The organism is Nonomuraea sp. WAC 01424 (assembly GCF_003947315.1).
Classification (GTDB): Bacteria; Actinomycetota; Actinomycetes; order Streptosporangiales; family Streptosporangiaceae; genus Nonomuraea; species Nonomuraea spiralis.
Genome location: NZ_QHHZ01000011.1, coordinates 338,604 through 394,461, shown reverse-complemented (window position 1 = coordinate 394,461; position 55,858 = coordinate 338,604). Strand labels below are relative to the sequence as shown.

53 protein-coding genes and 1 pseudogene (2 of these 54 only partly in view) are annotated in these 55,858 nt (G+C 71.7%); 26 read left to right on the top strand and 28 right to left on the bottom strand.

Features of this window, described 5'->3' with window-relative positions; all coding sequences use genetic code 11:
• Positions 1-292 carry the 3' portion of a MarR family winged helix-turn-helix transcriptional regulator gene (locus tag DMB42_RS30300; RefSeq protein WP_125639002.1) on the top strand. 125 nt of this gene lie to the left of the window's left edge, so the window shows 292 of its 417 coding nt (coding positions 126-417); its start codon lies off the left edge, out of view; its stop codon occupies positions 290-292.
• 94 nt (positions 293-386) lie between these two features.
• Here DMB42_RS30300 and lon read toward each other — a convergent pair whose 3' ends face one another.
• Positions 387-2,747, bottom strand: coding sequence for an endopeptidase La (lon, locus tag DMB42_RS30295; RefSeq protein ID WP_125638999.1), 2,361 nt, complete (start codon positions 2,745-2,747; stop codon positions 387-389).
• Between the two features lie 281 nt (positions 2,748-3,028).
• On the opposite strand from lon, the gene DMB42_RS30290 reads away from it, so the two are divergent.
• From DMB42_RS30290 to DMB42_RS30280, 3 genes are all read left to right on the top strand, one after another.
• Positions 3,029-4,423 (top strand): sensor histidine kinase, encoded by a 1,395-nt coding sequence (locus DMB42_RS30290; protein WP_125638996.1) that lies wholly within the window; start codon positions 3,029-3,031, stop codon positions 4,421-4,423.
• Positions 4,420-5,076, top strand: a complete 657-nt coding sequence (locus DMB42_RS30285) for a response regulator transcription factor (protein ID WP_125638993.1) — start codon at positions 4,420-4,422, stop codon at positions 5,074-5,076. The genes DMB42_RS30290 and DMB42_RS30285 overlap by 4 nt, the downstream gene beginning before the upstream one ends.
• Positions 5,077-5,314: 238 nt before the next feature.
• Positions 5,315-6,676: a phenylacetate--CoA ligase family protein gene (locus tag DMB42_RS30280; protein ID WP_125638990.1), complete on the top strand. Its 1,362-nt coding sequence runs from the start codon at positions 5,315-5,317 to the stop codon at positions 6,674-6,676.
• Between the two features lie 9 nt (positions 6,677-6,685).
• Here DMB42_RS30280 and DMB42_RS30275 read toward each other — a convergent pair whose 3' ends face one another.
• From DMB42_RS30275 to DMB42_RS30250, 6 genes are read right to left on the bottom strand one after another with little or no spacing between them, the layout of a single operon-like run.
• Entirely contained in the window at positions 6,686-8,257 is a 1,572-nt protein-coding gene (locus DMB42_RS30275; RefSeq protein WP_125638987.1) for a fused response regulator/phosphatase, read from the bottom strand.
• Positions 8,250-9,935, bottom strand: a complete 1,686-nt coding sequence (locus DMB42_RS30270) for an ATP-binding protein (protein ID WP_125638984.1) — start codon at positions 9,933-9,935, stop codon at positions 8,250-8,252. Before DMB42_RS30270 ends, DMB42_RS30275 begins: the two co-directional genes overlap by 8 nt.
• Entirely contained in the window at positions 9,922-10,914 is a 993-nt protein-coding gene (locus DMB42_RS30265) for an ATP-binding SpoIIE family protein phosphatase (RefSeq protein ID WP_260478032.1), read from the bottom strand. The genes DMB42_RS30270 and DMB42_RS30265 overlap by 14 nt, the downstream gene beginning before the upstream one ends.
• A complete protein-coding gene (locus tag DMB42_RS30260; protein WP_125638978.1) occupies positions 10,911-11,306 on the bottom strand; it encodes an anti-sigma regulatory factor in 396 nt (131 codons plus the stop codon). The genes DMB42_RS30265 and DMB42_RS30260 overlap by 4 nt, the downstream gene beginning before the upstream one ends.
• The gene (locus tag DMB42_RS30255; protein WP_221762408.1) at positions 11,303-11,668 is read right to left on the bottom strand and encodes an STAS domain-containing protein; all 366 of its coding nucleotides are present in this window, start codon (positions 11,666-11,668) and stop codon (positions 11,303-11,305) included. Before DMB42_RS30255 ends, DMB42_RS30260 begins: the two co-directional genes overlap by 4 nt.
• Positions 11,668-12,510: an STAS domain-containing protein gene (locus tag DMB42_RS30250; protein ID WP_396984035.1), complete on the bottom strand. Its 843-nt coding sequence runs from the start codon at positions 12,508-12,510 to the stop codon at positions 11,668-11,670. Before DMB42_RS30250 ends, DMB42_RS30255 begins: the two co-directional genes overlap by 1 nt.
• A gap of 257 nt (positions 12,511-12,767) precedes the next feature.
• On the opposite strand from DMB42_RS30250, the gene DMB42_RS30245 reads away from it, so the two are divergent.
• On the top strand, positions 12,768-13,418 hold the full coding sequence (locus DMB42_RS30245; protein ID WP_125638971.1) for a heme oxygenase (biliverdin-producing): 651 nt from the start codon (positions 12,768-12,770) through the stop codon (positions 13,416-13,418).
• Here DMB42_RS30245 and DMB42_RS30240 read toward each other — a convergent pair.
• Genes DMB42_RS30240 through DMB42_RS30225 form a run of 4 tightly spaced genes read right to left on the bottom strand, consistent with a single transcriptional unit; the run spans position 13,415 to position 17,421 of the window.
• Positions 13,415-15,415 carry an APC family permease gene (locus tag DMB42_RS30240; RefSeq protein ID WP_125638969.1) on the bottom strand — a complete coding sequence of 667 codons (2,001 nt, stop codon included), beginning with the start codon at positions 15,413-15,415 and terminating at the stop codon, positions 13,415-13,417. The two genes, DMB42_RS30245 and DMB42_RS30240, sit on opposite strands and share 4 nt — an antisense overlap.
• 22 nt (positions 15,416-15,437) lie before the next feature.
• Entirely contained in the window at positions 15,438-15,815 is a 378-nt protein-coding gene (gene crcB / locus DMB42_RS30235) for a fluoride efflux transporter CrcB (protein ID WP_125638966.1), read from the bottom strand.
• Positions 15,812-16,204: a fluoride efflux transporter CrcB gene (gene crcB / locus DMB42_RS30230; RefSeq protein WP_125638963.1), complete on the bottom strand. Its 393-nt coding sequence runs from the start codon at positions 16,202-16,204 to the stop codon at positions 15,812-15,814. The genes crcB (DMB42_RS30235) and crcB (DMB42_RS30230) overlap by 4 nt, the downstream gene beginning before the upstream one ends.
• On the bottom strand, positions 16,204-17,421 hold the full coding sequence (locus DMB42_RS30225; protein ID WP_125638961.1) for an ammonium transporter: 1,218 nt from the start codon (positions 17,419-17,421) through the stop codon (positions 16,204-16,206). The genes crcB (DMB42_RS30230) and DMB42_RS30225 overlap by 1 nt, the downstream gene beginning before the upstream one ends.
• A 226-nt stretch (positions 17,422-17,647) precedes the next feature.
• Between DMB42_RS30225 and DMB42_RS30220 the strand changes: the two genes are divergently transcribed.
• The 9 genes and pseudogenes from DMB42_RS30220 (at position 17,648) to DMB42_RS30180 (ending at position 25,568) form a co-directional block, all read left to right on the top strand.
• Complete coding sequence (locus tag DMB42_RS30220; protein ID WP_125638959.1) at positions 17,648-18,580, top strand: urea transporter; 933 nt, start codon at positions 17,648-17,650, stop codon at positions 18,578-18,580.
• Positions 18,581-18,590: 10 nt separating this feature from the next.
• Positions 18,591-18,896 carry an urease subunit gamma gene (locus DMB42_RS30215; RefSeq protein WP_125638956.1) on the top strand — a complete coding sequence of 102 codons (306 nt, stop codon included), beginning with the start codon at positions 18,591-18,593 and terminating at the stop codon, positions 18,894-18,896.
• 31 nt (positions 18,897-18,927) lie between these two features.
• A pseudogene (locus DMB42_RS56410) lies at positions 18,928-19,233 on the top strand (urease subunit beta); the annotation flags it as partial.
• A gap of 178 nt (positions 19,234-19,411) precedes the next feature.
• Positions 19,412-21,136: an urease subunit alpha gene (ureC, locus tag DMB42_RS30205; RefSeq protein ID WP_125638949.1), complete on the top strand. Its 1,725-nt coding sequence runs from the start codon at positions 19,412-19,414 to the stop codon at positions 21,134-21,136.
• On the top strand, positions 21,133-21,804 hold the full coding sequence (locus DMB42_RS30200; protein ID WP_125638946.1) for an urease accessory protein UreF: 672 nt from the start codon (positions 21,133-21,135) through the stop codon (positions 21,802-21,804). The genes ureC and DMB42_RS30200 overlap by 4 nt, the downstream gene beginning before the upstream one ends.
• A gap of 23 nt (positions 21,805-21,827) precedes the next feature.
• The gene (ureG, locus tag DMB42_RS30195) at positions 21,828-22,508 is read left to right on the top strand and encodes an urease accessory protein UreG (protein ID WP_185844932.1); all 681 of its coding nucleotides are present in this window, start codon (positions 21,828-21,830) and stop codon (positions 22,506-22,508) included.
• The gene (locus DMB42_RS30190; protein WP_125638943.1) at positions 22,490-23,431 is read left to right on the top strand and encodes an urease accessory protein UreD; all 942 of its coding nucleotides are present in this window, start codon (positions 22,490-22,492) and stop codon (positions 23,429-23,431) included. The genes ureG and DMB42_RS30190 overlap by 19 nt, the downstream gene beginning before the upstream one ends.
• A gap of 73 nt (positions 23,432-23,504) precedes the next feature.
• Positions 23,505-24,104 carry a TetR/AcrR family transcriptional regulator gene (locus DMB42_RS30185; RefSeq protein WP_125638940.1) on the top strand — a complete coding sequence of 200 codons (600 nt, stop codon included), beginning with the start codon at positions 23,505-23,507 and terminating at the stop codon, positions 24,102-24,104.
• A 57-nt stretch (positions 24,105-24,161) separates the two neighbouring features.
• Entirely contained in the window at positions 24,162-25,568 is a 1,407-nt protein-coding gene (locus tag DMB42_RS30180) for an MFS transporter (protein ID WP_125638937.1), read from the top strand.
• On the opposite strand, the gene DMB42_RS30175 is transcribed toward DMB42_RS30180, so the two are convergent.
• The gene (locus tag DMB42_RS30175) at positions 25,558-26,787 is read right to left on the bottom strand and encodes a cytochrome P450 (RefSeq protein ID WP_125638934.1); all 1,230 of its coding nucleotides are present in this window, start codon (positions 26,785-26,787) and stop codon (positions 25,558-25,560) included. The two genes, DMB42_RS30180 and DMB42_RS30175, sit on opposite strands and share 11 nt — an antisense overlap.
• A gap of 136 nt (positions 26,788-26,923) precedes the next feature.
• Here DMB42_RS30175 and DMB42_RS30170 point away from each other — a divergent pair, with 136 nt between their 5' ends.
• Complete coding sequence (locus tag DMB42_RS30170; protein WP_125638931.1) at positions 26,924-28,303, top strand: FG-GAP and VCBS repeat-containing protein; 1,380 nt, start codon at positions 26,924-26,926, stop codon at positions 28,301-28,303.
• A gap of 36 nt (positions 28,304-28,339) precedes the next feature.
• Here DMB42_RS30170 and DMB42_RS30165 read toward each other — a convergent pair whose 3' ends face one another.
• The 6 genes from DMB42_RS30165 to DMB42_RS30140 are packed head-to-tail and all read right to left on the bottom strand — an operon-like array spanning position 28,340 to position 34,053.
• The gene (locus tag DMB42_RS30165; protein WP_125638928.1) at positions 28,340-29,764 is read right to left on the bottom strand and encodes a cell wall metabolism sensor histidine kinase WalK; all 1,425 of its coding nucleotides are present in this window, start codon (positions 29,762-29,764) and stop codon (positions 28,340-28,342) included.
• Positions 29,765-29,793: 29 nt separating this feature from the next.
• On the bottom strand, positions 29,794-30,486 hold the full coding sequence (locus DMB42_RS30160) for a response regulator transcription factor (protein ID WP_125638925.1): 693 nt from the start codon (positions 30,484-30,486) through the stop codon (positions 29,794-29,796).
• Positions 30,483-30,962, bottom strand: a complete 480-nt coding sequence (locus tag DMB42_RS30155; RefSeq protein ID WP_125638922.1) for a DUF5666 domain-containing protein — start codon at positions 30,960-30,962, stop codon at positions 30,483-30,485. Before DMB42_RS30155 ends, DMB42_RS30160 begins: the two co-directional genes overlap by 4 nt.
• 10 nt (positions 30,963-30,972) lie before the next feature.
• The gene (locus DMB42_RS30150) at positions 30,973-32,232 is read right to left on the bottom strand and encodes an ABC transporter permease (protein ID WP_125638919.1); all 1,260 of its coding nucleotides are present in this window, start codon (positions 32,230-32,232) and stop codon (positions 30,973-30,975) included.
• The gene (locus DMB42_RS30145; RefSeq protein WP_125638916.1) at positions 32,219-32,959 is read right to left on the bottom strand and encodes an ABC transporter ATP-binding protein; all 741 of its coding nucleotides are present in this window, start codon (positions 32,957-32,959) and stop codon (positions 32,219-32,221) included. Before DMB42_RS30145 ends, DMB42_RS30150 begins: the two co-directional genes overlap by 14 nt.
• The gene (locus DMB42_RS30140; RefSeq protein WP_125638913.1) at positions 32,956-34,053 is read right to left on the bottom strand and encodes an efflux RND transporter periplasmic adaptor subunit; all 1,098 of its coding nucleotides are present in this window, start codon (positions 34,051-34,053) and stop codon (positions 32,956-32,958) included. The genes DMB42_RS30145 and DMB42_RS30140 overlap by 4 nt, the downstream gene beginning before the upstream one ends.
• A gap of 176 nt (positions 34,054-34,229) precedes the next feature.
• Between DMB42_RS30140 and DMB42_RS56060 the strand changes: the two genes are divergently transcribed.
• Positions 34,230-36,059, top strand: coding sequence for an efflux RND transporter periplasmic adaptor subunit (locus DMB42_RS56060; protein ID WP_125638910.1), 1,830 nt, complete (start codon positions 34,230-34,232; stop codon positions 36,057-36,059).
• Between the two features lie 66 nt (positions 36,060-36,125).
• Here the strand turns inward: DMB42_RS56060 and DMB42_RS30130 are convergent, their stop codons facing one another.
• The 3 genes from DMB42_RS30130 to DMB42_RS30120 all read right to left on the bottom strand — a co-directional run bounded on the left by DMB42_RS30130 (position 36,126) and on the right by DMB42_RS30120 (position 39,215).
• Complete coding sequence (locus DMB42_RS30130; protein ID WP_125638907.1) at positions 36,126-37,721, bottom strand: alkaline phosphatase; 1,596 nt, start codon at positions 37,719-37,721, stop codon at positions 36,126-36,128.
• A gap of 85 nt (positions 37,722-37,806) precedes the next feature.
• A complete protein-coding gene (locus DMB42_RS30125) occupies positions 37,807-38,397 on the bottom strand; it encodes an HAD family phosphatase (RefSeq protein WP_125638904.1) in 591 nt (196 codons plus the stop codon).
• Positions 38,394-39,215, bottom strand: a complete 822-nt coding sequence (locus DMB42_RS30120; protein WP_125638901.1) for a hypothetical protein — start codon at positions 39,213-39,215, stop codon at positions 38,394-38,396. Before DMB42_RS30120 ends, DMB42_RS30125 begins: the two co-directional genes overlap by 4 nt.
• A gap of 160 nt (positions 39,216-39,375) precedes the next feature.
• Here DMB42_RS30120 and DMB42_RS30115 point away from each other — a divergent pair, with 160 nt between their 5' ends.
• Positions 39,376-39,642 (top strand): helix-turn-helix transcriptional regulator, encoded by a 267-nt coding sequence (locus DMB42_RS30115; RefSeq protein WP_125638898.1) that lies wholly within the window; start codon positions 39,376-39,378, stop codon positions 39,640-39,642.
• A gap of 34 nt (positions 39,643-39,676) precedes the next feature.
• Here the strand turns inward: DMB42_RS30115 and DMB42_RS30110 are convergent, their stop codons facing one another.
• Positions 39,677-40,456 carry a hypothetical protein gene (locus DMB42_RS30110; RefSeq protein WP_125638895.1) on the bottom strand — a complete coding sequence of 260 codons (780 nt, stop codon included), beginning with the start codon at positions 40,454-40,456 and terminating at the stop codon, positions 39,677-39,679.
• A gap of 144 nt (positions 40,457-40,600) precedes the next feature.
• On the opposite strand from DMB42_RS30110, the gene arfB reads away from it, so the two are divergent.
• The gene (gene arfB, locus DMB42_RS30105; protein WP_125638892.1) at positions 40,601-41,011 is read left to right on the top strand and encodes an alternative ribosome rescue aminoacyl-tRNA hydrolase ArfB; all 411 of its coding nucleotides are present in this window, start codon (positions 40,601-40,603) and stop codon (positions 41,009-41,011) included.
• 27 nt (positions 41,012-41,038) lie between these two features.
• Here the strand turns inward: arfB and DMB42_RS30100 are convergent, their stop codons facing one another.
• The 5 genes from DMB42_RS30100 to DMB42_RS30085 all read right to left on the bottom strand — a co-directional run bounded on the left by DMB42_RS30100 (position 41,039) and on the right by DMB42_RS30085 (position 45,804).
• Positions 41,039-41,572, bottom strand: a complete 534-nt coding sequence (locus DMB42_RS30100; RefSeq protein ID WP_185844930.1) for an NADPH-dependent FMN reductase — start codon at positions 41,570-41,572, stop codon at positions 41,039-41,041.
• A 97-nt stretch (positions 41,573-41,669) separates the two neighbouring features.
• Complete coding sequence (locus tag DMB42_RS30095) at positions 41,670-43,637, bottom strand: AarF/ABC1/UbiB kinase family protein (protein WP_125638886.1); 1,968 nt, start codon at positions 43,635-43,637, stop codon at positions 41,670-41,672.
• A 44-nt stretch (positions 43,638-43,681) separates the two neighbouring features.
• Positions 43,682-44,611 carry an acyl-ACP desaturase gene (locus DMB42_RS30090; RefSeq protein WP_125638883.1) on the bottom strand — a complete coding sequence of 310 codons (930 nt, stop codon included), beginning with the start codon at positions 44,609-44,611 and terminating at the stop codon, positions 43,682-43,684.
• Between the two features lie 79 nt (positions 44,612-44,690).
• On the bottom strand, positions 44,691-44,867 hold the full coding sequence (locus DMB42_RS53480) for a hypothetical protein (RefSeq protein WP_185844929.1): 177 nt from the start codon (positions 44,865-44,867) through the stop codon (positions 44,691-44,693).
• Between the two features lie 157 nt (positions 44,868-45,024).
• Positions 45,025-45,804, bottom strand: coding sequence for an HAD-IIA family hydrolase (locus DMB42_RS30085; protein WP_125638880.1), 780 nt, complete (start codon positions 45,802-45,804; stop codon positions 45,025-45,027).
• Positions 45,805-45,865: 61 nt separating this feature from the next.
• Here DMB42_RS30085 and DMB42_RS30080 point away from each other — a divergent pair, with 61 nt between their 5' ends.
• From DMB42_RS30080 to DMB42_RS30045, 8 genes are all read left to right on the top strand, one after another.
• Positions 45,866-47,059: a M20 family metallopeptidase gene (locus DMB42_RS30080; protein WP_125638877.1), complete on the top strand. Its 1,194-nt coding sequence runs from the start codon at positions 45,866-45,868 to the stop codon at positions 47,057-47,059.
• Positions 47,059-48,024 (top strand): zinc-dependent alcohol dehydrogenase family protein, encoded by a 966-nt coding sequence (locus DMB42_RS30075; RefSeq protein WP_125638874.1) that lies wholly within the window; start codon positions 47,059-47,061, stop codon positions 48,022-48,024. Before DMB42_RS30080 ends, DMB42_RS30075 begins: the two co-directional genes overlap by 1 nt.
• 170 nt (positions 48,025-48,194) lie before the next feature.
• Positions 48,195-50,027, top strand: a complete 1,833-nt coding sequence (locus DMB42_RS30070) for an ABC transporter substrate-binding protein (RefSeq protein WP_185844928.1) — start codon at positions 48,195-48,197, stop codon at positions 50,025-50,027.
• A 3-nt stretch (positions 50,028-50,030) separates the two neighbouring features.
• Positions 50,031-51,038: an ABC transporter permease gene (locus tag DMB42_RS30065; RefSeq protein ID WP_125638871.1), complete on the top strand. Its 1,008-nt coding sequence runs from the start codon at positions 50,031-50,033 to the stop codon at positions 51,036-51,038.
• On the top strand, positions 51,035-51,940 hold the full coding sequence (locus tag DMB42_RS30060; protein WP_260478031.1) for an ABC transporter permease: 906 nt from the start codon (positions 51,035-51,037) through the stop codon (positions 51,938-51,940). The genes DMB42_RS30065 and DMB42_RS30060 overlap by 4 nt, the downstream gene beginning before the upstream one ends.
• A 3-nt stretch (positions 51,941-51,943) precedes the next feature.
• On the top strand, positions 51,944-52,930 hold the full coding sequence (locus tag DMB42_RS30055; RefSeq protein ID WP_260478030.1) for an ABC transporter ATP-binding protein: 987 nt from the start codon (positions 51,944-51,946) through the stop codon (positions 52,928-52,930).
• Positions 52,927-53,937, top strand: coding sequence for an ABC transporter ATP-binding protein (locus DMB42_RS30050; RefSeq protein WP_125638869.1), 1,011 nt, complete (start codon positions 52,927-52,929; stop codon positions 53,935-53,937). The genes DMB42_RS30055 and DMB42_RS30050 overlap by 4 nt, the downstream gene beginning before the upstream one ends.
• Positions 53,937-54,794: a GNAT family N-acetyltransferase gene (locus DMB42_RS30045; protein ID WP_125638866.1), complete on the top strand. Its 858-nt coding sequence runs from the start codon at positions 53,937-53,939 to the stop codon at positions 54,792-54,794. The genes DMB42_RS30050 and DMB42_RS30045 overlap by 1 nt, the downstream gene beginning before the upstream one ends.
• 2 nt (positions 54,795-54,796) lie before the next feature.
• Here the strand turns inward: DMB42_RS30045 and DMB42_RS30040 are convergent, their stop codons facing one another.
• Positions 54,797-55,858, bottom strand: the 3' portion of a protein-coding gene (locus DMB42_RS30040) for an exo-beta-N-acetylmuramidase NamZ domain-containing protein (protein ID WP_125638863.1). It continues 51 nt past the right edge of the window; the window shows 1,062 of its 1,113 coding nt (coding positions 52-1,113); its start codon lies off the right edge, out of view; the stop codon is at positions 54,797-54,799.

The window sequence follows — 55,858 nt, the reverse complement described above, 5'->3', positions numbered from 1 at the left end:
CCACCCGGGCAGCACCGTCGGCGAGATCCAGGCCAGGACGGGGTTCGTCCAGAGTCACGTGTCGGCCTCGGTGGCCAGGATGCGCGAGCGTGGCCTCGTCCAGGCGGCGCCCGATCCCGGCGACGGGCGGCGTACCCGGGTGACGGCGACGGACCTGGCCCTGAACGCGGTCCACCGCCGCGCGGGCAGGCCGGTGGACGACGCGGTGCGCGCCGCGGTCGGCGACCCGGAACGCGCCGCCCGCGTCGTGGCGCTGCTGGAGGAGCTGGAGGCGCTCCTGATCACCGCCTGACCTCCTCGAACGGCCACGCGGACATGCGACCGCCCCGCCGCACCCGGAGGGGCCGGGTGCGGCGGGGCGGCGTGAGGGGCCGTGCCCTCTCGGGTCAGGCGGCGACCGTGGAGGCGACCTCGGCCGGGGCGAGCGCGATGTCGAGGACCTCGCGCACGTCGCTGACCGCGTGGATGGTCAGCTCGTTGCGGACCTCCTCGGGCACGTCGTCCAGGTCGGGCTCGTTGCGCGCCGGGATGAGCACCGTGGTGATGCCCGCCCGGTGGGCGGCCAGCAGCTTCTGCTTGACGCCGCCGATCGGCAGGACCCGCCCGGTCAGCGAGATCTCACCGGTCATGGCCACGTCGGCGCGGACCTGGCGGCCCGACAGGAGCGAGGCCAGCGCGGTCGTCAGCGTCACGCCCGCCGAGGGACCGTCCTTGGGAACGGCGCCCGCGGGGAAGTGCACGTGGACCGAGCGGTCCTTCAGCGCGGTGACCGGCAGCTCCAGCTCCGCGCCGTGCGAGCGCAGGTAGGACAGCGCGATCCGGGCCGACTCCTTCATCACGTCGCCGAGCTGGCCGGTCAGGGTCAGGCCGGTCTCGCCGGTCTCCGGGTCGGCCAGGGACGCCTCCACGTAGAGGACGTCGCCGCCGGCCCCGGTCACCGCCAGGCCCGTGGCCACGCCCGGCACCGAGGTGCGTTGGGTGGACTCGGGCAGCGACGACTCCGGCACGAACCGCGGCCGGCCGATGTAGCCGACCAGGTCGTCCGCGCCGACCGTGACGGGCAGCTCGTCCTTGGCCGCCACCTTGCGCAGGATCCTCGCGACCGCCCGCTCCAGCGAGCGCACGCCGGCCTCGCGGGTGTACTCGCCGGCCAGCCTCCGCAGCGCCGCGTCCTCGACCTTGACCTCCTCGGAGGTCAGCCCCGCGAGTTCGAGCTGCCTGGGCAGCAGGTGGTCGCGGGCGATCGAGACCTTCTCGTCCTCGGTGTAGCCGTCGAGGGTGACGACCTCCATCCGGTCGAGCAGCGGGCCGGGGATGGCCTCCAGCACGTTGGCCGTGGCCAGGAACAGCACGTCGGACAGGTCGAGCTCGACCTCCAGGTAGTGGTCGCGGAAGGTGTGGTTCTGGGCCGGGTCGAGGACCTCCAGCAGCGCCGCCGTGGGGTCGCCGCGGTAGTCGGCGCCGACCTTGTCGACCTCGTCGAGCAGGACGACCGGGTTCATCGAGCCGGCCTCGCGGATGGCCCGGACGACGCGGCCCGGCAGGGCGCCGACGTAGGTGCGCCGGTGTCCGCGGATCTCGGCCTCGTCGCGTACGCCGCCGAGCGCGACGCGGACGAACTTGCGGCCCATCGCGCGCGCCACGGACTCGCCCAGGGACGTCTTGCCGACCCCGGGAGGACCGGCGAGGGCCAGGACGGCGCCGCTGCGCCGGCCGCCCACCACTCCGACGCCCTTGTCCTGGCGGCGCTTGCGCACGGCCAGGTGCTCGATGATGCGGTCCTTGACGTCGTCGAGGCCCGTGTGGTCGGCGTCGAGCACGGCCCGCGCGCCGGTGATGTCGTAGTTGTCCTCGGTACGCTCGTTCCACGGGATGTCGAGCACGATGTCCAGCCAGGTGCGGATCCAGCCGCCCTCGGGCGACTGGTCGGAGGTGCGCTCCAGCTTGTCGACCTCCTTGAGCGCGGCCTCGCGCACCTTCTCCGGCAGGTCGGCGGCCTCGACGCGGGCCCGGTAGTCCTCTTCCTCGCTCTCGGCGGTGTCGCCGTTGAGCTCCTTGAGCTCCTTGCGCACCGCGGCGAGCTGCTGGCGCAGCAGGAACTCGCGCTGCTGCTTCTCCATGCCCTCCTGGACGTCCTTGCGGATCGTCTCGGCGACGTCGAGCTCGGCGAGGTGCTCGCGGGACCACTCGATCAGCCTGGCGAGGCGGTCGGCCGGGTCGGCGGCCTCCAGCAGCTCGATCTTCTGCGCGGTGGTCAGCCAGGGGGTGTAGCCGGAGCTGTCGGCCAGCACCGAGGGGTCGTCGATCTGGTTGACCTGGTCGACGACCTGCCAGGCGCCGCGCTTCTGCAGGATGGTGGTGGCCAGGGCCTTGTACTCCTTGGCCAGCTCCTGGGCGCGTTCGCCGGCCGCCACGGTGTCGATCGTGTCGGCCTCGACCCACAGTGCCGCGGCGGCGGCGGTGGTGCCGGTGCCCACGCGGACGCGGTCGACACCCCGCACCACGGCGGCGGGCTCACCCCCCGGCAGCCTCCCGACCTGCTCGATCACGGCCTGGACGCCGACGGCGCCGTAACGGCCGTCGATCCGGGGAACGAGGAGGACCCGCGGCTTGTTACCACCGGACGCGCGGGCCGCGTCGATCGCAGCACGCACCTCGGAGTCGGACAGGTCCAGCGGAACCACCATGCCCGGCAGGACGACCTCGTCGTCGAGCGGCAGGACCGGGAGGATCAAGCTCTCACTCATGCGAACTCCAAAGGGTTGAGTTATACCGACTCAATTCATCAGAGCGGGCCATTGTTCCCAACCTTGCCGATGTTCGCTCACGGCGATCGTAATGATGTAAGCGATACCTGAGAGTGAGGTCCGGATCAGACCTGGGGTTGACGCCGGACGGGTCGGCCTTCCGTATTCTTGACCAGGTGAATCACCGTGACCGGCGCTCCTCGCCCCCCGCCCCGGCGAGCGGCGCGCGTGCCGGCGCGTCCCCGTCCCCCGAACCGGTTGGTTCTCCCGAACCGGATGGCGTGAGCGGCGGGGCCGGGGCGGTGGCGTTGCGCCACGCGGTCACGCTGGGGCGGGCTCTCCTGGCGGTGCTGCGGCCCTTCACGCTCGCGCTGCTCACCGGCAGCGCCGATCCCCCGCCACGGCCCCGTTCCCGGTGGCTGATGATGCCGGTGCCGCGGTGGCTCGCGTGGCTGGTCCCGGTCAAGACGTTCAGCCTGGTGCAGGTGGCCGAGCTCGTGCTGGCCGTGGAGCTGTTCGGCGTGACGCTGTCCACGGCCCAGGAGTGGAACGATCAGGCCGCGCTGACGCCGGGCGATCCGCTGCCGGTCTGGGGCGGGTTCGTCCTCCTGACGGGCCTGGCCGCCGGCCTGCCCATGGCGTTGCGCAACCGGTGGCCGCTGGCGGCGTGGCGGGTCGCGATCGTCCTCGCCCCGGTCGCCGTCTGGACCAACCTGACGATCGGCCGCGACGAGGGCTACGCGCCGTATCCGATAACGGTGGGGGTGGCCTTCCTTCTGGCGCTCTACTCCGTGGGCGTCCGCTGTGACCGGCGGATCGTGCTGGGGGCCGGGGTCGTCACGGCCCTGTTCCTGTGGGCCGCCGACGGCAACTCGATGCCGGTGGTGGGGGGCCTCGCGGCGGTCGTCCTGCTGTTCGGCCACAACGTGCGCGCCCGCCGCAACGCCACGGCGAGGCTCATCCAGGAGGAGCGGCGCACCCGGCAGGCCGAGGGCGCCCAGGCGGTGCTGGAGGAGCGCGCCCGCATCGCCCGCGAGCTGCACGACGTGGTCGCCCACCACATGTCGGTGATCGCCATCCAGGCGGAGGCGGTGCCGCTCAAGGCCGCGGGCGACCCGACGCAGCTGGAGGCCGGGCTGGCGGAGATCCGCGCGCTGTCGCTTGAGGCCATCACCGAGCTGCGGCAGGTCCTCGGCGTCCTGCGCGACAAGGACGGCCGCACCGACACCGCGCCGCAGCCCGGCCTCGACCGGCTGGAGGAGCTGGTGGCCAACGCCCGCAACGCGGGGCTCGCCGTCGTGGTCAGGCAGCGGCGGCCGGTCGGCGGGCTGCCGCCCGCGGTGGGGTTGTCGGCGTACCGGATCGTGCAGGAGTCGCTCAGCAACGCGATGCGGCACGCGCCGGGGTCGAGCGTCACCGTCGAGATCACGCGGGACGACGCCACGCTGCGCCTGCGCGTCGCCAACGGCCCCGGCCTGTCCCCCGCGGCCACGCCCGGGGCCGGACAGGGGCTGGTGGGCATGCGCGAGCGCGCGGCGCTGCTCGGCGGCGCGCTCGACGCCGGGCCCGCGAGGGGCGGCGGCTACCAGGTGAGCGCCGCGTTGCCGATCGAGGAACAGCCGATCGGGGAGCAGCCGACCGGGAAGGCGGCCGAGAAGAGGGAGGGCGGCGCGTGATCCGCGTGCTGATCGCCGACGACCAGGGCATGGTGCGCACGGGCTTCACCGTGTTCCTGAGCGGGCAGCCGGACATCGAGGTCGTGGGCGAGGCGGCCGACGGCCGCGAGGCGGTGGCGCGCGCGATCGAGCTGAGCCCCGACGTCGTGCTGATGGACATACGCATGCCGGTCATGAACGGGCTGGAGGCGACCCGGGAGGTGCTGGCGGCGAGCCCGGCCTCGAAGGTGCTCATCCTGACGACGTTCGACCTCGACGACTACGTCTACGAGGCGCTGCGGGCCGGGGCCAGCGGGTTCCTGCTCAAGGACGCCTCGGCGGCGCAGCTCGCGGAGGCCGTCCGGGTGGTCGCGGCCGGTGACGCGCTCATCGCCCCGGCGGTCACCAAGCGGCTGATCCACGAGTTCGCCCGGCTGGGCGGCCCCCGTACCCCGACGGGCAGGCGGCCGGAGGAGCTGACCGAGCGCGAGACCGAGGTGCTCATCCTGGTCGCGCAGGCCATGTCCAACCAGGAGATCGCCCAGAAGCTGTTCGTGGCCGAGCAGACGGTCAAGACGCATGTGGGGCGGATGCTGACCAAGCTGGGGCTGCGCGACCGCGCCCAGGCCATCGTCTTCGCCTACGAATCCGGCCTCGTCCGCCCCGGCGAATGACCCGCCCTCCGAGGGCCCACGTACGCCCCGGGAACGTCGGACGGGCGAACCGGGGGTAGGAAGCCGGCGCACGCCCCGAGAGGCCGCGTACGGCGAGCCAGCGCGCCAGAGATGGGCGGGAGTGTGGGTGATGGGCTGGATGGGGTGGGGGTGTCACCATGGGGTGGAGTCGGTGTATTTCGGAGGGAGGAGGCGCGGGGCCGGTCTCCGGACGGGGGCGGGCGGACGCGCACAGCCCATGGAACCTCTTGAGCTTTTCCACCAGGTGGCCGAAACCGTGCCCGCCTACCGCACGTTCCTGGCCGAGCACGGTGTCGAGCCCGCGACCGTCACCACCCTGGAGCACTTCAGCCGCCTGCCGATGACGAGCAAGGACACCTACATCCGCCACCACCCCCTCCCCGACCTGTGCAGGGACGGCGTGATAGGCGACCTCGTGGCCGTGTCGTCCGGCTCGACGGGCACGCCGTCGTTCTGGCCGCGTACGGTGGCCGACGAGCGGGTGATCGCCGCCCGGTTCGAGGAGGTCTTCAGGGACTCCTTCGGCGCCCGCGAACGCCGTACGCTGGCCGTGGTCTGCTTCGCCCTCGGCACCTGGGTAGGCGGCCTGTTCACCATCGACTGCTGCCGCCACCTGGCCGAACGCGGCTACCCGATCACCGTCGTCGCGCCCGGCACCGACCGCAGGGAGATCGCGCGGGTGCTGCCGGAGCTGGCGCCGCACTTCGACCAGGTGGTCCTGCTGGGCTATCCGCCGTTCCTGAAGAACGTCATCGACACCGAGCCGCTCCCCTGGGCCGACTGGGACGTCAAGCTGGTCACGGCGGGCGAGGTGTTCAGCGAGGAGTGGCGCACGCTGGTGGCCGGCCGCGCCGGGATCGCCGACCCGGTACGCGGCATCGCCTCCCTCTATGGCACCGCCGACGCCGGCGTGCTCGGCAACGAGACGCCGCTCTCGGTCGAGCTGCGCCGCTTCCTGTCCGCGCGGCCGGAGGCGGCCAGGGAGCTGTTCGGGGAGTCCCGGTTGCCGACCCTCGTGCAGTACGACCCCGGGGTGCGCTTCTTCGAGGCGCACGAGGGCACCCTGCTGTTCTCCGGCGACAACGGCGTCCCGCTGGTCAGGTACCACATCGCCGACGAGGGCGGCGTGATCCCGTACGAGCGCATGCTGGAGTTCGCGCTGCGGCGCGGCTTCAGTTCCACGGCGTCCGGCCCGCGGCACCCGTTCGTCTACGTCTTCGGCCGCAGCCACTTCACGTTGTCCTACTACGGCGCGAACGTCTACCCGGAGAACATCGCGGTCGGGCTGGAGCAGCCGGAGGTCAGCGGGTCGGTGACGGGCAAGTTCGTGATGGAGGCGGCGGTGGACGCCGACCACGACCGGCATCTGACGGTCACGGTGGAGCTGATGCCCGGCGAGAAGCCGTCCGAGGAGGTGGCGCAGGCCGTGGGCACCTCGATCCTGGCCCAGCTCCTGCGGCTGAACAGCGAGTTCGCGAACTATGTGCCGGTGGCGCAGCAGACGCCGTTCATCCGGTTGCGGGAGGCCGGGGATCCGGAGTACTTCCCGCCGGGCGCCAAGCATCGCTACACGCGGTAGGGCGCGGGTCTAGGCGGGCGTGCGGCGTACGACGACCAGCGCCACGTCGTCCTCGCGCGCCCCGAACGCCCCCAGCATGCGTTCGGCGAACTCCTCCAGGTCGTCCTCGACGGTCTCGGCGAGCCGCCTGGCCCGCTCCATGCTGTCGTCGAGCAGGACGTGCCGGTCCTCCAGCAGTCCGTCGGTGAACAACATCATCGTGCCGCCGGGCGGCAGTTTCAGCCGGTCCACCTGGTACTCCTCGGGCACCGCGCCGAGCAGCAGGTTGCCCAGCGTGTGGTAGGAGCTGCCGGGCCCGGCGAACAGCGGCGGCATGTGCCCGGCGTTGGCCAGCTCGATCTCGCCGGTGGCCGGGTCGATGAGCATGAGGCAGACGGTGGCGGTCAGGCCCCGGTGGTAGCGCCGCATGAGCTGGTTGAGCAGGTCGAGCGACGCGCTCAGGTCCACCTGGGCGATGAGCGAGGCGCGCAGGGCGTGGCGCAGCTCGGCCATGACGGTCGCGGCGTGCAGCGAGTGGCCCTCCACGTCGCCGATCGCGACCAGGACGCGCCCGTCGACCTGCAGGACCTCGTAGAAGTCGCCGCCGACCTCGACGTTGTCCACGGCGGGCTGGTAGCGCAGCGCGACCTGGAGGCCGGGCACCTCGGGGATGCGGCTGGGCAGCAGGCTGCGCTGGAGGGTCAGCGCGATGTCGTGCTCCTCGGTGTAGGCGCGCAGCGCGCCCAGCGCCAGCGCCAGTTCCTGGCCGAGCTGGCGCAGCAGGTTCACCTCGTCGGCGTCGAGCGGCGGTACGGCCTCGGCCCCCAGGTAGACCGGCGACGGGGAGTTCTTGGTACGGCAGAGCACGCCGGTCGCGGCGCCGTCGACGCGTACGTCCGGCAGCAGGCCCTGCCACTCGCCGGTGGTCAGCGTGAACACCCGCGCCCTGGAGGCGTCCTTCAGCGTCAGCTCGGCGAGGCGGTCGAGCACGTCGGAGGCGGCGGGCTGGGCCTCGGCGGGCTCGCCGGGCCGGACCCGGTAGCGCCGCAGCCGTCCGTCGGGCGGCAGGGCGAGCGTGCCGCAGTAGCGGCCGAGCATCTCGGCCGTGCCCTCGACGGCGACGGTCAGCAGTTCGTCGAACGTCTCGGCCTCGTTCATCCGCAGCGTCACCTCGGCCAGCTTGGCCAGGCGTTCGGCCATCAGCTCGGCCCGCCAGCGCGCCCGGTAGTAGCGCAGCATGGCCTCGACGGTCGCGGCGAACTCGGTGGGCTCGATGGGCTCGGTCAGGTAGGCGTCGGCGCCGCGTTCCAGCCCTTCCGTACGGTCGGCGGGGGTGATCGCGTTGGCCGACACCTGGATGACGGGGATCGCGGCGGTGGCCGGGGCGGCCTTGATCAGCTCGCAGACCTCGTAGCCGCCGATGTCGGGCAGGCGGACGTCGAGGACGACGAGGTCGACCTCGTGCGCGGCGAGCATGCCGAGGGCCTCCTCGCCGCCGCTCGCCTCCAGCACCTGGTGCCCGGACCTGCGCAGCCAGCTCGACAGGATGTAACGCTTGGTGGGGGTGTCGTCGACGACCAGCACGCAGGCGGGCTCAGCCATCGCGGTTCTCTTCTCCCCCGCCGCCCTCCCCGCCCCCGCGGGCACTTCGGATGGCCTGGAGGAGTTGCTCCCTGCGCAGCCCGTGCTTGGACAACACCGGCCGGTTGCCCGGGGCCCGCTGCGGGGCGATGGTCACGACGACGACGGGGATGCCGCTCAGCCGCTCGTCCTCGGCCATCTCGTGCAGCAGCACGTTGCCGTCCACGCGGGGCATGAGCAGGTCGACGAGGATCACGTCGGGTGGGGTGGCGGCCATCAGGTCGAGCGCGGCGGCGCCGTCGGCGGCCTCGTCCACGTGCACGGTGAAGCCGTAGAGCATGCGGCGGGCGGCGGCGCGGAACACCTCGTCGTCGTCGGCGATCAGGACGCGTTCGACCTCGGGCGTGCCGATCTGGTGCGGCAGCCGCAGGGTGGCGGTGGTGCCCTCGCCCTGGGTGCTGGTCAGCTCCAGCGTGCCGGCGAGGGCTTCGGCGAGCCTGCGCGCGTACGGCAGCCCGAGTCCGGTGCCCTTCGCCTTGACCTGCAGCGAGCCGGGAACCTGGTAGAAGTCCTCGAACACGCGCCTCAAATGTTCCTCCGAGATGCCGATGCCGGTGTCGGTGACCGTGATGACGATCTCGCCTCTGGCTTCGTCGGCATGCGCGGCCAGCACTACCTGCCCGCTCTGGGTGAATTTGAGCGCGTTTGAGAGCAGATTCCGGAGGATTCTCAGCAGCATGCTCTCGTCGGCGTACAGCTCGGCGGCCTCGGGCGCGATCTCGTGGCTCAGGGTCACGCCGGCGCGCTCGCTGGTCGGGCGCATGGTGACGTGGAGCTGCCCGGCCATCCGCGCCAGGTCGACCAGCGTGGGCTGCGGGTCCAGGCGGCCCGATTCGGCCTTGGCCATGTCGAGCAGTTCGCCGACGAGTTCGAGCAGCGTCTGCGCGGAGTCGCCGATGAGGCCGACCTGGTGGCCCTGTTCCTGGGTCAGCGGCTCGCCGCCCGGGCCGGTCAGGAGCCTGACCAGGCCGATGACCGAGTTGAGCGGGGTGCGCAGCTCGTGGCTGACCGTGGCCCAGAACCGGTTGCGCGCCTCGATCGTCTCGCGGAGCTGGCCGGACTTCTCGTCCAGCTCGGCGTACAGGGCGACCACTCCCCTGTTGGTCTCCTCCAGCTCGGCCGAGAGCTGGTTGTACATGGCCAGCACGCCGGTGTTGGTCTCCTGCAGCTCGGAGTTGAGCCGCAGCACGTCCTCCAGGGTCTCGGCGAGCTCCCTGTTCTGCTCGCGCAGCTCCTCCAGCGCGCTGATCGGGGCCAGCTTCGCGAGGTCGGCGCGGATGACGTCCAGCGGGACTGTGGCGGGGCGCGGCCGGAGCCGTTTGGTGATGGTGACGCTGCCGTCGCGGCCGGCGCCGTCGTCCACGAGGCGGCCGGCCAGTTCCAGGCCCTCGGAGTGGTTCAGGCCGGAGGGCCGGGTGTGCCTGATGGTGATCACGAGCTGGTCGTGGCCGAGGGTGATCACGGCGGCCGCGCCCTGGCCGTACGCCTCCCGGCCCACCTCGCTGAGGGCGGTGGCCACCCTGATCTGGTCCTGCGACTCCATCCCGGCCAGCTCGGCGGCGGCGCGGCCGACGCGGCGCAGGACGAACACGTCCTGGTCGGTGTCGAGCCGGACGCGGATGAGCTCAGTTCCCGCCATCGCCGGGCCTCACCGTCACCACGCAGGCGTCGTCGCGCCTGCTGCCGGCCTCGCGCAGCAGGGTCGCGGCGATGACCGCGGGGGTGCGCGCGAACAGCCCCGGCATGCTCCCGGGGTCCCAGCGGTCGGTCAGCCCGTCGGAGTGCAGGACGACGGTGGCGTAGGAGGGGACCTGGTACTCGAACTGGCGCAGCGTGCGCCCCTGGTGGCCGGCGATGCCGGGGAGCGAGACCATGCCCTGCCGGCCCTCCGCATCGGCGACCCAGCCGGAGACGTTGCCGAGCCCGGCGAAGGTGACGGCGCCCGGCCGCACGCGGGCCACCGCGACGGCGCCGCCGCGGGTCCGGTTCAGGCCGCGGTGCAGGTGCTCCAGGATGGAGATGGGCTCCTGCTCCAGCACCTGCTCGAACAGCTCGACGGCCGTCTGCGCCGCGACGGCGGCGATGTGGCCGTGGCCGAGACCGTCGCACAGCAGCACCGTCGTCGACTCGCCGTTCCTGGCGATGGCGAAGCCGTCCCCGCAGCTCACCTCGTCGCCGATCGGCCGGGTCAGGCCGCTGGCGCGCAGCGGGGGGCCGGGCGTGTCGTCGGCGGTGAAGTGCATGACGAGCACGGTGCCCGTACCGGGCACCGAGTGGACGTCGTACCCGCTGGCGATGCGGGCGATGGCGCCCATGCCGATGCCGAGCGTGCCGGAGGTGGAGTAGCCGTCGCGCAGGGCGCGGGCCACGTCGGCCATGCCGGGCCCCTTGTCCACCGCGACGAGCTCCACGGTGGCCGGGGCCTCGGGGTGCGGCCGGACCAGGACGACGCCCTCCACGGCGTGCTTGACCAGGTTGGACACGGCTTCACTGACGGCGACGGCCGTCTGCCCGGTGCGGGTGGCGTCGAATCCGGCCAGCTCGGCCAGCTCGACGGCCCGCCGCCGGACCGCGCCGACGGCGCTGGGGTCCTCGGCGCGTACCCAGGCGGGGCTCACCTGACCCACTTGATCACCGTCACGGTCGTGCCCTTCCCGGGTGCGGAGATCAGGTCGAACTCGTCGACCAGCCGGCGGGAGCCGCCGAGGCCGAGGCCCATGCCGCCCCCGGTGGTGAACCCGTCGGTGAGCGCCTGGTCGAGGTCGGGGATGCCGGGGCCCTCGTCGCTGAAGACCAGCTTGAGTCCGCGTCTGCGGCCGTTCTCGACGTGGTCGATGCGCACGTCGCCGCCGCCGGCGTAGACGAGCGCGTTGCGGGCCAGCTCGCTGGCGGCCGTGACGATCTTGGTCTGGTCGACGAGGGACAGGCCGACCTCGATCGCGAGAGTGCGTACGATCTGGCGGACCGCCACGACGTCCCCGCTGCCCGCGATCGTGATCGCCCTGGTCACGTGGCGGCGCCCCTGACGTGGTCGAGGAGCGCCACTCCCTTCTCCAGGTTCAGTGCCGTTCGTACGCCGCCCAGCGACAGGCCCAGCTCGACCAGGGTGATCGCGACCGCGGGACGCATGCCGACCACCACGGTCTGGGCGTCCAGCATGCGGCACATGGTGGCGATCGTGGCCAGCATGCGGCCGATGAAGGAGTCGACGATCTCCACCGCGGTGATGTCGATGATCACGCCCCGGGCGCCGGTGGCGACGACCCGCTCGGCCAGGTCCTCCTGGAGGGCCAGCACGCTCTGGTCCTCCAGGTCGATCTGGATGGAGACGATCAGGATGTCGCCGAGCTTGAGGACGGGCACCCGGTCCATCAGACGCCCTCCGCCCTTACGGCGATGCGCGAGTTCCTGGACGCGGTCACCTGGACGCCGCTGCGCCTGAAGGCGTGGGCGAGGGCGTCGGCCAGCGACGCCTTGGTGACGATGTCGCCGAACTCGATGCCGAGCGTCACGATGGTGTGGGCGATCTGCGGGCGGATGCCGGAGATGACGCATTCGGCGCCCATCAGCCTGGCGGCCACCACGGTCTTGAGGAGGTGCTGGGCCACCTGGGTGTCCACGGCGGGCACGCCGGTGATGTCGATCACGGCGTGCTCGGCCCCGGTGTCGACCAGGGTCTGCAGCAGCTTCTCCATCACGACCTGGGTCCGGGCGGAGTCGAGGGTGCCGATCAGCGGGACCGCGACGATGCCGTCCCAGAGCTTGACCACCGGGGTGGACAGTTCGAGCAGTTGCTCGGCCTGGTCCATGATGATCTTCTCGCGAGCGTCGGCGAAGGTCTCGAAGGTGAGCAGACCGAGGTCGTCGATGAGCCGCGAGAACCAGATGAAGCCGCGCAGGGCCTCGGCCAGGCCGTCGGCCTCGACGACCTCGTACAGGGCCTCCTTGAGGCCGAACACGGCGCGGGCGGTGTCGGAGGGGGGGTGGCCCGCGCGGGCGCGGGTACGGGAGAGCTCCGCCAGCAGGCCGCGGACGTCGGCGAGGTCTCCCTTGCCCTGGTCGAGCGCGGACCGAAGGGCCCGGTAGATGTCGAGGAGCTCGTCCGACGGGGCCTTGGCGATCTGCACCCAGCGGGCGATGATCTGCTCCTCGTGCTCCTGGAGCAGGTCTTCTACACGTCGCCTGGCGACATCGGAATGGACGGTCAAGATCACTCCTGGGTTGACGGGCGAGTGACAGTGTCAAGGTATGTTAGAGCGATTTTTCCAGGTAGCGGACCGTTTGGCGTCTGCCACCGTACGCGACGACAACCCCGCCACACCCGTCACCCAGGGGCCCCTTGAGGCCCTTCTCACGGGGTAGATGAAAGGCGAGGCGCGTTTTGCTGACATGCTGTCGCCATCACCTTGACGCGGCCTCCGAGGGTTTGTGACACTGTGTCAGAAACGTACCCGCGAGTTGAGGAAGTGTTGTGACGACGTCGTTCTCCGCGACCCTGAGGGCCGCCACCTGGGGCGATCACGAGTCGGCCGAGTCCGAGGGCTACCTCGCCGAGCTCATGGGCGGCCGGTTGAGCGAGCACGAGTACGGCGAGATGGTCGCCCAGCACTACTTCGCCTACCTCGCCCTCGACGGGGTATCCAAGGAACTGGCCGGCCACCCGGTCGCGGGCCGGTTCGTCTTCCCCGAGCTCTACCGCGAGCCCGCCCTCGAACGCGACCTGGCCACGATCTACGGCCCCGCCTGGCGCGAGCGCGTCGCCCCCTCCAAGGCCACCAGGACCCTCCAGGCCAGGATCCACCAGATGAGCGACTGGCCCGGCGGCTACATCGCCCACCACTACACCCGTTACCTCGGTGACCTGTCCGGCGGCCAGTTCATCCGCATGGAGCTGCAGAAGATCTTCGGCTACCGGCCCGGCGGCGGCGTCGACTTCTACATCTTCGACGAGGTGGGCAGCCTGCCCCGGTTCAAGGACGACTACCGCGCCCGCCTCGACGCGCTCGGCGCGGAGCTGGACGAGCGCGAGCAGCGGCGGATCATCGGCGAGGTGCGGCTGGCCTACCAGCTCAACACCGAGGTCCTGGCCGAGCTGATGCACGTGGTCAGGGCCGCCGCCTAGTCCTCGACCGGCGTCCCCGCCTGGTCCCCGTCGTCGGTCGGCTGCCTGGCCAGGACGGCGAGGCGGGTGGCGTCGCGGGGCTGCCGCTCGGCCCGGAGCTCGCCCGAGGCCAGCCGGTACGGCACCAGGGTGACCATCACGCCGGGAACCAGCAGCAGCCGGTCCCGCAGCCGCGCGGTCAGCCGGTTGTGCAGGGCCGGCTCCCACCATCGGCCGGTCACGTAGTCGACGATGTAGACGGTCACGATCTGGCCGGCATGCAGCGCCAGCCAGTCCCGTACGTGCCGCAGGACCGGGCCCACGATGGTCCGGTACGGCGAGTCGATCATCGTCAGCGGCACGGAGGAGGGCGCGTAGCGCTCCCACCCCTCGCGCAGTTCGCGGCTGACGTTCTCGTCGGTGCACACGTGCACGGCCTCCAGCCCGGCCGGGCGGGTGGCCGCGGCGTAGGCGACCGCCTGGAGCGCGGGGCTGCCCAGCCGGGACACCAGCACCATGGCGTGCGCGCCGCCGGGCAGCTCGACGGGCGTGTCCGGCGTGGTCGCCGCCCGTACCTGGTCGTAGTGCCGCCTGATGCCCTTCATGAGGGCGAACAGCCCGGGAATGGCCAGGCAGACGAGCCAGGCGCCGTTCGCGAACTTGGTGATCAGGACGATCACCAGGACGGCGGCGGTCACCGTCGCGCCGAGCGCGTTGACGGCCTGGCGCCGCCGCACGCCGGGTGTGCGCGGGCCGGTGCGCTGCCAGTGGCGCACCATGCCGGCCTGGCTCAGCGTGAAGGAGATGAAGACGCCGATGATGTAGAGCTGGATGAGCCGGGAGCTGTTGGCCTCGAAGACGACGAGCAGCACGGCCGCCGCCGTGGCGAGCAGCAGGATGCCGTTGCTGAAGACGAGCCGGTCTCCGCGTTTGTGCAGCTGGTTGGACAGGTAGGAGTCGGCGGACAGGATCGAGGCCAGCATGGGGAAGCCGTTGTAGGCGGTGTTGGCGGCCATGATCAGGATCGCCGCGGTGCTGGCCTGGAGGAGGGCGTACAAGAAGCCGTGGCCGAGCACTGCCTCGCCGATCTGGGCGAGCGCGGTGGGCTCGACGTACCCGGCGGGCATGCCGGCGAGCCTGCCGGGGTGGTCGGGGTCGGTCATCCGTACGTGGGTGAGCAGGGCCAGCACGGTGATGCCGGAGAACATGGTGATCGACAACACGCCCATGATGGCCAGCGTGTTGGCCGCGTTCCTGCTCTTGGGCCGCCGGAAGGCGGGCACGCCGTTGCTGACCGCCTCCACCCCGGTCAGCGCCGTGCAGCCGGAGGCGAACGCGCGCAGCACCAGGAAGACGGCCACCACGCCGACGGGCTGGTAGAGCGGTTCGATGGTGAAGTCGGCGCTGACCGCTCGGGGCCGCTCGCCGGACAGCAACCGCCAGGCCGCGGCCAGGAACAACACGTAGACCGAGCCGATGAAGGCGTAGGTGGGCACCGCGAACCCGCGGCCGGACTCGCGGCTGCCGCGCAGGTTGGCCAGGGTGAGCAGCACGATGCACAACACGCTCAGCGCCACCGACCAGCGGTCCAGGCCGGGCGCGTAGGAGGTGATGGCGTCCACGCCCGCGGCGACCGAGACGGCGACGGTCAGCACGTAGTCGACCAGCAGCGCGCTGGCCGCGACCAGGCTGGCGTTGATGCCCAGGTTCTCCCGGCTGACGACGTAGGCGCCGCCGCCGCCCGGGTAGGCGTAGCAGGTCTGCCGGTAGGACACGATGATGATCACCAGCATGGCCACGATGGCCAGCGCGATCCAGCCGGTCACGTGCAGCAGGGCGAGCCCGCCCAGGGTGAGGGCCATGATGATCTGCTCGGTCGCGTACGCCACCGACGAGATCGGGTCGCTGCAGAAGACGGGCAGCGCCAGCCGTTTGGGCAGCAACTGCCGCTCCAGGCTCTTGGTCCGCAGCGGCCGGCCGACCAGGGTCCGCTTCACCCGCTCCCAGGGGGCGGTCATGGGCGTTCCAGCCTCCTTCCGGTCAGCCGGCGAGTGCCCTGCCGAGCAGGTAGCCGAGGCTGACGACGGCCAGGCCGAGCACGAGGTTCATGGCGATGTTGGCCAGCGCCTTGCCGGTGGACCCGGCGGCCAGCATCTTCCAGGTGTCGGTGCTGAACGTGCTGAACGTGGTGAGCGCGCCGCAGAACCCGGTGCCCACCAGCGACAACACGACCGCCGGCAGCATGCCGCGCGAGGCGATCCCCATCAGCACGCCGAGGATGGCCGAGCCGATGACGTTGACGGCCAGCGTGCCCCAGGGCATCGCTTTGCCGGCCCCTTTGGTCACGGCGGCGTCCACGAGGTAGCGGGCGGGCGCGCCGATCAGGCCGCCGACGAACACGACGAGGACGAGGATCATCGCCGGCCCCCCAGCGTGAGACCCGCCCAGACGGCCAGCAGGCCGAGGACGACGCTGAGCACGAGGTAGACCGCGGCCCAGCCGGCGGCGCCGTCCACGGTCAGCTCGCGCACGCCGTCCACCAGGTGGGAGAAGGTGGTGAAGCCGCCCAGGAAGCCGGTGCCGAGCAGCGCCTTGACCGGCATGCGGTGCAGCGGGTGCCGGGTCAGCTCGCCGGTGAGCAGGCCCATCAGCAGGCAGCCGACGACGTTGACCACCAGCGTGGGCCAGGGCAGTGGGTGGTCGGCGCCCATGAGGGTCTGGGTGAGCAGGTGCCGGGCGACCGCGCCGATCCCGCCGCCCACGGCGATGAGGGTGAGGGCGCGGGCCGGATGCCGCGGCTCGGCCATCACTCCTCCGTCCCGAGCTGGACGTCGGTGCCGGCGAGCTGCTCGGCCTCGGTCTCGCGCATCCGGCAGAGCCGGTCCACGACCCGGCCGATCAGGTAGGTGACGATGAAGGAGTAGAGCGCGACCACGATGATCGCGGCGAGCTGCTTGAGCAGCACCTGGATCGAGCCGCCGTAGAACAGGCCCTTGGTCGTGCTGGCGCCGACGCCGGTGGCGAGCAGGCCGATGAGGGCCGTGCCGACGATGCCGCCCGCGCCGTGCACGCCGACGACGTCCAGGGTGTCGTCGTAGCCGAGGACGAGCTTCCAGGTGACGGCGAACGACACCACGACGGCGGCCACGATGCCGATGATCAGGGCGCCCTCGGAGTTGACGTAGGCGCAGGACGGCGTGATGGCGACCAGTCCGGCCAGCGCGCCGGTGGCCGAGCCGAGCCGGGTGAAGTGCCGGTACCGGAACCATTCGATGACGAGCCAGGTGAGCATCCCGGCCGAGCCGGCGATCATGGTGGTCAGGAAGGCGTTGACGGCGATGCTCCCGTCGGCCATGGCCGAGCCGCCGTTGAAGCCGAACCAGCCGAACCACAGCAGGCCGAGGCCGAGCATGACGAACGGGATGTTGCTCGGCTGGGGCGGTTCCTTCCTGCGGAACCGTACGCCGGGGCCGAGCGCGAGGGCCAGCGCGAGGCCGGCCTTGCCGGAGTTCAGCTCGACGACCAGGCCACCGGCGAAGTCGAGCACGCCCCACTTGCTGATCCAGCCCTGCCGGTCGAACACCCAGTGGGCCACCGGGAAGTACACCAGCGTCACCCACACGACGGAGAACACGATCCACGGCCCGAGCCGGGTCCGGCCGGCCACGGACCCGCTGATCAGGGCCACCGTGATGATGGCGAAGGTGAGCTGGAACAGCGCGAAGGCGTAGGTGGGGACCCGGCCGTGCAGCATGGTGGGCGCGATGTCGGCGAAGCGCAGGTCGCCGAAGCCGATCACGCCGGCGCCGCCGACGTCGGGGCCGAAGACCAGGCCGTACCCGTAGCCGAACCACAGGATCGTCACCAGGGCGATCGAGACGAAGCTCATGAAGAGCATGCTGAGCACGTTCTGGGCGCGGACCATGCCGCCGTAGAAGAAGGCCAGCCCGGGGGTCATGAGCAGCACCATGGCGGCGCTCACGAGCACCCAGGCGGAGTCCCCGGTGTTGAGCCCTGGCGGCATCGCGCGACCTCGCTTCCTGTTTCTCCACGAGAGATGATCGGCCGAAGCGGAAGCAAAACACCCTGGTCACACCCCTTTGCCGGGCCTGTTCATTGTTGAGGCACTCTTAGTCTTCGACGGCATTCGCAAAGAATGTCCATGAACCTGCCGCCGCCGCGTGGCCCGCCGGCCGCTGGGGAATGTTGCCGCTCGTTGACCCGATTCCCGGCGAGAGAGGCAGGCGGACATGCGCGCCGAGGTGCCCGACCTGCCGCTCGCCACGCTGCGCGGGGTCGGTCAGGTCGATCTGCAGAACAACATCTGGACCTCGGCCTGCTTCGTCGTCGCGCTGCTCGCCGCCGGATGGCGGTTCGCGCTCTTCGGCCTGCTCGGCGCCGCCGTGGGCACGGTCGCCGCCTGGTTCCTCGGCGCGGCGAGGGAGAGCGTCACCACGGGGCTCGAAGGATTCAACGGGACGCTGATCGGCGTCGCGCTGGTGTTGTACTTCGAGGCCCGCTGGATCACGGTGCTGCTGGTCGTCGTCGGCGCGATCATGGGCAGCGTCCTGACGTCGGCGCTCAAGACCCTGCTCGGGCCGCACGACCTGCCGGGGCTCACCGCGCCGTTCTGCGTGGTGGCCACGATCATGGTGGTCGGCGGCCCGTCCTACGAGCGGGTCTGGCGGGGACACACGCTGGCGGTGCCGCCGTCGGCCACCTCCCCGGGGACCACGGTGACCTTCACCGACCTGTGGCAGGGCCTGCTCAACGGCGTCGGCCAGGTCTTCTTCCAGGGCAAGTGGTACGTCGGGCTGATCTTCCTGATCGGCCTGGCGATCGCCGGATGGCGGGTGGCGCTGGCCGCGGTGGCCTCCAGCGCCGCCGGGATCCTGGTGGCCGTCCTGCTCGGCGCGCCCGCCGCCGACATCGGCGCCGGCCTGTACGGCTACAACGCGGTGCTCACCGGCATCGCCCTGTGCGGCACGTTCGTCGCCCCGACCACCCTCGGGCTGCTGTACGCCCTGGCCGGCGTGGTCTCGGCGACGGTGCTGACGGCGTTCGTCGGCCACCTGTTCGAGCCGGTCGGCGGGCACACCCTGACCTGGCCGTTCGTCCTGGTCACCTGGATCTTCCTGGCGGCGGTCCCGGCCTTCTCCGGCGTCCGGCGCGCTTCCACCTAAGGAGAGGCTCATGAACCTCGCACCACGCGAACTGGACAAGCTGCTGATCTACGTGGTCGCCGACCTGGCCGCCAAGCGCCGCGCCCGCGGGCTCAAGCTGAACTACAGCGAGGCGGTGTCGCTGATCAGCGTCGCGGTCCTGGAGGGCGCCCGAGACGGCAGGACCGTGGCCGAGTGCATGGAGCTCGGCAAGCAGGTGCTCGGCGCCGGGGACGTCATGCCCGGGGTGCGCGAAATGCTCAAGCTGATGCAGGTCGAGGCGTCGTTCAAGGACGGCTCCAAGCTCGTTTCCTGCCACGACCCCATCGGCGGCTGACACCGTCTCGACCAGAAAGGAGCGGTTCGACATGACGGACACGGACCGGATCATGTACGGGGACGACCCGATCGAGATCAACGCCGGCCGCGCCTCGGTCACCCTGACCGTGCGCAACACCGGGGACCGGGCCATCCAGGTGGGTTCGCACTTCCATTTCTTCGAGGCGAACCGGGCGCTCAGCTTCGACCGCGAGAAGGCGTACGGCATGCATCTCGACATCCCGGCCGGCACCGCCGTACGCATCGAGCCGGGTGACACCCACCAGGTCAACCTGGTCGAGTTCGCCGGCGGCATGCGCGTCGTCGGCTTCGCGGGCCTGGTGGACGGCGGCCTGCGGGCCAGGGACAGCCGTACGCACGCGCTGCTGCGCCTGGCCGAGCTGGGCTACTCCGACCAGCCCGAGCCCTCGGCCACCGTCCGCGCGCCGGGCGAGGAGAAGCCGGCGAAGAAGGCGCCCGCCAGGAAGGCCGCCGCGAAGAAGCCGGCCGCCAGGAAGAAGAAGGCCTGAACCGATGAGCACGATGAACCGCAAGCAGTACGTGTCCATGTTCGGCCCCACCGTGGGCGACCGGGTGCGACTGGCCGACACCAACCTGGTGATCGAGATCGAGAAGGACCACTCGGCCGGCTACTACGGCGACGAGGCCGTCTACGGCGGCGGCAAGACCGCCCGCGACGGCATGGCGTCCGACCCCGGCTCCCAGAACGCCACGATCGCGCTCGACCTGGTGATCACCAACGCGGTCGTGCTGGACCCGGTGCTCGGCGTCGTGAAGGGCGACATCGGCATCAAGGACGGCCGGATCGTCGGGATCGGCAAGGCGGGCAACCCGCACACCCAGAACGGCGTGGACCGCCGGTTGGTCATCGGCGCCGGGACCGAGGTGCTGGCCGGCGAGAACATGATCGCCACCCCGGGCGCCATCGACCCGCACGTGCACCTGATCGCGCCGCAGCAGGCCCAGAACGCGCTCACCAACGGCATCACGACGCTGATCGGCGGCGGCACCGGCCCCACCGACGGCACCCGCGGCACCACCTGCACGCCCGGCCCGTGGAACATCGGCCGCATGTTGCAGGCCGTCGAGGCGCTGCCGGTCAACATCGGCATCATGGCCAAGGGCAACGGCAGCCTGCCCGCCGCGCTGGCCGAGCAGATCGAGGCCGGGGCGTGCGCGCTGAAGGTGCACGAGGACTGGGGCTCCACCCCGGCGGTGGTGGACTGCGCGCTGCGGGTGGCCGACGAGTACGACGTCCAGGTGGCGCTGCACGCCGACAGCCTCAACGAGGCCGGCTACCTGGAGGACACGATCAGCGCCATCAACGGCCGCGCGATCCACACCTTCCACACCGAGGGCGCCGGCGGCGGACACGCGCCGGACATGATCCGCATCGCCGGCGAGCCGAACGCGCTGCCGTCCTCGACGAACCCGACGCTGCCGTACACGGTCAACTCGGCGGACGAACTGCTGGACATGGTGATGGTCTGCCACCACCTCAACCACGACATCCCCGAGGACGTCTCCTTCGCCGACAGCCGGGTGCGGGTGGAGACCATCGCCGCCGAGACCGTGTTGCAGGACATGGGCGTGATCAGCATGTTCTCCTCCGACTCCCAGGCGATGGGCCGGGTCGGGGAGACCTTCACCCGCGCCTTCCAGACCGCCCACCACTGCAAGGACCAGCGCGGCAGGCTGCCGGAGGACTCCGAGCGCAACGACAACGCCCGGGTGCTGCGCTACCTGGCCAAGCTGACCATCAACCCGGCCCGTACGACCGGCATCGCCGAGACCGTCGGCTCGCTGGAGGACGGCAAGCTGGCCGACATCGTGTTGTGGCCGTTCACCTCGTTCGCCGCCAAGCCCGCCCTCGTGGTCAAGGGCGGCCTGATCAACTGGTCGCAGATGGGCGACCCGAACGCCTCGCTGCCCACGCCGCAACCCGTCTACTACCGGCCGATGTACGGCGCGATGGGGATGGCTCAGCGCAAGAGCAACGTGACGTTCCTGCCGGACGCCGCCAGGGCCGCCGGGGTGCCGGAGCGGCTCGGCCTGCAACGGCTGATCGCCAAGGTGCGCCACACCCGTACGGTGGACAAGCGGCACATGATCCGCAACAACGCGCTGCCGAAGATCACCGTGGACCCGGAGACGTTCAAGGTCACGGTGGACGGCGAGCACGCGACGATCGCGCCGGCGCAGGAGCTGCCGCTGAACCACCTGTTCTTCCTGGCATGAGCCTGCTCGCCCAGCTCCAGCTCACCGACTCGGCCTTCCCTGGCGGCCTCTACACGCTCTCGCACGGGCTGGAGGCGTACGCGCAGGCCGGTCCGGTGGACGTCGCCGCGCTGCTGGAGGACCTGCTGCTGCACGCGGCGGGTCCGGGCGACGCCACCGCGCTGGTGCTGGTCCACCGGGTGGTGACGGCGGGCGACTGGGACGCGGTCGTCGAGGTCGACCGGCGGCTGCACGCCGTCAAGCTCGGCCGGGAGATCCGGGCCGCGGCCACCAGGACCGGCAACCAGGTCCTGCGGACGGCCGCCCTGGTCTTCGCGACGCCGGAGCTGGCACGCCTGTCGGAGCTGGTCGAGGCCAGGACCACCCCGGGCAACCACGCCGTCGTGCTGGGCACGGCCTACGCCGGGCTCGGCGTCCCGGAGGGCGACGCGGTGACCGGCGACCTGTACGCCTTCGCCGCGAGCTGGGTCAGCGCCGCCGTACGGCTGCGCCGGCTGGACTTCCGGCAGGCCCAGGCCACCCTGCACGGCGCGGCCGTCGCGCTCGGGCGGGCCGCCGCGCACGCCCTGGCCGCCCGCGGCCCGCTCGACCTGCACGCCGCCACGCCGCTCGCGGACACGATGAGCGCCGCCCACGAACGCGCCGAGGCCCGGCTGTTCGCCACCTGAGACCTGAAAAAGAGGGCATCCGCATGCACCATCACCACCACCCGCACACCACCGCGAGCGGGCCCACGGGCACCGCCCTGGACCACGTCTTCAAGATCGGCGTCGGCGGCCCGGTCGGGTCCGGCAAGACCGCGCTCATCGAGGCGCTGGTGCCCATCCTGCTCGAACGCGGCCGCGACGTGGCCGTCATCACCAACGACATCTACACCCAGGAGGACGCCGAGCACGTCCGGCGCACCCTGGACGGTGTGCTGGACCCCGCCCGGGTCGTGGGCGTCGAGACCGGCTCCTGCCCGCACACCGCCGTGCGCGACGACCCGACGATGAACCTGGCCGCCGGGGCCGAGATGCTGGAACGTTTCCCCGACATCGACACCCTGCTGTACGAGAGCGGCGGCGACAACCTGACCCTCACCTTCAGCCCCGCCCTGGCCGACGTGTACGTGTTCGTCCTCGACACCGGCGAGGGCGACAAGATGCCGCGCAAGCGGGGGCCCGGCATCACCGACTCCGACCTGCTCGTCATCAACAAGATCGACATCGCCCCGTACGTGCGGGCCGACCTGGAGGACCTGGTGCGCGACGCCGACCGGGTCCGCCAGGGCCGGCCGGTCATCCTGACCGACTCCCTGAAGGGGACCGGCGTGCCCGAGGTGGCCGACTTCGTGCTCAGCGGCAGACCGGCATGCTCGCCGGCCCGGTAGACCGGCTGGCCGCCGGCCACTACACGATCGACTCGATCCCGGCGGACGTGGCCCGGCACGCCGACGTACCCGACATGCTGCCGGTGGGCAGCCCGGGCAAGGTCGGCGTGCTGGAGCTGGCCTTCGAGCGGCGCGGCGGGCGTACCGAGCTGACCGGCCATTACCAGAAGGCGCCGTTGCAGATCATGCGGCCGCACTACTACGACGCGGCCCGGCCCGACCTGCCGTACGTGATCGTGATGTCCACCGGCGGCGGGGTGCTCCAGGCGGACCGCCTCCGCCTCGACCTGACCTGCGGCCCGGGGGCGGCCGTGCACGTGACCACGCAGGCGGCCACCAAGCTCTACCGGATGGAGCAGGACTACGCCACCCAGCTCGTGTCCATCGCCGTGGAGCGGGACGGCTACCTGGAGTACCTGCCGGATCCGGTGATCCCGTTCGCCGGGTCCCGCTTCTACCAGCGGACCCGGGTGAGCGCGGGGCCGGGCGCGACGGTGATCCTCGGCGAGACCGTGATGGCCGGGCGGCTGGCCCGCGGCGAGCGGCACGCCTACACCGCGTTCTGCACCGACCTGGACGTCCACGGCGCCGACGGCGGGCTGCTGTTCGCCGACCCGATCAGGCTCGTGCCGGAGCGGGCGCCGGTCACCGGCCCGGCCATGTTCGGCGGCCACGGCGTGTTGTCCACCCTGTACGTGATCACCTCCGCCGTGCCCGCCGACGAGCTGGCCGGGACGCTGCACGAGACGGCGGTCGGCAGCGGGCTGGCGGGCGGGGCCAGCACCCTGCCCAACGGCGCGGGCGCCTGGGTACGGCTGCTCGGCCCGGAGTCGCCGCCCGTACTCGCCACCCTGGAGCGCCTGTGGGACCTCGCCCGCCGCGCCGCCGCCGGCGCCCCGGCCCCGGACCGCCGCAAACCCTGACCCACCCACCGGTCCTTTCGCCTGCGGAGGCCGTCGCGGGCACGGGCGGGAGGATCCGGCCTACCATGGGCCTATGCCCCGCATCTCGGCCGCCACGATCGGCGAGCATCGTGCCCAGACGCGCGACCGCATCCTTCAGGCCGTCTCGCGCCTGTCCAGGGCCCAGGGCATCGACGCCATCTCCCTGACCGACGTGGCCCACGAGGCCGGCATCACCCGCACGGTCCTCTACAACTACTTCCCCGACAAGGCCGCGCTGCTGCTGGCCTTCACCGAGCGCGTGACCAGCTACTTCATCGAGAGCTACGAGCGGGAGCTGCCCGAGGAGGCCTCGCCCGCCGACCGGCTGCGCGCCTTCGTCCGGCTCCAGCTCGCGGGGCTGCTCGCCCACCCCCACCCGGGCGCGGCCGACCTCGGCGCGGCGCTCGGGCCCGACGCCTACCAGCAGCTCGCCGAGCACGTCGCGCCCATGCAGCGGGTGCTGGTGGAGATCCTCGACAGCGGGGTGGAGTCGGGCGACTTCCAGGTGGCCGAGGTGGGGGCGACGGCCCGGATGGTGCTGGCCGTGATCGGGGCCGAGCGGGTGCCGCTGATCAGCGGCGAGGTCACGCCCGAGCAGGCCGAGGCGGCGGTGTCGGGTTTCGTGTTGCGGGCCCTCGGCTCCCGCCCGTAGGGCGCGAACGCCGGGGTGGCCTCCGGAGGGCGGCGGGGCCGGTGACAAGATTGTCATATGGAGCAGAACGGTCACGTCCAGGTCAAGTCCGCACGAGGGCGATGGATCCTGAGCGCGACCGTGCTCGGGTCGGGGCTGGCCCTGCTCGACAGCACCGTGGTCAACGTCGCGCTGCCCTTCCTGGGCAAGGAGCTGAACGCGGCCATGGACGGCCTGCAGTGGACCGTCAACGCCTACACGCTCACCCTGGCCGGCCTGATCCTGCTGGGCGGCTCGCTGGGTGACCGCTACGGGCGGCGCAAGATCTTCCTCATCGGCACGGTCTGGTTCGCCGTGGCCTCGGCGCTGTGCGGCCTGTCGCCGAACATCGAGTTCCTCATCGGGGCGCGCGCGTTGCAGGGCGTCGGCGGCGCGCTGCTCACGCCGGGGTCGCTGGCCATCATCCAGGCGTCGTTCGTCAAGCAGGACCGGCCGCGGGCCGTCGGGGTGTGGTCCGGGCTCGGGGGCGTGCCCAGCGCGATCGGGCCGCTGCTCGGCGGCTGGCTGGTGCAGACGGCGGGCTGGCGGTGGGCGTTCCTGATCAACCTGCCGTTCGCGCTGATCGTGGTGCTGGTCACGCTGCGGCACGTGCCGGAGAGCCGGGACGAGCAGGCGGCCGGGCGCTTCGACGTGCTCGGCTCGGTGCTGGCCGCGCTGGCGCTGGCCGGGATCACGTACGGGCTGATCGAGAGGGGCGCGCCGGTGCCGCTGATCGCGGGCGCGCTGCTCGGGGTGGCGTTCGTGGTGACCGAGCGGCGCAGGTCGCCCGACGCGCTGGTGCCGGTCGCCATCTTCAGGAACCACGTCTTCACGGCGGTCAACGTCGTCACGCTCATCATGTACGCCGCCATGGGCGTGGTGTTCTTCCTGCTGGTGATCCAGCTCCAGGTGGTGTCCGGGTTCTCGCCCATCGCGGCGGGGCTGTCGATGTTGCCGACCACGATCCTCATGATGTTGTTGTCGTCGAGGGCCGGGGAGACGGCCCGGCGGTTCGGTCCGCGCTGGCCGATGACGCTGGGGATCCTGCTGGCGGGGGCCGGGTTCGTGCTGATGAGCATGATCGGCCCGCACGCCTCCTACCCGCTGCTGGTGCTGCCCGCGGCGGCCGTCTTCGGGCTGGGCCTGTCGGCGGCGGTCGCGCCGCTGACCGCGACGGTGCTGGCCACGGCCGACGAGCGTTACGCCGGCACGGCCAGCGGCGTCAACAACGCCGTGGCGCGCACCGGCAGCCTGCTGGCGGTGGCCGCCGTGCCGCCGCTGGTCGGGCTGGTGGGCGACGCGTTCGAGAACCCGCCGGTGTTCAACGCCGGGTTCCGGTCGGCCATGCTGATCAGCGCCGTGATGATGGCGGTCGCCGCGGCCATCACCTTCTTCACCATCAGGACGAACGTACTGGCCGGAGAGCCCGAAGCCGTCAGTACGTGAACGCCTGGCCGCGCACGCTGTTGTCGAAGTTGGACAGCAGCAGGTCGGGCTCACCCACCGAGCGGATGCCGGGCAGCCTGGTCAGCAGCTCCCTGAACATCGTGCGCATCTCCTGCCTGGCCAGGTTGGCGCCCAGGCAGAAGTGCGGGCCCGGCCCGCCGAACCCGACGTGGGGCTTGGTGTCGCGGGTGATGTCGAACGTGTCGGGGTCGGGGAAGACCGACTCGTCCCGGTTGGCGGAGCCGTAGAAGAGCACGACCTTGTCGCCCTGCTTCAGCTCCAGCCCGCGCAGCGTGCAGTCCTCGGTGACCGTGCGGCGGAACTGCATGATGGGCGAGACGTAGCGGACCATCTCCTCGATCGCGCCGTTGATGTGGGCGTCGAAGTCGGCGGTCAGCAGCTCGCGCTGGGCCGGGTTCTCGGTCAGCAGCCGGATGCCGTGGGCCATGGTGTTGCGGGCGGTCTCGTTGCCCGCGACCAGCAGCAGCGAGAAGAACGAGCCCAGCTCCTTGTCGGTCAGCTTCTCGCCGTCGGGGTTGGCGTTGACCAGGAGCGAGACCAGGTCGCCCTTGGGCTCGGCGACGCGCTCGTGGCCGAGCTTGATGACCATGCGCTGCAGGGCCAGCAGGGCCAGCATGTTCTGGCCGGCCATCTGAACGCTGCGGGCCAGGCTCGGGCGCAGGCCGGTGTAGGCGGTGGAGATGTCGACGTGCTGGTGGACCTTGGCGCGCAGCTCCTGCGGGATGTCGAGCATGTCGCAGATGACGTGGATGGGCAGCCGGGCGGCCACCTGTGCGACGAAGTCACGGGGGCCCTCGGCGACCACGTCGTCGACGATGCGGGCGCAGGCGGCCTCGATGTCGCCCTGGAGGCCCGCCAGCATCTTGGGGCTGAACGAGCGCGTCACGATGCGGCGCAGGCGGGCGTGGCGGGGGTCGTCCATGTTGACCATGGACTCGCCGAACACCTGCTTGACCCAGCCGGGCGGCTCCGGGTTGGTCACGGCGGGCTCGCTGGAGAAGATCTTGGCGTTGCGGCTGGCCTCGACGACGTCCGCGTGGCGGACGAGGGCGTAGAAGCCCTTGCCGGAGCGGAGGAGGGGCACCTTCTTCTCCGGGAAGAACACCGGGTGCTCCAGTTGCCGGAGCCGGGCGAAGGCCTCGTTCCGTTCTTTGAGCGGTTTGCGCCAGAAGTCCAGATCAGCGAGGTCGATGTCCACCCGTCTATCCTGGCACGTTCCCGCCGCCGGGCGGACGGGTCGAAAGTCCCTTCCGAAGCGGATGTGCATCATGCCCTCCTGGCCCGTTCTCGTGGTGTTAAGTCCGGGTTCGACCTGGACGGACATGACTGTCCGTATGAACGCGTTGCTCGCCGCCTGCCTGGTCGTCCCCCTCGTCTCCGGCACCGGACCCGCCGCCGCGCGCGCGTGCGGCGGGCACCCCCTCGACTTCGACGGCGACGGCCGCGCCGACCTCGCCGTCGCCGCCCCGTACGACGACTCCAGGGCCGGCTCGGTCACCGTCATGTACGGATCGGGCCGGACCGTCAAGCTCACCCAGCCCGGCGCGGAACCCGGGGACTCCTTCGGCTCGGCGCTGGCCGTGGGCGACTTCAACGGCGACCGCTGCGCCGATCTGGCGGTCGGCGTGTCGGAGGAGTTCACCGGGGCCCGGGTGCCCGGCGCGGACGGCAACGGCGTCGTGCAGATCTTCGACGGCTCGCCCGGCGGCCTGGTGACGGGGAAGGAGCTGGCTCCGGCCGGGCGCGGCAGCGACCGGTTCGGCGCGGCGCTGGCGGCCGGGGACTTCGACGGCGACGGCGTGGACGAGCTGGCCGTGGGCTCGCCCAGCTATGCCTCGGGCGGGGCGGTCACCGTCTATGGGATGAAGGGGCGGAAGGCGTACCAAATCACTCAGAAGACGCGGTGGGTGCGGCAGGCGGCGAACGTCACCGACCAGTGGGGCGCGGCGCTCGCGGCCGGGGACTTCGACGGCGACGGTAAGGACGAGCTGGCCGTCGGCGCGCCCGCCGACAGCGCGCCCCTGGACGGCCAGGGCTCGGTGACCGTGCTCGACCCGCGCGCCCGCCAGGCACGGCAGCTCACGCAGAGCTCGCCCGGGATCGCCGGCGCCTCGGAGAAGTGGGACGCCTTCGGCGTCGCGCTGGCCGTGGGCGACTTCAACGGCGACGGACGCGACGACCTGGCGATCGGCGTCCCCGGCGAGGGCCTCAGCGAGAACCAGCGGGCCATGGACTACGGCGACGGCACCGTGGACGTCCTGTACGGCTCGCGCGCCGGCCTGCGCACCCACGGGAGCGAGGCGTGGTCGCAACGGTCGCTGAAGGGCGAGCCGCGCTACTACGACCGGTTCGGCGCGGCGCTGGCCGCCGGGGACTTCACCGGCGACGGCAGGGACGAGCTGGCCATCGGGGTGCCCGGCGAGCACGCCGTCCAGGTGCTCCAGGGACGCGCGTCGGGCGGCCTGACCCGGGTGGGGAACCTGCTGATCAAGGGCAAGGGACGCGACTTCGGCGCCTCGCTGGCCGCGCTGCCCGGCTGGGGCGGCCGCTACCGCACGCTGAACGCCGCACGCCCCCTGTACGGGCTCATGGTCGCCGCCCCCGACCAGGGCCTGGTCATGTACGCCCCCGGCGTCCGCGAGTCGGGCCTGCGCCTGGGCCGCCTCCGCGAGCTCTCCAATGGCACCGGCCTGTACGGCTACACCTTCGGCTGACCCCCGCGCCCACACGGCCCGGGGGGCGGGGAGCGGCTACGGGCGGGGCGCGGCCGGGAGGAGAACGCGGAAGACGGCGCCCTTGCCCGGCTCGCCCTCCGCCATGATGATCCCGCCGTGCGCCTCCACCAGCGTCGCCGCGATCGACAACCCCAGCCCGGCCCCGCCCACGCCGCGCGCCGGGTCGGCCCGGTAGAACCGCTCGAACACCCGCTCGGCCACCTCCGGCGGGAACCCCGGCCCCTCGTCGGCCACCTCCACCACGGCCCGCTCGCCGTCCAGCCCCACGCGCACCTCGAACGGCGTCCCGGGCGGCGTGTGGTGCAGCGCGTTGCTCACCAGGTTCCCGAGCACCTGGCCGAGCCGCGACTCGTCGCCGGTGACCGGCACCTCGCCCTCGCCGCCGTCCAGGCGTACCAGCTCGATCCGGCGGTCGGGGGCGAGCGTCTGGGCGTCGATCACGGCGGTCGCGGCCAGGCTGAGCAGGTCCACCTGCCGCCGTGCCAGCTCGCGCCGCTGGTCGAGCCTGGCCAGCAGCAACATGTCCTCCACCAGCAGCCCCATGCGCGCGGCCTGTCCCTCGATGCGGCTCAGCAGCCGTACGGCCTCGGTCAGGTCCTTCTCCGCCCCCAGCCGGAACAGCTCGGCGAACCCCCTGATCGAGGTCAGCGGTGTGCGCAGCTCGTGCGAGGCGTCGGCCATGAACCGGCGCATGACCTCCTCCGAACGCCGCGCCGCCGTCGCCGACTCGCGGGCCGACTCCGCCGCCGCCTCCCGTTCGCGCACCGCCGACTCGATCTGGGCCAGCATGCCGTTGAGCGAACGGCCGAGCTTGCCGACCTCGGTGGTGTTCGCCCACATCGGCACCCGGCGCGACAGGTCGCCGCCCGCGATGTCCTTGGCCGTACGGGCGATCTCGCGCAGCGGGCGCAGGCTCCGCCGGACCAGCCAGTAGCAGGCGACGCCGAGCACGATCAGCGTGCCGCCGCCGGCGAAGGCCACGATCAGGGCCAGCCTGCCCACGGTCCCCTCGACGTCGCCGAGGCTGATGGCGATCATCCGGCTGCCGCCGTCGCGGCCGGGCACGGCGACCACCCGCCAGTTCGGCCCGCCGGGCACGAGCTGCTCGACGGTGAACGGCCGCCCGCCCCGCGCGGCGACGTCCGCGCTGGTCAGCCGGGGCAGCCTGGGCGTGTGCTCCTCGGTGGACTCGCTCATCACCCGTACCGTGGCGCCGCCCGCGTCCACCAGCACCGAGTGGAACAGCCCGAAGAAGCGCTGCGGCTGGTGCCCGGCCGGCCAGGCGTCGGGCGGCGGCGGGAGGTCGCGCGGCGCGCTGGCCGCCAGCAGTTGCCGGTCCACCCGCTCGACCAGGTACCCGCGCAGCAGCCGTACGGCGAACAGGCCGGTCAGCGTGATGGCGAGGGTGACCAGCAGCAGCGTGGCCGAGACCAGGCGCATCCAGAGAGGGGTGCGCGCGAGGTGCTTCCTCATATCCGGGGCGGGCGCAGGATGTAGCCCACTCCGCGCAGCGTGTGCAGGTACTTCCGGTCACCGGTGTCGATCTTGCGGCGCAGGTAGGACACGTACGACTCCACCAGTCCCACGTCGGTGCGCCAGTCGCCGTTCCAGACGTGGTCGAGGATCTGCGTCTTGGACAGCACCCGGCCGACGTTCAGCATGAAGTACCGCAGCAGCCGGAACTCCGTGGGCGACAACCGCACCGGGATGCCGTCGCGCCAGACCTCGTGGCTCTCCTCGTCCAGCTCCAGGTCGGCGATCCGCATCCGGTGGGGCGGCGGCGCGCCCCTGCGGGTCCTGCGCAGCACCGCCCGGATCCGGGCGATGACCTCCTCCAGGCTGAACGGCTTGGTCACGTAGTCCTCGCCGAGCCCGAGGCCCGCGAGTCTGTCCTCCGGCGTGTCCTTGGCCGTCACGAACAACACCGGGACCCGGCGGCCGCGGGACCGCAGCCTTCCCGCGACCGCCAGGCCGTCGAGGTCGGGCAGCATCACGTCGAGCATCACCAGGTCAGGCGTGCTCTCCTCGGCCACCCGAAGTGCCTCCCGCCCGTCGGCGGCGGTCAGCACCTCGAACCCGGCCATCCGCAGGCTGGCCGAGAACAGCTCCCTGATGTTGGGCTCGTCGTCGACCACCAGCAGCCTGGCCTCGGGTTCGTTCATCGCGGGCCCCCTCCCTGCGTCCCCTGCGTGATCGCGGTCGCGGTGACCGAGCCGTCGCCGGACTGCTGCCCGCGTACCACGACCGTGGTGCCGGCGGCCAGGTCGGCCACCTTGCCCGGCTTGGAGATCTGGACCGTGGTCTGGTCGCTGGTGGTCACCGTGACCGTGGAGCCGTCCATGGTCTTGACGTAGACCTTGTCGCCGTCGACCTTCTCGACGGTGCCGACCGTACCGCCGCCCATGCGCTGCCCGGAACCGCCGGGGAGCTGGCCGTTCGTACGTTGGAGCGGCTCGGCGGCGGGCGCGGCCGAGGACGTGCCGAACAGCTTGCCCGCCTGGATCCCGATCAGGACGCCCGCCACCAGCACGACGCCGGCGGCCAGCCCGAGCGTCAGCTTCGAGACGCCCTTGCGCGGCCGGACGGCGAGCTCCTCCCCGAGGTCGTCGGGGAAGGGCGAGGAGTCGAGCCGGTCCATGTCATTCTCCTTACTCATGCCGCAGGGCCTGGATCGGCCGGAGCTTGGCCGCCCTGTTGGCGGGATAACTGCCGAAGAAGAGCCCGATCCCCACCGAGACGCCCAGCGCCAGCGCGACGGACGACGGCACGAGGACCGGCTCGATGCCGGCCACGGTGAACCGGGTGCCGATGAAGGCCACCAGCACCCCCAGCAGCCCGCCGACCAGGCTGAGCACCGTGGCCTCCATCAGGAACTGGCCCAGGATCGCGCCGCGCGGCGCGCCGATCGCCTTGCGGATGCCGATCTCCCGGGTCCGCTCGGTCACGGTGACCAGCATGATGTTGGTGATGCCGATGCCGCCCACCAGCAGCGAGATCGCCGCGACGGCGCCGAGCAGCACGGTGAAGGTGCCGGTCGCCTCGCTGACCGTCTCCTGCAGCGTGGCCTGGTTGAGAATCCGGTAGTCGGGGTTGCCGCCGGTGATGCCGTGCCGCTGGTTGAGGATGGCGCTCACCTCCGACTGCGCCGCCGTGGTGGCCTGCGCGCCGGTGGCCTGCACCACGATCGAGCCGAGCGAGCCGAACCCGCTCAGGCTCTGCTGCACGGCCGGCAGCGGCGCGACGGCCACGTCGTCGGCGTCCTGCATGCCGGTGGAGCCGCTCTCCTTGAGCACCCCCACCACCGTGAACGGCACCCCGGACACGCTGACCTGCCGACCGATCGGATCGACCGTGCCGAACAGCTCCTCCACCACCGTCTGCCCCAGCACCACGACCTTCCGCGCGGCCAGCACGTCGTCGTTGAAGAAGTACGTGCCCTTGGCCACAGGCTTGTTCATGGCCTCGAAGTAGCTGGGGTAGGTGCCGACGAACTGCGCGATCGTGTGGCTGGCGGCGCCGTACGCGGCGGTCGAGGAGGAGGCGTTGACCACCGGCGAGACGGACTTGACCGACGGCGCGAGCGTCCGGTCGGTCAGCGCCTTGGCGTCGGCCAGGCTGAGCTGCCTGGCCTGCGTACGCGGCCCGGTGTTGCCGCCGCCGCCACCGGGTGCGCGCCCGCCGAAGCCGCCTGCGCCGCCCCCGCCCGAGAAGGACGGGGAGACCGTCAGCGTGTTGGCGCCGAGCCGCTGGATGTTCTTCTGGATCCTCTGCGAGGAGCCCTCGCCGACCGCCACCAGCAGGATGACCGCGGCGACGCCGATGAGGATGCCCAGGGTGGTCAGGGCGCTGCGCATCTTGTTGGCCAGCAGGCCGCGCAGCGCGAAGCGGAGGATCTCAAACTGGTTCACTGGCCGCCGCCCTCGGAGGGAGTCCGTCGACCGGCGACTGGCGGCGGTCCTCCACGATCTCGCCGTCCACCAGCCGGATCACCCGTTCGGCGTGCGCGGCGACGTCGTCCTCGTGGGTGATGAGCACGATCGTGCGTCCCGACTCGCTGAGCCGGTCCAGGATCTCCAGCACGTCGCGGGTGGAGGCGGTGTCCAGGTTGCCGGTGGGCTCGTCGGCGAGCAGCAGCGCGGGCGCGGTGACCAGCGCCCTGGCCACGGCCACGCGCTGCTGCTGGCCGCCGGAGAGCTGGTTCGGCTCGTGGTGCACGCGGTCGGTCAGCCCGACCTGCTCCAGCGCGGCCAGGGCGCGCGAGCGCCGCTCGGCCTGGCCGACGCCGCCATACACGAGCGGCAGTTCGACGTTGGCCAGCGCGCTCATGCGCGGGATCAGGTTGAAGGACTGGAACACGAACCCCACCCGGCGGTTGCGCAGGATCGCGAGCTGGTGCTCGTCCAGCCGTCCCACGTCCGCGCCGTCGATCAGGTACGTGCCCGAGCTGGGCACGTCGAGGCAGCCGAGGATGTTCATCAGGGTGGACTTGCCGGAGCCGGAGGCGCCCATGATGGCGACGTAGTCGCCGCGTTCGACGTCCAGGCTGACGCCGCGCAGGGCGCGTACCCTGGCGTCGCCCTCGCCGTACTCCTTGACGAGGTTCCGTACGCGCAGGACCGGGGCGGGGGCCGTCATCGCCCGCCTCCCGGCATGCCGCCACCGCCGGGGAACCCGCCGCCGAACCCGCCGCGCTGGTTGGTGCCGCTCTGCGTGCCGGTCTGCGTGCCGGTCGCCGGGGGGACGAGCTGGTCGCCCTCGGACACGCCCGACTTGATCTCGGTGAGCGCCGTGCCCCGGACGCCGACCTCGACCGTAGTCCTGACCTGGCGGCCGTTCTGGAGCAGCGTGACCATGGCCTGGCCGCCGCTGGTGGAGACCGCGGTGGAGGGGACGGTGACGACGTCGTCCGCCCGGCCGACGACGACCTCGACGGTGGCGGTCTGTCCCAGCCTGACCTGGGCCGGGACCTTCGTGAAGGTGACCGTGACCGGGTACTGGACGACGTTGTTGCTGGTGGAGGCCACCGGCTGGATCTGCGTGACCTTGCCGCTCGCGGTCACGCCGGGCAGGGCGTCGAAGGTCACGGTGGCGGCCTGGCCCTGGTCGAGCTTGCCGACGTCGGACTCGGTGAAGGTGCCCACGAGCTGGAGCCTGCCGGTGTCGGCCAGGTCGACGAAGCCGCCCGTACCGGTGGCGGTGCTCTGGGACTGGCCCTGGGACTGGCCCTGGCTGCCTCCGCCGCCCGGGCCGGAGGCGGTGCCTCCGACGGATCCGTTCACCGCCGTGACCGTGCCCTTGAAAGGCGCCCGCAGGACGGTGGCCGCGACCGTGCGCTGGGCCTCGCGGTAGGCGTTGCGCGCCTTGACGTAGGAGGCGTAGAGCGCGGCCGTGCCGGTGCCGTCGTCGAGCGCGCTCTGGTACGTGGCCTTGGCCGCCGACAGGCTCTCCTGGGCGGCGGAGTCGTCCAGCCTGGCCAGGATGTCGCCCTTGTCGACCTTGTCCCCGGCCTTCACGTAGATCTGCTCGACCGTGCCGCTCGTACCGAACGACAGAGCTCTCGTCTTCGAACTGGCCACCGCGCCCGACGCGGACACCGAGGCGGTCACCGAGCCGCGGCTCGCGTTCACCGTGCGCACGGTCGTCTCGCCGGCCGCCCGGTCCGTGCCGAGCTGGGTATAGGCGAGCACGGCACCGCCCAGCAGGAGCACGCCCAGTGCTCCGTTGGTCATCAGCGCTCTGCGCCTTGTCGACACCTTCACAGCCGGTGACCCTTGCACACCAGCCTGCGCCGCAGCCGTGACGTAGCTGAACGTTCGCTGACAACCTTGGCCCGTACGGGGTCACACAGGTAACTCTCAGGCTGCTCGCAGGCTGCCGCGAACCTGGTCGGCCAGGATGGACGCCCATGAGACCGACTTTCGCGCTGGGCGGGCTCGCCCTCGCCGTGCTCGTCGCCGGGTCGGGCCTGGCGCTGGCACTCCGCGACGACGACCCTCCCGCCGTCCGGGTACGGCTCGCCGCCGCCCAGCGCGGCCAGGTCACGGCCCTGGTCAGCGCCGCCGGCAACACGGTGGACGGGGCCCGGCGGGACCTGGCGTTCGGCTCGTCCGGCCCGCTGACCAAGGTGTACGTCAAGGTCGGGACCAAGGTGGCCAAGGGCCAGGTGCTGGCCAGGATCGACGGGCGTTCGGCACGCGAGGCGTACACAGCCGCCAAGGCCGACCTCGCCGCCGCCCAATCAGCCCTCACCACCGCCACCACGACCACCACGACCACCCCCAGCACCACCGCTGCCACGGGCACCAGCACCGGGACCGCGACCGGGACCCGCAGCGGCGGCACCTCCTCCAGTGGGACCGGCCTGAGCCGTGCGGGTGGCTCCGCCACCTGCCCGCCCGCGACCTCCCCCACCGGCGCCCCTTCTCCGGCCGCCTCCTCCCCCGCGGGCACCCCGGCGGGGAGCCCGGCGGGGAGCCCGGCGGGTAGCCCGGCGGGTAGCCCGGCGACACCCACTGCCACCCCCACCACCACCGCGGCCACCGGCACCACCACCGGCACGGTCCCAGGGCCCGGCAGTCGCGGGTCCACGGGTCAAGGCGTCCTCGGCCCGACCGTCCCCCCTGGCACCGGCACCGACGCGCCTCTCAACGGGCCCGCCACTCCCACCCCTACGCCCACCCCCGGCGGGACCGGCACCCCGACCGCCGCCCCCAGCAGGACCCCCACCTCACCCCCGACTCACCACACCCCCGAGCCCCAGCCCACCGTGACCGTCACCGTGACGGCCACGGTCACCGTGACCGCCACCCCACCCGGCGACGGCAACCCCCCTGGAGGCGGCCACACCTCCTCCCCCGGCACGCCGTCCACCTCCCCTGCCAAGCCGCCCACCACGGCCGAGCCCTCCACCACCCCCACCCCGTCCACCAGCGCCAAGCCCAGCACCAAGCCCACCGCCAAGCCCACTTCCAAGACCCCGGCCAAGCCCCGGACGACGGGCTCCCCCCGCCCCACCCAGGGCACCGGCGCCTGCGCGCCCGCGAAGACCTCCTCCCGCACCCCCACCGCCCCCAAGACCGGCGGGCTCGGCGAGGACCAGGCCGCCGCGAACGTGGACCGCGCCGAAGCCGCCCTGGAGCAGGCCGCCGACGCCGTACGCGCCACCCGTATCGTGGCTCCCACCTCGGGCACCGTCCTGTCGGTGGCGGGCACGGTCGGCGACACCGCCGGCACCGGGACCTTCATCAGCCTCGGCAACCTGAACGAGCTCCAGGTCCAGGCCATGGTCACCGAATCCGACGTGAACCGCCTCAAACTAGGCCAGAAGGCCGGCATCACCCTCGCCACCCGCCCCGGCGAGCGCCACGACGGAACGGTCACCGCCATCGCCCCGACCGCCACCGTCGAGAACCAGCTCGTCCGCTATTCCGTCACCCTGGCCTTCGACGAGCCGCCCAAGGGCCTCATGCTCGGCCAGACCGCCACGGTCTCGGTGACGACCGGCGAGGCCAGGGACACGATCTACATCCCCGCCGCCGCCGTACGCAGCCGCTCCGACGGCGCCCAGGTGGTCACCGTACGCTCCGGCGGGCACGACGCCGCCAAGGTGGTCAGCACCGGCGTCCGCGGCGACCAGTACGTGGAGATCACCTCCGGCCTCGGCGAACGCGACCAGGTCGTCATGTCCGGCACCGCCACCGGCGAGTTCCCCGACGGCACCTGGCCCGGCGCCTGACCCACCGGCCGCCGCCCGCGCCCCCGCCCGTTCCCAGCGGACCCTCAGTCCGTTCCCAGCGAACGTTCAGCCAACGGCGGGCGGGCGGGCGGCGGCGCGGGCGGCGGCCGAGCGGTCGGGGTCGGCCGGGACGGTGATGCGGTGGGCGGTGCGGGCCGGGGCGCCGCGGCGGGAGATGTAGTCGAGCGTCCGGAAGTCCACCGACAGCTCGTCCCTGGTCAGCCGGGCCATCAGGTACCCGCGCCGCTGGTCGATGAAGGAGATGTGCGGGTTCTCCTGGAGGGCCTCGGCGATCCACGTCCGGTCCCGGTACCCGTCGCCGTCGCTCGCGATGGACGACGTCACCAGTTCCCTCGCCACCACCGGCGAGTCCGGGTCGTCGAAGTCGGCCTTGAGGTCGGCCAGGTGGTGCATGTGGGCGTCCCCGGTCAGCACCACCGGGTTCGAGGTGGTGGACAGCGACCCGAGCAGGCGGGTGCGCTCGGCGGCGTAGCCGTCCCAGGAGTCCAGGTTCACCTCGCGGCCCGGCCCGATCTTGTAGTCGCGCTGTGCCATGAGGATCTGCTGGCCCAGCAGGTTCCAGCGGGTGTCCGAGCCGCTCAGTCCCTCCTCCAGCCAGCGCCACTGGCCGGACCCGAGCAGCGTGCGCCGGTCGGACAGCCGTTCGTCGCATCCGGCCCGCACCCCGTCCAGGCACGCCTGGTCGTCGCGGAACTGGCGGGTGTCCAGGAGGTGGAAGCGGGCCAGGGTGCCCCAGGAGATGCGCCGGTTGATACGCAGCACCGCGCCCTGGAGGCTGGCGCGGCGCAGCGGCATGTTCTCGTAGTAGGCGCGGAAGGCGTCGGCGCGGCGCCGGGCGAAGCCGGGTGCGCCGGTGCTGGAGACGGGGCCGGCCCAGTTGTTCTCGATCTCGTGGTCGTCGAAGGCCACCAGCCAGGGCGCGACCGCGTGCGCGGCCTGGAGGTCGTGGTCGCTCTTGTACTGCGCGTGCCGCAGCCGGTAGTCGGCGAGCGTGGCGCACTTGCCCGGCGTGTGCGTACGCACCCGGCCGGCCAGCGCGGTGTAGCCGCTGGGGCCGTACTCGTACATGTAGTCGCCGAGGAAGACCACCAGGTCGGGTTCCTGTTCGGCCAGGCGGCGGTAGGCGGTGTAGTAGCCGTGCTCGTAGTGGGCGCAGGCGGCCACGGCGAAGGTGAGCGGCCGCTCCCCCGCCGGCGTCGTCCTGGTACGCGCGACGGGCGAGAGCCTGCCCTCGCTCCTGAACCGGTAGAAGTAGTCGCGGCCGGGCTCCAGCCCGTTCAGCTCGACGTGCACGCTGTGGGCGTCCCGCGACCGGGTGGTGGCGGTGCCGGACCGTACGACCGAGGAGAAACGTTCGTCGGTGGCGACCTGCCAGTCGACCTCGACGTCGCGCGCGGGCATGCGGCCGCGGCCGTCGCCGCTGAGCGGTTCGACGGCCAGCCGGGTCCACAGGACGAACCCGTCGGCGGCGGGGTCGCCGGAGGCCACGCCGAGCGTGAACGGGTCGGATCTGAGAGTCCGGGCCGCGGCGGGCCGGACGGCGGACAGGATGGTAGCGGACGAAGTGATGGCGGACGGGGTGGCGGCTTGGGGCGCGAGGAGGCCGGCTGCCGCCGCTGTCAGGAACGTTCTGCGGTCCACGCTCCAGGTATGTCCGCCCGCGCTGACCCCGTCGTGACAGTGGAGTCAAGCGTGGGTGAACAGCGGCGGTCGTCCCGGCGGGAGGTCAGCGGGGCAGCTCGCGCAGGGACTTGCGGAGGGCGGCCGCGGTGGTGAAGAGCACGCCGGTCATGCCCGCGCGCTCGGCGCCCTCGACGTTCTCGGCGCGGTCGTCGATGAAGACGATCTCGGACGGGTCGGCGGCCAGCTCGCGGGCGACCGCGTCGAAGATCTCCCGGTCGGGTTTGACCAGGCCCATCCGGCCGCTGTAGAAGCGGTGGCCGATCGCGGCGATCCAGGGCAGCTCGTCGAGGCCGTCGGCCATGCAGACGGGCATGTTGGACAGCAGCGCCGCACCGTCGCCGGCGTCGAGGATCTCACCGAGGACGGCGACCGTGCCCTCGTCGGGGTAGGCCCAGCTCGCGACGTCCATCGCCACGAGGCGAGCGACCTCCGACGGGGTGACGGGCCGGCCCAGCACGGCCGCCCAGTAGTCGACGGGTGACAGGCTCGCCCGGTCGAACTCCAGGCGATGTTCCCAGTAGCCGCGCGCGAACGTCTCCGGCTCGGCACCGACGGCCCGCGCCATGGCCTCGGCGTCGGACTCGGACTGAGGCAGGGACAGGACACCGCCGTAGTCGAACACAATCCACGTCATGCAAGGAATGGTCGCAGATGCGGGTCGAGCGCCGGGCAGCCTAGGTATTTCTCGGCCGTGTGGAAGTCGATCCAGTCGAGGTTGACCAGCTCCTCGACGTCCACGCCGGTGAAGCTGGCGCGCAGGGCGGGCGGGATGGCGGCGATGTCGTCCTTGTCGGCGATGTTCACCCAGCGGGCGACGTTCTTCGGACGCTCGCCGCGGCCGTTGACGGGGGCGGGCAGGAGGCGTTCGAAGACGACGTTGCGCATGCCGAGCGGGCTGCCGAGCGTCAGGAGCAGGTCGACGGGCAGGTCGGGGTTGGCCCACAGGGTCTCGTACGCGACGACGCTGCCGAGCGAGTGGGCGATCACCACCCGGGGGCGGTTCCTGCGGATCGTGTCGGCCACGGCCCGCCGGCACCTCTCGCGCCGTTCCTGGTCGGTGAGGTAGAGCGCCACCTCCGGCGCGAACAGCTTGGCGAACGCCGCGGACCTGCCGTCGAGCTTGCCGAGCAGCCATCCGGTGAACGACTTGAGCGCGCCGGTGACGTGCTCGCCGAGGCCGAGGTTCCTGGCCCATTCGACGAGGACCTGCTGCGTGGCGGCCTCCACCCGGGCCGCCGCCTGGGGCGCGCTCTCCCCCGGCCGGGCGTCGCGCAGGTGGTGGGAGAAGTAGGCGATCTCGCTGAAGTAGGCCGCCGCCTCGCCGCCGAGCGCGGCGCCCAGGTAGCGGTCCCATTTGAGGCGCATGGCGTCGGCGGCCCCGGTGGCCGATCCCCCGGCCTCCAGGTAGTAGTTGTACTTGCCGATCCCGTGCACGCCGACGATGGCCGTCACTGCGCCTCCCCCACCCCTGACCGCTTGATCTTCCGCGGATATTGGAATACGCCGCTCGTCCCCGGCCGTCAAGAGCAGGCCCGGGTTTAGTCTTGCCTAAAGGTTTAGGTAGAGCTAAAGTAGGAGCACAGGGAACGACAGCGTCGAGAGCGAGACCGAGATGGCCTTTCGCCGGAACCCCCGTGAAGAGGTGGGCGGTCTCGCCCAAGAGGTCGTCGACGAGATCACGTGGTACATGCGGGAGCACAAGATCACCCGGGCCGACCTGGCCACGTCGCTGGGCGTGTCGCCCGGCCGGGTGAGCCAGATACTCTCCGGCGACGAGAACCTCACGTTGCGCACGCTCGGCGAGGCGCTGGTCGCGCTGGGGGCCCGCCTGGCGTTCACGCTCGGCGACGCCGAGGGATCTGCCTCCGCCCTCACCTGACGCCGGAGGATCCTCCGCCCTCGCCCGAGGCGGGTCAGCGCGCCCGGATGGCACGTTCGCCGGCACGGGCCCGCGAGGGCGGCACGTACCCGGGCAGCGAGCGGTAACCGGCCCGGTAGGCCGCGGCCAGCAGGCGCAGGACGTCGTTCTCGGCGTCGTGCCGCAGCACTCCGTGCAGGCGGTTGAGGTTGCCGAGGTAGCGCTCGTACCTCGGGGTCCTGGTGTGGCGTGAGAGGGTGAGGGCCGTGGCCACCAGCGAGCGGGCGGCGCCGTCCTCGATCAGCGCCGCCACGTCCAGCCTGCGTTCGACGGCGTCCAGCCGGGCGTGCACGCGCTCGCGCCGCCGGTCGTCGGCGGACAGGCGGTCGCGGATGCGCTCGTGGTAGCGGGCCGCGGCCAGGCTCAGCTCGTAGACGTTCCAGGACGGGTCCACCCGTTTCTCGCACCAGACGCGCTCGTCCTCGGCCATCGCCTGGTCGAGCCGGGTCAGCAGAGACACCAGCCAGAACGTGGCCACCTCCCGGCCCAGCGAGCGGCGTTCGTCCTGCTTGGCCCGCATCTGGCTGAGCCACAGGCCGCTCGGCGCGACCGCGCCCAGGACGGTGGCCAGGGCGTCGTCCAGCAGGGCGTGGCCGGCCAGCGCGACGCCGGCGGACAGGCCCCCGGTGAGCAGGCTGACGGTGAGCGCGAGCCGCCATCCCGCGGGTCCGAAGGGCCGCCCCCTGCCCTGGCACCTCAGCAGCAGGAAGACGACGGCGGAGATCACGGCGAGTCCTACGGTGAGCGCCGCCTGCGCGACCCACTTCGGGTCCATGGAATGTGCCCCTCCCGCGGAATGTTCTTCTCCATATTCGCAGTGAGGGCAGACATTGAAAATGCCGTTGCGAACGGCATATGTCGCTCATATACGGTGACATTCATATAAACAAGCCGCAATCAGGAAACAGGAGCCTCACCCATGACTGGCCCGCTGGTCGTCAACGACTCGATCGTCATCCCCGACGCCGAGCTGGGCTGGCGGTTCTCCCGCTCCTCAGGTCCGGGCGGCCAGGGTGTCAACACCACCGACAGCCGTGTAGAGCTGATCTTCGACGTCGCCGCGAGCACCGCGATCCCGCCCGCGCTCAAGGCCCGAGCGCTCGACCGCCTCGGCACCACCACGATCACCGTCGTGGCCTCGGAGTACCGCTCCCAGCTGCGCAACAGGGAGGCCGCCGGTAACCGGCTGGCCCAGCGCATCAGGGAGGCCGTCGCGCCGCCGCCCAAGCACCGCCGTCCGACCAAGCCGAGCCGCGGCTCCGTCGAACGCCGCATCGCGGGCAAGAAGCTCCGCTCCGACGTCAAGCGCCTGCGCCGCGACCCTCACTGAACCCGCCCAGGGCCCGGGCCGCGTCGTTCACAGGGAGAACGCCGGCTCCATGGCCCCGGCCGGGCAGAGCTGCCCGATCACGGCCCGTACCTGGTCGCGCAGCTCGGCATCGATGAGCCGGCCGTGGTCGTCGAAGTGCGGGCAGGCCGGCGAGATGACCAGCTCGGCGCCCATCACGACCACGTCGGCGCCCTGGAGCTGCTTGTAGAGCTCCGCCTGCGCCCACATCGCGCCGCACGCCCGCGCGCTCGCGCTCATCACCGCAACATGCTTCCCGGCCAGTACGTCACCGGCCGACAACCACTGCAGCGCGTACGTCAGCTCCATCGGCAGCAGGCTGTGCTCGGGCGCCGTCAGCAACACCGCGTCGGCCCCGGAGACCAGTCCGAGCAGTTCCCTGGCCGTCACCGGCACCTTGCCCGCCTGGTACGGCGGGACATCCCCCAGCCCCGCCCAGATCTCGAACCGTACGCCCTCCGGCAGTTCGCCGCCCGCTGCGTCCAGCAATCGGTTGATGAATGACCCCACGTGGAGACTGGCGGCGATCCCGATGATTTTCACCCACTGCTCCCCAGGCGTTCCGGTGTCACCTGGAAACGTGCCCGATGCCTCGGATGTCCAAGACCAGCTCCGAGTCAAGAGCCGTCCTGACTTCGCCTCAGTCCCGGTGGCGGTCCTGGTCACGGGGGCGGCGGAAGATCAGTGCGAGCACCCGCAGCACCATGATCGAGGCGATCACCAGCAGGTTGTAGCCGAGGAGCTGGTACAGGCTCGTGGTGCCGACCACGATCGGCCCGCCCTCGATGCCGAGCAGCAGCACGGCCATGAGCCCGGCCGTGGCGCCGAGCACCGTGAGCAGCACCTGGTGGACCAGCCCGGTGACGTAGCGGCGGTCGCGGTCGTCGGCCAGCAGCCGCACGTTCAGGCTGAACCTGCCGTGCTCGGCGGCGCTGGCGATGCGCTCGACCCGGCGGGGCAGGCGGCGCAACATCGGCAGCAGCGCGGCCAGCTCCTGGCCGACGGCCTCCTTGACGGACTCGGGCCCGGCCCGCTCGGCCAGGTAGCGGCCGGCGAACGCGCGGGCCTCGCCGATCAGGTTGAAGCCCGGCGACAGGCGTACCAGCGTGCCCTCCAGGGTGGCAAGGGCCCGGAAGACGGCGGCCACCTCGGGCGGGATGGAGAGCCCGTACTCGGAGACGATCTTGAACAGGTCGGTGAACATCTGCACGCTGTCCATGCCGGGCCCGAGGTGCCTGGCCATGAACTGGCCGAGCGCCCGCTCCAGCGCGGCCTCGTCGATCTCCTCCGGCCGCGGCACCACCTCCAGCAGCGCGTCGGTGACGCCGAGCGGGTCCTGCCGGTTCATCGCGAGCAGGAAGCGTTGCAGGGCCGAGCGTACGGAGCCGTCCAGGCGTCCGACGGAGCCGAAGTCGAGCAGGCCGAGCGTGCCGTCGTCGAGCAGCATGAGGTTGCCCGGATGGGGGTCGGCGTGGAAGACGCCCTCGACGAGGATCTGCCGCAGCAGGCAGTCGAGCAGGTCGCGGGCAAGAGCCGGGCCCTGCTCGGGGGTGGCCGCGGTGACCGGCCCGCCCGACAGGCGCCGCATGACCAGCACCTGCTCGGAGCAGAGCGCGGGGAACGGCTCGGGGTAGGTGACCCCGCCGCTGCCCGAGGCGGCCACGGCGGCCATGTTGGCGGCCTCGACCCGGAAGTCCAGCTCCTCGCGGATGGCGGTGGCGAACCCCTCGGCCAGGTCGCGCAGCCCCAGCGCACGCCCCCACCGGGTCCTGGACTCCAGCGTGGCGGCCAGGCGGCGGACGATGTCGAGGTCCTGGGCCACGACGCGCTCGATGTCCGGCCGGCGCACCTTGACCACGACGTTCTCGCCGGTGTGCAGGCGGGCCGTGTGGGCCTGGCCGATGGAGGCGGCGGCCAGCGGCGTACGGTCGAAGGCGGCGAACACCTCCTCGACCGGCCCGCCCAGCCCGGCGGCGAGCACCGGCTCGACGCGCTCCCACGGCGCGGGGGCGACATGGTCCTGCAGCCGGCCCAGCTCGTCGATGAACTCGACCGGCAGCAGGTCACGCCGGGTGGACAACACCTGGCCGAGCTTGACGAAGGTGACGCCGCCGTCGTCGAGCGCCTCGCGCAGCGACCGGGCCAGGCGCACCTTGCCCGACCTGTCCTCCAGGCTCTCGCCGCGGCCCCGCAGGTAGGGGCCGAGCCCGTGCCTGAACGCGATCCTGGTGATCTGCGAGTAGCGCCTGGCCCGGCGGAGCCGGCCGCGCAGCGAGCGCAGCACCTCCAGCGGCCCTGGCACCGAGCCCGGCGGCACCAGCGCCTCGGCGAGCACCAGGATCACCATGGGGATGAGCACCATGCACATGGCGATCAGGAGCAGCAACCCGAGCGCGCCCGCGTCGGGTGTGGTCTCCGGATCGACCGGCCCGAACGAGGCGATCACCGGCGTCAGCATCGGCTGGGCCAGGCCCCAGGCCACCATCGCGGCCAGGAAGGTGCGTAACGCGCCGAACCTGACCCCGAGCAGGCGTTGGGCCGCCGTCGCCAGCAGCAGGATCATCACCAGGATGGCGAGCGAGACGAACAGCGTGCCCAGGAACTCCATGAGGAGGGATCATGCCACGGCCGCGGACGGCGGCGGCCCCGGCGTCAGCCCCTGGCGGCGGCGCGGGCGCGGCGCTCCTCGCGGCGCTCGACGAACCGGGCGGCCGTGACCTCGGTCTTGGCCAGGAACGCCGACAGCTCCTCGCGGGCGGCCTCGCCCTCGGCGTCGAGCCCGGTCTTGTCGAAGACCGCCCACTGCCGCAGCACGGGCATGAGCACGTCGTCGAGGTGGAGACGCAGGTCGTAGATGCCCTCATTGGCGATGATCATGGCCTTGCGGGCGAAGCCGTCCATGCCCGTGCCGGGCATCTGGAAGGTGGTGACGACCTCGGTCACCGCGCGCATGGTCTGGTTGGGGTCGAGCTCGAAGGCCGCCTTGAGCAGGTTGCGGTAGAAGAGCATGTGCAGGTTCTCGTCGGCGGCGAGGCGGGCGAGCAGGCGCTCGCAGCCCTCGTCGCCGGAGGCCCGGCCGGTGTTGCGGTGGGAGATGCGGGTGGCCAGTTCCTGGAAGGAGACGTAGGCGAGCTGCTGGAGCATGGTGCCGTACTCGGTGGTGAAGCCCTGCTCCATGTGGTACATGCGGGCCCGCTCCAGCGCGACCGGGTCGACCGCGCGGGTGACGGTGAGGTAGTCGCGCAGGGCGGTGCCGTGGCGGTCCTCCTCGGCGGTCCAGCGGTGGACCCAGGTGCCCCACGCGCCGTCGCGGCCGAACGTGGTCGCGATCTCGTGGTGGTAGCTGGGCAGGTTGTCCTCGGTCAGCAGGTTGACGATGAGCGAGACGCGGGCGGCCTCGGGGATCTTCGAGTCGCCCTCCTGCCACGCCTGGCCGCCGTAGATGCCGTCGAAGTCACGCCCTTCGCTCCACGGGATGTACTCGTGCGGGAACCACTCTTTGGCCATCGAGTTGTGGCGATCGAGCTCGACGCCCACCACGGGCTCGAGCTCGTGCAGCAGTTCCGTCTGAGACATCGCCATAAAGATCTTCTCCTTCAGGTTACGGGACCGTAGGTTAGGCTACCCGAAGGACATGTGGTGCGGAGTCTGCCTTGATGTCCTAAATGCCAACACGTTGCAGCAAGCGGTCCAGCTTGATGTTGAGATCGAGGATCTCCGACCGTACGGAGTTGAACTCCTCGGCCAGCGCCGCCCGGACGAACTTGAGCTCCTCGGTCACCTCGCCGCGCAACGTCGCCAGCTCCTCGGCTGTCTCCGCCCCAGCGTCCGCCCCCATTGCACGCCCTCCTCAGCATCGGTAAGTCACCGTCCGCCACCAAGGATCTCAGGCAGGCGGGGGCCCGCGACCGGGCGGCGGACCGCGGGAGTGGTTTTCTCATCCCGTACGCACGATCCTTCGCGACCTGGGAGGAGAGTTGTCACCCCAGGGGGCCTCAGATGAGGTCGACGAGGTCGGCGACCGAGTCGACGACCAGGGACGGCCGGTAGGGGAAACGGTCGATCTGGTCGCGCTGGGTGACGCCGGTCAGCACCAGGATCGTGAACAGGCCGGCCTCCATGCCGGAGATGATGTCGGTGTCCATCCGGTCGCCGATCATGGCGGTGGTCTCGCTGTGGCCCTCGATGGCGTTGAGCGCGCTGCGCATCATGCGGGGGTTGGGCTTGCCCACGAAGTAGGGCTCGACGCCGGTGGCCTTGGTGATCATCGCGGCGACGGCCCCGCAGGCCGGCAGCGAGCCCTCGGTGGAGGGGCCGATCGGGTCGGGGTTGGTGGCGATGAAGCGGGCGCCGGACTCGATGAGCCGGATCGCGCGGGTGATCTGGGTGAAGCTGTAGGTGCGGGTCTCGCCGAGCACGACGTAGTCGGGGTCGAGGTCGGTGAGGATGTAGCCGACCTCGTGCAGGGCCGTGGTCAGGCCGGCCTCGCCGATCACGTACGCCGAGCCGCCGGGCCGCTGGTCGTCGAGGAACTGGGCGGTGGCCAGGGCGGAGGTCCAGATGGACGCGGCGGGCACGTCGAGCCCGGCGGCGGGCAGGCGCACCGACAGGTCGCGCTGGGTGTAGATGGAGTTGTTGGTCAGGACCCGGAACCTCTTGTCGGACTCCTTGAGCCGTTTGATGAATTCGTCCGCACCGGGGATCGGCCGCCCCTCGTGGACGAGCACGCCGTCCATGTCGGACAACCAGGAGTCGATCCGCTTACGCTGAGTCACCCGTTCATGGTATCGAGCGTGCCTTGTCGACTTCTCGCCGCACACGTGAACAATATTCATCATGTCGTTCACTGAATCCGCCCTGGACATGCGGGACGAGCTCATCCAGCTCCGCCACTCCCTGCACACCACCCCCGAGCTCGGCCTGCATCTGCCCCGGACGCAGGAGAAGGTGCTGGCGGCGCTGGACGGGCTTCCCCTGGAGATCACGACCGGCAAGACGCTCAGCTCGGTCACGGCGGTGTTGCGCGGCGGCCGGCCAGGTCCCGCGGTGCTGCTGCGCGGCGACATGGACGCCCTGCCCGTGGCCGAGCGCAACGACCTGCCCTACATCTCCCAGACCCCCGGCCAGATGCACGCCTGCGGCCACGACCTGCACACCGCCATGCTGGCCGGCGCGGCCCGGCTGCTCAGCGCGCGGCGCGCGGAGCTCGCCGGTGACGTGATCTTCATGTTCCAGCCGGGCGAGGAGGGCCACGAGGGCGCCAAGCACATGATCGGCGAGGGCGTGCTCGCGGCGGCCGGGACGCGGCCGGTGGCGGCGTACGGGATGCACGTGGTCTCGGCGATGCTGCCGCCGGGGCTGTTCGCCTCGCGGCCCGGCCCGCTCATGGCGGCGGCCGACGTGTTCTGCGTGACGGTGAAGGGCAGCGGCGGCCACGGGTCGAGCCCCCACCGCGCGAAGGACCCGATCGTGGCCGGGTGCGAGATGGTGACGGCGCTGCAGACGATGGTGACCAGGACGTTCGACGTGTTCGACCCCGTGGTGATCACCGTGGGCACCTTCCACGGCGGCTCGGCCGACAACGTCATCCCCGACGAGGCGCGCTTCGAGGCGACCGTGCGCACGTTCAGCAAGGAGCACCGGGTGCTGGTCAAGCGGCGCCTGGTGGAGGTGGTCGAGGGCATCGCGGCCGCGCACGGGCTGACGGTGGAGACGTCGTTCGGGACGGGGTACCCGGTGACGGTCAACGACCAGGACGAGGCCGGGTTCGTCTCCCGGACCGCCGACGAGCTGTTCGGCCCCGGCCGCTACTTCGTGGCGCCGCAGCCGGTGATGGGGTCGGAGGACTTCTCGTACGTGCTGGAGGAGGTGCCGGGCGCGTTCGTGTTCCTGGGGGCGTGCCCGCCGGACCGGGACCCGGCCACGGCGCCGTACAACCATTCTCCGGACGCGGTCTTCGACGACTCCGTGCTCCCGGACGGCGCGGCCCTGTACGCCTCCCTCGCCCACGGGCGCCTGTCGGGGTCGTGATGCGCGCCTGGGTGGTGGACACGCCGGGACCGATGGCGACCGGTCCGCTCGTACCGGTCGAACGGGACGTCCCGGAGCCCGGCCCCGGCGAGGTGCTGGTACGGGTGGAGGCGTGCGGCGTGTGCCGGACCGACCTGCACCTGGCCGAGGGCGACCGGCCTCGGCGGCGGCCGCGGACCACCCCCGGGCACCAGGTGGTGGGCCGGGTCGAGGGCTCCGGCGAGCGGGTGGGGGTGGCCTGGCTGCGCTCGACGTGCGGCCGGTGCCGTTACTGCCTGCGCGGCATGGAGAACCTGTGCCCGGACTCCACGTACACGGGCTGGGACGCCGACGGGGGCTACGCGGAGTACGTCGTGGCCCCCGCCGACTACGTCTATCCGCTGCCCGGCGACGTGCCCGCAGAGCGGCTGGCGCCGCTGCTGTGCGCGGGGATCATCGGCTACCGGGCGCTGGCGCGCTGTGACCTGCCGCCCGGCGGACGGCTCGGCATCTACGGCTTCGGCTCCTCGGCCCACCTGACCGCGCAGGCGGCCATCGCGCGGGGCGCCACCGTGCACGCCGTGACCAGGTCGGCCGCCTCCAGGGAGCTGGCGCTGGAGCTGGGCGCGGCCTCGGCGGGCGACCGGCCGCCCGAGCCGCTCGACGCGGCCATCCTGTTCGCGCCGGTCGGCGACCTGGTGCCGCCCGCGCTCGAAGCGCTCGACCGCGGCGGGACGCTGGCGATCGCCGGCATCCACCTGACCGACGTGCCCCCGCTGAACTACGAGCGGCACCTGTTCCAGGAGCGCACGCTGCGCAGCGTGACCGCCAACACCAGGGCCGACGGGCGGGCCTACCTGGAGCTGGCGCTGGCCCATCCGCCGCGGGTGGCGACAAAGATCTACCCGCTGGATGCGGCCGGCCGGGCGCTGGCCGATCTGGCCGCGGACCGCGTCAGGGGCGCGGCTGTGCTGGTCATGGACTGAGCCCGGCGTCGGCCGCACGATGGAGATTGGCGCCACGCCGGACCTCTATGAAGGAAAGTTACATTACACTCACAACATCTGGAGATTATTGACGCTGCCTGCTGGCGACCGTAGGGTCCGGTCAATTCCCTACAGATCCTCAACAGGTCCGACATCCCCCGGAGCGGCAGATGAAGCGACTGGCAGCGGTAGTGGCGTTGCTGGGCCTCGCCACCGCCACAGCGGCGTGCAGCGGTGGTACTAACAACAAGTCCGGCGCCTCGAGCGGTGGTGGTGGCGGGCTCTTCACCACGATCGACGTCAACAGGCCGGGCCTGGAGGCCACGGCCCCGGCCAACCCGTACAACCCGAAGGGCAACTCCTTCCCCGGCTACACGGCGATGAAGCTGGGCTGGGTGAAGAACCACCTGACGGACCCCAACCAGGCACTCCCCGGCATCGCGGAGAGCTGGGAGATCGCGCCGGACAACTCGGCCATCACCCTGAAGCTCCAGCCGAACGCCAAGTGGTCCGACGGCAAGCCCGTCACCGCCGAGGACGTCAAGATGTCCATCGGCATCGCCTACACCCAGGGCAGCACGGCCTTCTCGATCACGCCGGGCGCGGCGGGCGCGGCGGCCGACGTGACCGTGGTCGACGACCACACCCTGAAGATCACCCAGGACATGGCGAACCCGAGCCCGAAGTTCGCCCGCGGCGTGCTCGACACGTTCGTCCTGCCCGCCCACGTGTGGGGCAGCGTGCTCCCCGCGGACTTCTGGGACCAGCTCAAGGGCTCCAGGGGCGAGGGCGCCGACGCCGACAAGGCGCGTGAGACGATCACCGGCCTCGGCGAGAAGGTGCTCACCTTCGCCCCGCCGAAGGACACCTCGGCCGGCCCGTTCGTGCTGGAGCGGGTCAACCCGTCCGAGGCACTGCTGGTCAAGAACAAGTACTTCTACAACGCCGCGAACGTGGCTCCGGCGCAGGTGAAGTTCCTCAACTACACCGGCAACGAGCAGATCTGGAACTACCTCACCGCGGGCAAGCTCGACCACGCCGGTTTCACCGCCGCCCCGACGGACGTGATGAACCGGATCAAGGCGGCCGCCGGCAACGAGGTCATCAAGGGCTACTCGCCGGTCGCGGTCAGCCTGGCCTTCAACCAGGCCAAGAAGCCGTACGACAACGTGCACGTGCGTCGTGGCCTGGCCTACCTGATCAACCGTGAGGAGGTCACCAAGGTCGCCTCGCCCGAGGGCGGCACGGCCGCGGTCACCACCACCGGCATCCACCAGAAGGCCGCGCAGGCCTGGATCCCCGACACGCTGCCGAAGCTGGACCCGTACGCGACGGACGCGGCCAAGGCCGAGGCGGAGTTCAAGGAGGCCGGCCTCACCAAGAAGGACGGCAAGTGGGCGCTGGCCGACGGCTCGGCGTGGAAGGTCTCCATGCACGCGCCCGCCGGCTTCTCCGACTGGCTGTCGGCCCAGGAGAACATCAAGAGCCAGCTGATCAAGGCCGGCGTGGACGCCGAGGTCGTCACGACCGCCGACTACCCCCTCTACCTGGAGGAACTGGCGGCCGGCAAGTACGACGCGGGCTTCTGGCTGATGGCGCTCGGCCCCGCGCCGTACGACATCTACCAGCGCCTCTACGGCGCCTCCAACGGCTGGACCAACGTCGCCGGCAAGGTCAAGCACTCCGAGCCCGGCAAGGCCGGCAACTGGATGGGCGGCCCCGAGGAGATCGAGGTCGACGGGACCAAGATCAACCCCGGTGAGCTGACCGGCAAGCTGAACTCGGCCACCGAGGAGGAGGCCAAGCCGATCATGGCCCAGCTCGCCAAAGCGGCGAACCAGGACCTCCCGGTCATCCAGCTCTGGGACTACGTCAACACCCAGTTCGTCAACAACAGCCGCTTCACCGGCTGGCCGCACGACGACGAGATCCTGCGCATGGGCGCCGGCGTCCTGCCCTCGGGCGTCTGGATCCAGCTCGGCATGATCAAGGCGAAGTCGTAGTTCATGGCGCTCATCGCACGACGACTCGCGGGCCACCTGGCCCGCGGGTTCGTCATGATCCTCGTAGTCGCGACGATCAGCTTCTTCATCATCAACAACATCCCCGGCGACCCGATGGCCGCCCGCTACGAGAAGCTGGTCGAGCAGGGCATGTCGCCCGAGGCCGCCGCGCAGGCCGTGAAGGTCCTGTACGGCTTCCTGCCCGACGGCACACTGTGGCAGCAGTACACCGACTACATGACCGGGCTGCTCCACCTCGACCTCGGCATGTCGGTCAGCCGGCCCGGCACCCCGGTGCTCGACGTGCTCACCGACGCGGCCAAGTGGACCGTTCTACCGGTGCTGGCCGGCACGCTGCTGAGCTTCCTCGTCGGGATCATCCTCGGCGTGTACGCGGCCATCAAGCGCACCGGCAAGCTGGGCGACGCCCTGGCCATCTCCGGTTCGCTGCTGCACGGCATCCCGCAGTACGTGCTGGCGATGCTGCTCGTGGTGATCTTCGCGACGCTCATCCCGATCCTGCCGGCCGACGGCTCGGTGGACATCCTGTTCGAGCCCGGCTTCAACGCCGGCTACATCGGCTCGCTGGTCGAGCACGCGGTGCTGCCGGTCGTCACGTACGCGTTGTCGGCCTACGGCGGCTGGATCCTGGCGATGAAGTCGAGCGTGGTCACCGTGCTCGGCGACGACTTCATCCTGGCCGCCGAGCTGCGCGGCATGAAGCGCTCGATCGTGTTCCGCTACATCGCGCGCAACGCGATCCTGCCGCTGTTCACCATGCTCGCGCTCTCGCTCGGCCTGCTGCTGGGCGGCGCGGTCTTCATCGAGAAGATCTTCAACTACCCGGGGCTCGGCTGGCTGCTGATCAGCGGCGTGCAGGACCGCGACTACGGCCTGATGGGCGGGGCGTTCCTGCTGATCACCGTCGGCACGATCATCGCCAACATCGTGGCGGACCTGTTCTACACGGTCATCGACCCGCGGGTGCGCAGCGGAGAGGAGGGCTCGTGAGCGCCACGCTCATCCCGGAGGCGGCGCCGGCCGCGTCGGCCATGCGCCGCAACTTCTGGAACGGCGTGTGGCGGGTGATGAAGCGCAAGCCCAGCCGCATGGCCGGGGTCGTCATCATCGCCGGCTTCATCGTCATGGCCGTGGTCGGCCCGCTGTTGCTGCCCGAGCACCTGCCGGGCAACGCGAGCGCGATCACCCAGCCGCCGAGCTGGGACCACTGGTTCGGCACCGACCCCCAGGGCCGGGACGTGACCGCGCTGGTGATCAAGGGCTCGCGTTACGTCCTGCTCACCGCCCTGGTCACCGCGATCATCACGGTCGTCGCCGGCACCGCCATCGGCCTGTTCTCGGGCTTCAAGCGGGGCCGCTGGGACACCGTGCTCATGCGGCTGACCGACATGAAGCTCACCATCCCCGGCCTGCCGGTGCTGCTGGTGCTGGCCACGGTCTGGAAGTTCGGCAACCCCATCCAGATGGGGCTGGTGCTCGGCCTGCTCGGCTGGGGCGGCGTGGCGCGGGCGGTGCGCTCGCAGACGCTGTCGCTGCGCGAGCGCGGCTTCATCGAGGCGGCGCGCGGGCTCGGGCTGTCCACCACGCACATCATCGGCAGGGAACTGCTGCCGAGCATGGCGCCCTACATCGCGATGAACATGCTCATCGCGGTCACCGGCGCGGTCTACTCGCAGGTGGGCCTGTTCTTCCTGGGCGTGCTGCCGTACGAGTCGGACAACTGGGGTGTGATGCTCAACCTCGCCGTGTTCCAGGCGGGCGCCATGATCACGCCGAACGCGCTCGGCTACCTGCTGGCCCCCCTGCTGGCGATCCTGCTGCTGACGCTCGGCATCGTGCTCGTGGTGGACGCCATGGACGAGATCTTCAACCCCCGGCTGCGCGAGGAGTAACAAGTGGCCGAACAAGCGCCGGGAGTGCGCATCGACGGCCTGACGGTCGTCTACAAGACCCCCGCGGGCGAACTGCCCGCCGTCCGGGACGTCACGCTGACGCTGGAGCCCGGCACGATCACCGGCATCGTCGGCGAGTCCGGCTCGGGCAAGTCCACGCTGGCGTTGTCGCTGCTCAACGCGGTCCAGCCCCCGGGCCGGATCGCAGCGGGCAGCGTCGAGATCGACGGCCTCGGCGACGTGACCGGTTTCGCCGGCGAGGAGCTGCGCAAGGCCCGCGGCCGGCACATCGGGTACGTCTTCCAGGCGGCCCAGAACTCGCTCAACCCGCTCAAGACGGTCGGCAAGCAGCTCCTCGACCTGGGCCGTTCGCACGGCGTCGAGGACCTGCGCGGCCTGGTCCGCGAGGCCAAGGAACTGCTCGGCCGCATGGGCCTGGACGGCGCGCGCGTGCTCGACTCGCACCAGCACGAGCTGTCGGGCGGCATGCGGCAGCGGGTCGGCATCATGCTGGCTCTGGTGCTCAACGCCCACCTGGTGGTGCTCGACGAGCCGACGACCGCGCTGGACATGATCACCCAGGCGAACATCCTGAAGATCATCCGCGAGGTGCACGCCGAGCGCGGCCTGACCACGCTGGTCATCACGCACGACATCGGCGTCGTGGCCGAGGTCGCCGACCGCCTGGTCGTCATGTACGGCGGCCGCCTGGTCGAGCAGGGCCCCACCCGCGAGGTGCTCGGCTCCCCCACCCACCCCTACACCAAGGGCCTGATCAGGGCCATCCCGCGCCTCGTGGGCGACATCGCCGAGGCCCAGGCGCTGCCCGGCCGGCCGCCGACGCTGGCCACGGTGCCGAAGGAGGGCTGCGTGTTCAGGGAGCGCTGCGCGCTGCGCATGGACGTGTGCGACACCGTCGACCCGCAGGCCGTGGCGCATGGATCGAGGGTCGTGGCCTGCCACGCCGTGACCGTGAAGGAGCACGCGTGATCACCGGGACCGGCATCGTCAAGACGTACAAGCAGCGCGGCAACGTCCTCGCCGGGCGGGAGGTCCGGGCGCTGCGCGGGGTGGACTTCGCCATCCCCAAGGGCGGCGCGGCCTCCTTCATCGGCGAGTCCGGCTGCGGCAAGACCACGCTGGGCCGGATCATCGCCGGGCTGGAGACCTACGACGAGGGCGAGATCGTCATCGGCGACGTGCCCATGTCGGGGATCAAGCAGAAGAAGCGCCAGCCGTACTTCCGCAAGATCCAGATGATCCACCAGGACCCGTACTCGGCCCTGAACCCGACCCGGACCATCCACCAGACGCTGTACGCGCCGCTCAGCCTGCGGGCCGGGCAGACCGGACGGTCGAAGGAGTGGATCGAGGAGCGGGCCGCCGAGGTGCTGTCGATGGTGGGCCTGGACCCGGGCTCGGTGCTGGGGCGCTACCCCCACCAACTGTCGGGCGGCATGCGGCAGCGCGTGGTCATCGCCCGCGCGCTGACCGTCGACCCGGAGATGCTGGTCGCCGACGAGGCCGTCTCGATGATCGACGTCTCGCTCCGGCTGGGCATCCTGGCGCTGCTGAAGGACCTGCGCGAGCGGCTCGGCGTGAGCGTGCTGTTCATCACGCACGACGTGGCCACCGCCCGCTACATCGGCGACGACGGCGAGCTGTACGTCATCTACCGCGGCCAGGTCGTCGAGCGCGGCCCGGTGGACACGGTCATCGCCGACCCGGTGCACCCGTACACGCAGTCGCTGTTGTCGGCCATCCCCGTCCTGCACGGCCTGGAGGAGCCCGGCGAGCAGCCGGTGACGCCGCTGGAGTCGCTGGACGAGAGCAAGTCCGACGAGGGCTGCCTGTTCGCCCGCCGCTGCCCCTTCCGCGGCGAGCGGTGCACGGGCGAGCGGCCGCTGCTGCAGCTCACGGAAGGCGTGCCGCAGGAGCACGCGTGCTTCTACCCCGAGCGGCGCAACGTCATCGCGCGCCCGATGAGCGAGGTGTGATGTCGCCCACCGTGCGCGGCGCGGACCTGGCCGAGGCGGGCCTGGAGGCCGCCGCCGCGCTGACGCTGGACGCACCCGAGGCCCCCGACCTGGTCCGGCGCCTGGCCGAGCCGCCCACCGACCGCCGCTGGACGGCGCTGGCCACCGACGGCGGGGTCGTGCTGACGTCCCTGTCGTCGAAGGACCCCGAGGCCGGGCACATCGACCTGCTGGCCGTGCGTCCCTCGGCCCAGGGCCGCGGGCACGGGCGCGCGCTGGTACGGGCCGCCGAGGACTGGCTGCGCGGACACGGTGCCCGGCAGGCCCGCTTCGCCGGGAACCCGCCCTGTTACGCCTGGCCCGGCATCGACGTGCGCTACACCGCCGCCGCCTGCCTGGCCGAGAGCCTCGGCTACGAGCGTTACCAGGTCGCCTGGAACATGACCGCCGACCTGTCGTCGGCCGACCTGTCGGTCGAGGACGACCTGCTGCGGCTGGAGCGGGCGGGGGTCGCGGTCAGGAAGGCCGAGGCCGACCGCTCGGCCGTGGCCGCGTTCGTCGAGGAGCACTGGAACGAGCGGTGGGCCTGGGAGGCGCTCAACGCGACCGGGCTGCACTACGCCGAGCGCGACGGGCGCGTGCTGGCCTTCGCCGCCTGGGGGGCGCGGCCGTCGTGGTTCGGCCCCATGGGCACCGCCCCCGACGCCCGCGGCCTCGGCCTGGGCGGGGTGCTGCTGCGCCGCTGCCTGGCCGACCAGCGGGCGGGCGGCCAGGCGAGCGCCCAGATCGGATGGGTGGGGCCGTTGCGGTTCTACTCGCGCGCCGTGGGCGCGCGAGCCGAACGCGTCTTCTGGCTCTACCGGCGCGATCTGGCCTGATGTCAGCTGTAGAGCAGATGTCCTTCGGGACGGCCGGGCGGCGGGCACAGCTCACGCGGGTCGTCCCCGGCCTCCAGGCAGCGCGTGAGCGTGTCGGAGCCCCACAGCAGGTCGAGGAACAGGTCGTCGCCCGTCCAGACCAGGTCGTCCGGATAGAGGACCCGGGCCGCGTGCAACATCGACAACCCGGTCAGCACCGGCCGGAAGGCCACCGGGTCGTGCACGTGCACCTGCACCCCGCGTACGGGGACGCCCGCGTGTTTGTGGAAGGTCGGGGTGAACCAGGTGTCCCTGAACCGCACCCCCGGCAGGTTCATCCCGTTCAGGGTGACCGCGTAGCGTTCGTCCGCGTACGGCGCCCCCACCAGCTCGAACGGCCGGGTGGTGCCGCGCCCCTCGGAGAAGTTGGTGCCCTCGAACAGCCCGGTGCCCGGGTAGACCAGCGCGGTGTCCGGGGTGGGCATGTTGACCGAGGGCATCACCCAGGGCAGGCCGGTCGCGGCCCACGTCATGTCCCGCCGCCAGCCCTCCATCGTGACCACCCGCAGGTCGGCGTCGAAGCCGAACAGCTCCGCCAGTTCCCCCGCGGTCCTGCCGTGGCGTACGGGCAGCGGGAAGCGGCCCACGAAGCTGGCGAACGCCGGGTCCAGCGGCGGCCCCTCCTCGACGGTCCCGCCCAGGGGGTTGGGCCGGTCCAGCACCACGAACCGCAGGCCCAGCCGGGAGGCCGAGGCCAGCAGGTCGTACATGGTCCACACGAAGGTGTAGAAGCGGGTCCCCACGTCGGCGATGTCGAAGACCAGCGTGTCCACGCCGGAGGCGGCCACCACGCGGTCGAGGTCCTCGCCCGACAGCTCGTGGGTGTCGTGGACCGGCAGTCCCGTCCTGGGGTCCACGGCGTCGTGTTCGCTCGATCCCGCCTGGGCGGTGCCGCGCAGGCCGTGCTCGGGGCCGAACAGCGCGGTCAGCGGCACGCCGGCGGCCAGCAGGGCGTCGGGCGTGGGGGTCAGGTCGGGCAGGACTCCGGTGGGGTTGGTGATCAGGCCGAGACGGGCGCCTCCGGC

Bases quoted from the DNA above. Each gene is read 5' to 3' on its own strand.
- lon (WP_125638999.1), bottom strand. From the start codon at position 2,747: ATGAGTGAGAGCTTGATCCTCCCGGTCCTGCCGCTCGACGACGAGGTC.
- DMB42_RS30280 (WP_125638990.1), top strand. From the start codon at position 5,315: ATGGAACCTCTTGAGCTTTTCCACCAGGTGGCCGAAACCGTGCCCGCC.
- DMB42_RS30275 (WP_125638987.1), bottom strand. From the start codon at position 8,257: ATGGCTGAGCCCGCCTGCGTGCTGGTCGTCGACGACACCCCCACCAAG.
- DMB42_RS30270 (WP_125638984.1), bottom strand. From the start codon at position 9,935: ATGGCGGGAACTGAGCTCATCCGCGTCCGGCTCGACACCGACCAGGAC.
- DMB42_RS30255 (WP_221762408.1), bottom strand. From the start codon at position 11,668: ATGGACCGGGTGCCCGTCCTCAAGCTCGGCGACATCCTGATCGTCTCC.
- DMB42_RS30240 (WP_125638969.1), bottom strand. From the start codon at position 15,415: ATGACCGCCCCCTGGGAGCGGGTGAAGCGGACCCTGGTCGGCCGGCCG.
- crcB (WP_125638966.1), bottom strand. From the start codon at position 15,815: ATGATCCTCGTCCTCGTCGTGTTCGTCGGCGGCCTGATCGGCGCGCCC.
- crcB (WP_125638963.1), bottom strand. From the start codon at position 16,204: ATGGCCGAGCCGCGGCATCCGGCCCGCGCCCTCACCCTCATCGCCGTG.
- DMB42_RS30225 (WP_125638961.1), bottom strand. From the start codon at position 17,421: ATGCCGCCAGGGCTCAACACCGGGGACTCCGCCTGGGTGCTCGTGAGC.
- DMB42_RS30220 (WP_125638959.1), top strand. From the start codon at position 17,648: ATGCGCGCCGAGGTGCCCGACCTGCCGCTCGCCACGCTGCGCGGGGTC.
- DMB42_RS30215 (WP_125638956.1), top strand. From the start codon at position 18,591: ATGAACCTCGCACCACGCGAACTGGACAAGCTGCTGATCTACGTGGTC.
- ureC (WP_125638949.1), top strand. From the start codon at position 19,412: ATGAGCACGATGAACCGCAAGCAGTACGTGTCCATGTTCGGCCCCACC.
- DMB42_RS30200 (WP_125638946.1), top strand. From the start codon at position 21,133: ATGAGCCTGCTCGCCCAGCTCCAGCTCACCGACTCGGCCTTCCCTGGC.
- ureG (WP_185844932.1), top strand. From the start codon at position 21,828: ATGCACCATCACCACCACCCGCACACCACCGCGAGCGGGCCCACGGGC.
- DMB42_RS30190 (WP_125638943.1), top strand. From the start codon at position 22,490: ATGCTCGCCGGCCCGGTAGACCGGCTGGCCGCCGGCCACTACACGATC.
- DMB42_RS30185 (WP_125638940.1), top strand. From the start codon at position 23,505: ATGCCCCGCATCTCGGCCGCCACGATCGGCGAGCATCGTGCCCAGACG.
- DMB42_RS30180 (WP_125638937.1), top strand. From the start codon at position 24,162: ATGGAGCAGAACGGTCACGTCCAGGTCAAGTCCGCACGAGGGCGATGG.
- DMB42_RS30170 (WP_125638931.1), top strand. From the start codon at position 26,924: ATGAACGCGTTGCTCGCCGCCTGCCTGGTCGTCCCCCTCGTCTCCGGC.
- DMB42_RS30165 (WP_125638928.1), bottom strand. From the start codon at position 29,764: ATGCGCCTGGTCTCGGCCACGCTGCTGCTGGTCACCCTCGCCATCACG.
- DMB42_RS30160 (WP_125638925.1), bottom strand. From the start codon at position 30,486: ATGAACGAACCCGAGGCCAGGCTGCTGGTGGTCGACGACGAGCCCAAC.
- DMB42_RS30155 (WP_125638922.1), bottom strand. From the start codon at position 30,962: ATGGACCGGCTCGACTCCTCGCCCTTCCCCGACGACCTCGGGGAGGAG.
- DMB42_RS30145 (WP_125638916.1), bottom strand. From the start codon at position 32,959: ATGACGGCCCCCGCCCCGGTCCTGCGCGTACGGAACCTCGTCAAGGAG.
- DMB42_RS30140 (WP_125638913.1), bottom strand. From the start codon at position 34,053: ATGACCAACGGAGCACTGGGCGTGCTCCTGCTGGGCGGTGCCGTGCTC.
- DMB42_RS56060 (WP_125638910.1), top strand. From the start codon at position 34,230: ATGAGACCGACTTTCGCGCTGGGCGGGCTCGCCCTCGCCGTGCTCGTC.
- DMB42_RS30125 (WP_125638904.1), bottom strand. From the start codon at position 38,397: ATGACGTGGATTGTGTTCGACTACGGCGGTGTCCTGTCCCTGCCTCAG.
- DMB42_RS30115 (WP_125638898.1), top strand. From the start codon at position 39,376: ATGGCCTTTCGCCGGAACCCCCGTGAAGAGGTGGGCGGTCTCGCCCAA.
- DMB42_RS30110 (WP_125638895.1), bottom strand. From the start codon at position 40,456: ATGGACCCGAAGTGGGTCGCGCAGGCGGCGCTCACCGTAGGACTCGCC.
- arfB (WP_125638892.1), top strand. From the start codon at position 40,601: ATGACTGGCCCGCTGGTCGTCAACGACTCGATCGTCATCCCCGACGCC.
- DMB42_RS30095 (WP_125638886.1), bottom strand. From the start codon at position 43,637: ATGGAGTTCCTGGGCACGCTGTTCGTCTCGCTCGCCATCCTGGTGATG.
- DMB42_RS30090 (WP_125638883.1), bottom strand. From the start codon at position 44,611: ATGGCGATGTCTCAGACGGAACTGCTGCACGAGCTCGAGCCCGTGGTG.
- DMB42_RS53480 (WP_185844929.1), bottom strand. From the start codon at position 44,867: ATGGGGGCGGACGCTGGGGCGGAGACAGCCGAGGAGCTGGCGACGTTG.
- DMB42_RS30080 (WP_125638877.1), top strand. From the start codon at position 45,866: ATGTCGTTCACTGAATCCGCCCTGGACATGCGGGACGAGCTCATCCAG.
- DMB42_RS30075 (WP_125638874.1), top strand. From the start codon at position 47,059: ATGCGCGCCTGGGTGGTGGACACGCCGGGACCGATGGCGACCGGTCCG.
- DMB42_RS30070 (WP_185844928.1), top strand. From the start codon at position 48,195: ATGAAGCGACTGGCAGCGGTAGTGGCGTTGCTGGGCCTCGCCACCGCC.
- DMB42_RS30065 (WP_125638871.1), top strand. From the start codon at position 50,031: ATGGCGCTCATCGCACGACGACTCGCGGGCCACCTGGCCCGCGGGTTC.
- DMB42_RS30045 (WP_125638866.1), top strand. From the start codon at position 53,937: ATGTCGCCCACCGTGCGCGGCGCGGACCTGGCCGAGGCGGGCCTGGAG.